This is a genomic window from Sphaerisporangium sp. NPDC049002 (genome assembly GCF_040649355.1).
GTDB lineage: Bacteria > Actinomycetota > Actinomycetes > Streptosporangiales > Streptosporangiaceae > Sphaerisporangium.
Map to the genome: position 1 here is coordinate 1 of NZ_JBEZFH010000017.1, position 57,671 is coordinate 57,671.

At 70.7% G+C, this 57,671-nt stretch carries 47 protein-coding genes, 1 pseudogene and 1 riboswitch (1 of these 49 running past the window's edge); of the genes and pseudogenes, 34 read left to right on the plus strand and 14 right to left on the minus strand.

Features of this window, described 5'->3' with window-relative positions; all coding sequences use genetic code 11:
- The first annotated feature begins 106 nt into the window (after nucleotides 1–106).
- From AB0B89_RS06300 to AB0B89_RS06320, 5 genes and pseudogenes are all read left to right on the plus strand, one after another.
- Nucleotides 107–874 carry an aminoglycoside phosphotransferase family protein gene (locus tag AB0B89_RS06300; RefSeq protein WP_358548950.1) on the plus strand — a complete coding sequence of 256 codons (768 nt, stop codon included), beginning with the start codon at nucleotides 107–109 and terminating at the stop codon, nucleotides 872–874.
- Between the two features lie 131 nt (nucleotides 875–1,005).
- The gene (gene pcaC / locus AB0B89_RS06305) at nucleotides 1,006–2,100 is read left to right on the plus strand and encodes a 4-carboxymuconolactone decarboxylase (protein ID WP_358548952.1); all 1,095 of its coding nucleotides are present in this window, start codon (nucleotides 1,006–1,008) and stop codon (nucleotides 2,098–2,100) included.
- Nucleotides 2,101–2,431: 331 nt separating this feature from the next.
- Entirely contained in the window at nucleotides 2,432–2,635 is a 204-nt protein-coding gene (locus AB0B89_RS06310) for a cold-shock protein (protein ID WP_358548954.1), read from the plus strand.
- A 125-nt stretch (nucleotides 2,636–2,760) separates the two neighbouring features.
- The gene (locus tag AB0B89_RS06315; protein WP_358548956.1) at nucleotides 2,761–4,521 is read left to right on the plus strand and encodes an alpha-amylase family protein; all 1,761 of its coding nucleotides are present in this window, start codon (nucleotides 2,761–2,763) and stop codon (nucleotides 4,519–4,521) included.
- Nucleotides 4,522–4,691: 170 nt separating this feature from the next.
- Nucleotides 4,692–5,246, plus strand: a pseudogene (locus AB0B89_RS06320) (DUF998 domain-containing protein); the annotation flags it as partial.
- Between the two features lie 98 nt (nucleotides 5,247–5,344).
- On the opposite strand, the gene AB0B89_RS06325 reads toward AB0B89_RS06320, so the two are convergent.
- Nucleotides 5,345–6,331, minus strand: coding sequence for a malate dehydrogenase (locus AB0B89_RS06325; protein WP_358548958.1), 987 nt, complete (start codon nucleotides 6,329–6,331; stop codon nucleotides 5,345–5,347).
- Between the two features lie 148 nt (nucleotides 6,332–6,479).
- On the minus strand, nucleotides 6,480–8,909 hold the full coding sequence (locus AB0B89_RS06330) for a Tex family protein (RefSeq protein WP_358548960.1): 2,430 nt from the start codon (nucleotides 8,907–8,909) through the stop codon (nucleotides 6,480–6,482).
- A 150-nt stretch (nucleotides 8,910–9,059) separates the two neighbouring features.
- Between AB0B89_RS06330 and AB0B89_RS06335 the strand changes: the two genes are divergently transcribed.
- On the plus strand, nucleotides 9,060–9,272 hold the full coding sequence (locus AB0B89_RS06335) for an SHOCT domain-containing protein (protein ID WP_358548963.1): 213 nt from the start codon (nucleotides 9,060–9,062) through the stop codon (nucleotides 9,270–9,272).
- Here AB0B89_RS06335 and AB0B89_RS06340 read toward each other — a convergent pair whose 3' ends face one another.
- On the minus strand, nucleotides 9,273–10,793 hold the full coding sequence (locus AB0B89_RS06340) for a condensation domain-containing protein (RefSeq protein ID WP_358548965.1): 1,521 nt from the start codon (nucleotides 10,791–10,793) through the stop codon (nucleotides 9,273–9,275).
- A gap of 452 nt (nucleotides 10,794–11,245) precedes the next feature.
- Here AB0B89_RS06340 and AB0B89_RS06345 point away from each other — a divergent pair, with 452 nt between their 5' ends.
- From AB0B89_RS06345 to AB0B89_RS06360, 4 genes are read left to right on the plus strand one after another with little or no spacing between them, the layout of a single operon-like run.
- Nucleotides 11,246–12,784, plus strand: a complete 1,539-nt coding sequence (locus AB0B89_RS06345) for a class I adenylate-forming enzyme family protein (protein ID WP_358548968.1) — start codon at nucleotides 11,246–11,248, stop codon at nucleotides 12,782–12,784.
- Nucleotides 12,765–15,845, plus strand: coding sequence for an amino acid adenylation domain-containing protein (locus tag AB0B89_RS06350; RefSeq protein ID WP_358548970.1), 3,081 nt, complete (start codon nucleotides 12,765–12,767; stop codon nucleotides 15,843–15,845). Before AB0B89_RS06345 ends, AB0B89_RS06350 begins: the two co-directional genes overlap by 20 nt.
- Nucleotides 15,842–16,171, plus strand: a complete 330-nt coding sequence (locus AB0B89_RS06355) for an acyl carrier protein (protein WP_358548973.1) — start codon at nucleotides 15,842–15,844, stop codon at nucleotides 16,169–16,171. Before AB0B89_RS06350 ends, AB0B89_RS06355 begins: the two co-directional genes overlap by 4 nt.
- The gene (locus AB0B89_RS06360) at nucleotides 16,168–17,535 is read left to right on the plus strand and encodes a condensation domain-containing protein (protein WP_358548975.1); all 1,368 of its coding nucleotides are present in this window, start codon (nucleotides 16,168–16,170) and stop codon (nucleotides 17,533–17,535) included. Before AB0B89_RS06355 ends, AB0B89_RS06360 begins: the two co-directional genes overlap by 4 nt.
- A 64-nt stretch (nucleotides 17,536–17,599) precedes the next feature.
- Here the strand turns inward: AB0B89_RS06360 and AB0B89_RS06365 are convergent, their stop codons facing one another.
- Complete coding sequence (locus AB0B89_RS06365) at nucleotides 17,600–19,570, minus strand: glycosyl hydrolase family 18 protein (RefSeq protein ID WP_358548978.1); 1,971 nt, start codon at nucleotides 19,568–19,570, stop codon at nucleotides 17,600–17,602.
- A 909-nt stretch (nucleotides 19,571–20,479) separates the two neighbouring features.
- On the opposite strand from AB0B89_RS06365, the gene AB0B89_RS06370 reads away from it, so the two are divergent.
- The 5 genes from AB0B89_RS06370 to fxsT all read left to right on the plus strand — a co-directional run bounded on the left by AB0B89_RS06370 (nucleotide 20,480) and on the right by fxsT (nucleotide 28,789).
- Nucleotides 20,480–22,765 (plus strand): FxsB family cyclophane-forming radical SAM/SPASM peptide maturase, encoded by a 2,286-nt coding sequence (locus tag AB0B89_RS06370; RefSeq protein ID WP_358549086.1) that lies wholly within the window; start codon nucleotides 20,480–20,482, stop codon nucleotides 22,763–22,765.
- Between the two features lie 144 nt (nucleotides 22,766–22,909).
- The gene (locus tag AB0B89_RS06375; RefSeq protein ID WP_358548981.1) at nucleotides 22,910–23,542 is read left to right on the plus strand and encodes a TIR-like protein FxsC; all 633 of its coding nucleotides are present in this window, start codon (nucleotides 22,910–22,912) and stop codon (nucleotides 23,540–23,542) included.
- Complete coding sequence (locus AB0B89_RS06380) at nucleotides 23,535–24,818, plus strand: TIR-like protein FxsC (protein ID WP_358548984.1); 1,284 nt, start codon at nucleotides 23,535–23,537, stop codon at nucleotides 24,816–24,818. The genes AB0B89_RS06375 and AB0B89_RS06380 overlap by 8 nt, the downstream gene beginning before the upstream one ends.
- Before the next feature lies 1 nt (nucleotide 24,819).
- On the plus strand, nucleotides 24,820–25,824 hold the full coding sequence (locus tag AB0B89_RS06385) for a hypothetical protein (protein ID WP_358548987.1): 1,005 nt from the start codon (nucleotides 24,820–24,822) through the stop codon (nucleotides 25,822–25,824).
- A gap of 22 nt (nucleotides 25,825–25,846) precedes the next feature.
- Nucleotides 25,847–28,789: an FxSxx-COOH system tetratricopeptide repeat protein gene (fxsT, locus tag AB0B89_RS06390; protein WP_358548989.1), complete on the plus strand. Its 2,943-nt coding sequence runs from the start codon at nucleotides 25,847–25,849 to the stop codon at nucleotides 28,787–28,789.
- Between the two features lie 49 nt (nucleotides 28,790–28,838).
- Here the strand turns inward: fxsT and AB0B89_RS06395 are convergent, their stop codons facing one another.
- Entirely contained in the window at nucleotides 28,839–29,777 is a 939-nt protein-coding gene (locus AB0B89_RS06395; protein WP_358548992.1) for an alpha/beta hydrolase, read from the minus strand.
- Between the two features lie 525 nt (nucleotides 29,778–30,302).
- Between AB0B89_RS06395 and AB0B89_RS06400 the strand changes: the two genes are divergently transcribed.
- A complete protein-coding gene (locus tag AB0B89_RS06400; RefSeq protein WP_358548994.1) occupies nucleotides 30,303–31,082 on the plus strand; it encodes a maleylpyruvate isomerase family mycothiol-dependent enzyme in 780 nt (259 codons plus the stop codon).
- Between the two features lie 64 nt (nucleotides 31,083–31,146).
- On the plus strand, nucleotides 31,147–32,283 hold the full coding sequence (locus AB0B89_RS06405; RefSeq protein ID WP_358548997.1) for a M20/M25/M40 family metallo-hydrolase: 1,137 nt from the start codon (nucleotides 31,147–31,149) through the stop codon (nucleotides 32,281–32,283).
- Here the strand turns inward: AB0B89_RS06405 and AB0B89_RS06410 are convergent.
- From AB0B89_RS06410 to AB0B89_RS06430, 5 genes are all read right to left on the minus strand, one after another.
- On the minus strand, nucleotides 32,266–33,162 hold the full coding sequence (locus AB0B89_RS06410) for a hypothetical protein (protein ID WP_358548999.1): 897 nt from the start codon (nucleotides 33,160–33,162) through the stop codon (nucleotides 32,266–32,268). The genes AB0B89_RS06405 and AB0B89_RS06410 overlap by 18 nt on opposite strands.
- Before the next feature lie 18 nt (nucleotides 33,163–33,180).
- Entirely contained in the window at nucleotides 33,181–33,768 is a 588-nt protein-coding gene (locus AB0B89_RS06415) for a hypothetical protein (RefSeq protein WP_358549002.1), read from the minus strand.
- Nucleotides 33,769–33,828: 60 nt separating this feature from the next.
- The gene (locus AB0B89_RS06420) at nucleotides 33,829–34,977 is read right to left on the minus strand and encodes a hypothetical protein (RefSeq protein WP_358549004.1); all 1,149 of its coding nucleotides are present in this window, start codon (nucleotides 34,975–34,977) and stop codon (nucleotides 33,829–33,831) included.
- The gene (locus tag AB0B89_RS06425; protein WP_358549007.1) at nucleotides 34,967–35,395 is read right to left on the minus strand and encodes a hypothetical protein; all 429 of its coding nucleotides are present in this window, start codon (nucleotides 35,393–35,395) and stop codon (nucleotides 34,967–34,969) included. Before AB0B89_RS06425 ends, AB0B89_RS06420 begins: the two co-directional genes overlap by 11 nt.
- 238 nt (nucleotides 35,396–35,633) lie before the next feature.
- Nucleotides 35,634–37,295, minus strand: coding sequence for a SpoIIE family protein phosphatase (locus tag AB0B89_RS06430; RefSeq protein ID WP_358549010.1), 1,662 nt, complete (start codon nucleotides 37,293–37,295; stop codon nucleotides 35,634–35,636).
- 470 nt (nucleotides 37,296–37,765) lie between these two features.
- Between AB0B89_RS06430 and AB0B89_RS06435 the strand changes: the two genes are divergently transcribed.
- On the plus strand, nucleotides 37,766–39,241 hold the full coding sequence (locus tag AB0B89_RS06435) for a MetQ/NlpA family ABC transporter substrate-binding protein (protein WP_358549013.1): 1,476 nt from the start codon (nucleotides 37,766–37,768) through the stop codon (nucleotides 39,239–39,241).
- Here the strand turns inward: AB0B89_RS06435 and AB0B89_RS06440 are convergent.
- Nucleotides 39,238–39,855, minus strand: a complete 618-nt coding sequence (locus AB0B89_RS06440; RefSeq protein WP_358549016.1) for a TetR/AcrR family transcriptional regulator — start codon at nucleotides 39,853–39,855, stop codon at nucleotides 39,238–39,240. The genes AB0B89_RS06435 and AB0B89_RS06440 overlap by 4 nt on opposite strands.
- A 194-nt stretch (nucleotides 39,856–40,049) precedes the next feature.
- On the opposite strand from AB0B89_RS06440, the gene paaZ reads away from it, so the two are divergent.
- The 6 genes from paaZ (at nucleotide 40,050) to paaE (ending at nucleotide 46,038) form a co-directional block, all read left to right on the plus strand.
- On the plus strand, nucleotides 40,050–42,083 hold the full coding sequence (paaZ, locus tag AB0B89_RS06445; RefSeq protein WP_358549019.1) for a phenylacetic acid degradation bifunctional protein PaaZ: 2,034 nt from the start codon (nucleotides 40,050–40,052) through the stop codon (nucleotides 42,081–42,083).
- 96 nt (nucleotides 42,084–42,179) lie between these two features.
- Nucleotides 42,180–43,148 (plus strand): 1,2-phenylacetyl-CoA epoxidase subunit PaaA, encoded by a 969-nt coding sequence (paaA, locus tag AB0B89_RS06450; RefSeq protein WP_358549022.1) that lies wholly within the window; start codon nucleotides 42,180–42,182, stop codon nucleotides 43,146–43,148.
- Nucleotides 43,145–43,426, plus strand: coding sequence for a 1,2-phenylacetyl-CoA epoxidase subunit PaaB (paaB, locus tag AB0B89_RS06455; RefSeq protein ID WP_358549025.1), 282 nt, complete (start codon nucleotides 43,145–43,147; stop codon nucleotides 43,424–43,426). Before paaA ends, paaB begins: the two co-directional genes overlap by 4 nt.
- A gap of 7 nt (nucleotides 43,427–43,433) precedes the next feature.
- Complete coding sequence (gene paaC, locus AB0B89_RS06460) at nucleotides 43,434–44,429, plus strand: 1,2-phenylacetyl-CoA epoxidase subunit PaaC (RefSeq protein ID WP_358549028.1); 996 nt, start codon at nucleotides 43,434–43,436, stop codon at nucleotides 44,427–44,429.
- Entirely contained in the window at nucleotides 44,423–44,917 is a 495-nt protein-coding gene (paaD, locus tag AB0B89_RS06465) for a 1,2-phenylacetyl-CoA epoxidase subunit PaaD (RefSeq protein ID WP_358549031.1), read from the plus strand. The genes paaC and paaD overlap by 7 nt, the downstream gene beginning before the upstream one ends.
- A 32-nt stretch (nucleotides 44,918–44,949) precedes the next feature.
- Nucleotides 44,950–46,038: a 1,2-phenylacetyl-CoA epoxidase subunit PaaE gene (paaE, locus tag AB0B89_RS06470; RefSeq protein ID WP_358549089.1), complete on the plus strand. Its 1,089-nt coding sequence runs from the start codon at nucleotides 44,950–44,952 to the stop codon at nucleotides 46,036–46,038.
- A 76-nt stretch (nucleotides 46,039–46,114) separates the two neighbouring features.
- Here paaE and AB0B89_RS06475 read toward each other — a convergent pair whose 3' ends face one another.
- Nucleotides 46,115–46,495, minus strand: a complete 381-nt coding sequence (locus tag AB0B89_RS06475; RefSeq protein WP_358549035.1) for a roadblock/LC7 domain-containing protein — start codon at nucleotides 46,493–46,495, stop codon at nucleotides 46,115–46,117.
- Nucleotides 46,496–46,548: 53 nt separating this feature from the next.
- Entirely contained in the window at nucleotides 46,549–47,499 is a 951-nt protein-coding gene (locus AB0B89_RS06480; protein WP_358549038.1) for a hypothetical protein, read from the minus strand.
- A 342-nt stretch (nucleotides 47,500–47,841) separates the two neighbouring features.
- Here AB0B89_RS06480 and AB0B89_RS06485 point away from each other — a divergent pair, with 342 nt between their 5' ends.
- Nucleotides 47,842–48,207, plus strand: coding sequence for a hypothetical protein (locus tag AB0B89_RS06485; protein WP_358549041.1), 366 nt, complete (start codon nucleotides 47,842–47,844; stop codon nucleotides 48,205–48,207).
- Nucleotides 48,208–48,281: 74 nt separating this feature from the next.
- On the opposite strand, the gene AB0B89_RS06490 is transcribed toward AB0B89_RS06485, so the two are convergent.
- Complete coding sequence (locus AB0B89_RS06490) at nucleotides 48,282–48,887, minus strand: histidine phosphatase family protein (protein ID WP_358549044.1); 606 nt, start codon at nucleotides 48,885–48,887, stop codon at nucleotides 48,282–48,284.
- Nucleotides 48,888–48,966: 79 nt separating this feature from the next.
- A riboswitch (cobalamin riboswitch) is annotated at nucleotides 48,967–49,081 on the plus strand.
- A gap of 33 nt (nucleotides 49,082–49,114) precedes the next feature.
- Between AB0B89_RS06490 and AB0B89_RS06495 the strand changes: the two genes are divergently transcribed.
- The 9 genes from AB0B89_RS06495 to AB0B89_RS06535 all read left to right on the plus strand — a co-directional run.
- Nucleotides 49,115–49,327, plus strand: coding sequence for a CbtB domain-containing protein (locus AB0B89_RS06495; RefSeq protein WP_358549047.1), 213 nt, complete (start codon nucleotides 49,115–49,117; stop codon nucleotides 49,325–49,327).
- A gap of 19 nt (nucleotides 49,328–49,346) precedes the next feature.
- Nucleotides 49,347–50,108: a CbtA family protein gene (locus AB0B89_RS06500; protein WP_358549050.1), complete on the plus strand. Its 762-nt coding sequence runs from the start codon at nucleotides 49,347–49,349 to the stop codon at nucleotides 50,106–50,108.
- Nucleotides 50,109–50,153: 45 nt separating this feature from the next.
- On the plus strand, nucleotides 50,154–52,229 hold the full coding sequence (locus AB0B89_RS06505) for a magnesium chelatase subunit D family protein (RefSeq protein WP_358549053.1): 2,076 nt from the start codon (nucleotides 50,154–50,156) through the stop codon (nucleotides 52,227–52,229).
- A gap of 52 nt (nucleotides 52,230–52,281) precedes the next feature.
- Nucleotides 52,282–52,884: a cob(I)yrinic acid a,c-diamide adenosyltransferase gene (cobO, locus tag AB0B89_RS06510; protein WP_358549055.1), complete on the plus strand. Its 603-nt coding sequence runs from the start codon at nucleotides 52,282–52,284 to the stop codon at nucleotides 52,882–52,884.
- Nucleotides 52,885–52,921: 37 nt separating this feature from the next.
- Nucleotides 52,922–54,301, plus strand: coding sequence for a cobyrinate a,c-diamide synthase (locus AB0B89_RS06515; protein ID WP_358549058.1), 1,380 nt, complete (start codon nucleotides 52,922–52,924; stop codon nucleotides 54,299–54,301).
- The gene (gene cbiE / locus AB0B89_RS06520; RefSeq protein WP_358549060.1) at nucleotides 54,288–55,541 is read left to right on the plus strand and encodes a precorrin-6y C5,15-methyltransferase (decarboxylating) subunit CbiE; all 1,254 of its coding nucleotides are present in this window, start codon (nucleotides 54,288–54,290) and stop codon (nucleotides 55,539–55,541) included. Before AB0B89_RS06515 ends, cbiE begins: the two co-directional genes overlap by 14 nt.
- A gap of 86 nt (nucleotides 55,542–55,627) precedes the next feature.
- Entirely contained in the window at nucleotides 55,628–56,371 is a 744-nt protein-coding gene (cobM, locus tag AB0B89_RS06525) for a precorrin-4 C(11)-methyltransferase (protein WP_358549063.1), read from the plus strand.
- A gap of 26 nt (nucleotides 56,372–56,397) precedes the next feature.
- Nucleotides 56,398–57,024, plus strand: a complete 627-nt coding sequence (locus AB0B89_RS06530; RefSeq protein ID WP_358549066.1) for a precorrin-8X methylmutase — start codon at nucleotides 56,398–56,400, stop codon at nucleotides 57,022–57,024.
- Nucleotides 57,021–57,671, plus strand: partial view of a precorrin-2 C(20)-methyltransferase gene (locus tag AB0B89_RS06535; protein ID WP_358549069.1) — the start only. The gene runs 975 nt beyond the window's last position; 651 of the gene's 1,626 nt are visible here — the first part of the coding sequence; its start codon is at nucleotides 57,021–57,023; the stop codon falls past the right edge of the window. The genes AB0B89_RS06530 and AB0B89_RS06535 overlap by 4 nt, the downstream gene beginning before the upstream one ends.

A 57,671-nucleotide genomic window follows, 5' to 3' on the forward strand; every position in this document is an offset into this window, starting at 1 on the left:
GTCATGGCCCTGGCCGCCAGAGTCTGGGCCCCCATCGGGCACAGCCTGCGCGGCAAGGAGTGGATCCAGTACGACAACCGCTTCGATCAAGCTCCGCGACGAGATCGTGGTCCGCATCGCCACCGCGCCGGACGCCCTCACGCGCCTGCCCGTCGTGCTGGCCGTGGCCCGGTGGCTCGCCGACCAGGGATTCCCGACGGTCCGCCCGGCCGACGAGCTGTGCGACCAGCCCTTGGTGTACGAGGGGCGCGTGGTGACCTTCTGGCACTACGTTCCCGCGAGCGGGAGGCCGACGACCACGCAGCTCGGCGACATCCTGCGCAGCCTCCACCGGCTGCCGGTGCCGCCGTTCCCGTTGAAGCGGCTCTCTGACCCGCTGGCGGAGGTGCGCGACTCGGTGGAGCACCGCAAGGAGGTGCTGACGCCGTGCCAGCGGGCCTGGCTGCGCGACCGCGTGGCCGAGCTGACCACCCGGTGGGCGGAGCTGGACACGGCCGAGCCTCCGGTGCTGCTGCACGGGGACGCGTGGATCGACAACCTGCTGCGCTGCCAGGACGGCCACGCCGTGCTCTGCGACTGGGACGGCGTCGCCGTGGGCCCCCGTGAGTGGGATCTCGTGCACACCTACCACGGGCAGCGGCGGTTCGGGCTGACGGCGGCGGACGTCGACGACTTCGCCGGGGCCTACGGTTCCGACCTGCGCGCGTGGCACGGCTACCCGACGCTCATGGAGATCAGGGACATGTACGCCGTCGGCATCCACATCCGCAACGCGACCCGGGATCCGTTCTCCCGCAAGGAGCTGCCGCGCCGGCTCGACTCGCTCACGCGCGGTGACGGACAGGCCCGCTGGTACCTCGCGGAACCCGCCTGATCGTAGCCAGGCAAAATAGGTGGTGTCGCCCGTCGACGCCGGTTCCGATCAGGCAGAGAAGGCCTGAGGCGTATCGCGCGAGCGTGTGAGCACGAGGAGTGATCGGTCGGTCGCGGACGAGGGGAGGCGGCGTGGAACTGCGCTACGAGGTGACCGGGCCCGACGACGGCCCGCTGCTGGTGCTCGGGCCTTCGCTCGGCACCACGAGGCACCTGTGGGAGGCCCAGGTGGCCGAGCTGAGCCGTTCGTGGCGGGTGCTCCGCTACGACCTGCCGGGACACGGCGCCTCTCCCGCCGCCAAGGGCGAGTTCTCCATCGAGGACCTGGCGAGGGACGTCCTCGCGCTCGCGGACACCGAGCGGTTCGCGGTGGGCGGGGTGTCCATCGGCGGGGCGGTCGCGATGACGGTCGCGGCGCTGGCCCCCGAGCGGATCTCCGACCTCGTGCTCTGCTGCACCTCGGCGCGGTTCGGGGACCCGGGGCCGTGGCACGAGCGGGCGGCACGCGTACGCGCCGAGGGCATGGCGTGGCTGGCGGGCCTGGTGACCGCCCGGTGGTTCACGCTCGGGGTCGACCCGGAGCTGGCCGAGCCGGTGCAGACGACGCTGCTCGGCGCCGACCCGGAGTCCTACGCGCTCGCCTGCGAGGCGATCGCCGCCTTCGACCTGCGCGACCGGCTGCCGCGGATCACGGCGCGGACCCTGGTGATCGCGGGCGACCAGGACCCGACGACCCCCGTGGAGCACGCCGAGATCCTGGTCGAGGGCATTCCCAGCGCGCGCCTGGTCGTGGTCGCCGAGGCGGCCCACCTGGCCAACCTGGAGCACGCGGACGTCGTGTCCGGGCTGATGTCGCGGTTCCTCGGCCACGGCAGGGGCATCAAGGTGCGGCGCGAGGTGCTCGGCGACGTCCACGTCGAGGGGACCCTGGCCGCCGCCACCGACTTCACGGCCGACTTCCAGGACTTCGTCACCCGGTACGCGTGGGGGGAGATCTGGACGCGGCCCGGCCTCGACCGCAGGACGCGGAGCTGCGTCACGCTCACGGCGCTGGTCGCCCACGGCCACCTGGACGAGCTGGCCATGCACGTGCGGGCGGCGCTGCGCAACGGGCTGACGCCAGACGAGATCAAGGAAGTGCTGCTCCAGACGGCCATCTACTGCGGGGTGCCCGCGGCGAACGCGGCCTTCGCCGTCGCCCAGCGGGTGCTCCGGGAGGACGCCTGAGCACGCCCGGACGCCTCGCGGTTCGATCCCCTCCACGTCACTCTATGTAGTGAAATATCGGTATTTTCTGTGGTCTCCCAGGTGCATATGTGCGAGCGGCGCGCGACACGCGTGATTCGTTTGTGATTCGGCGGGACAGCCGGTAGGGTCGACCGTGTTGCAGTCGTAGTTTCCTCGAACGTCTTTTCCTTAAAAGCGCCCGCGGGAAGTTTCCTGACAGCGGTCGTTCTGCTTCTTCAGCGGTTTCGTGGATGCAGGGTATGGTCCGCTACGCAGCCCCGTTCCGCCGACCTGGCGTTACGGTGAAGGCTCCTAACAAGGAGAAGCAGAGTTGTCTGAAGGCACCGTCAAGTGGTTCAACGCCGAAAAGGGCTTTGGCTTCATCGCTCCGGACGACGGTACTGCCGATGTGTTCGTGCACTACTCGGCGATCACCTCCGGTGGCTACCGCAGCCTGGATGAGAACCAGCGAGTCACCTACGTGACCGTGCAGGGGGCCAAGGGCCCGCAGGCCGAGCAGGTTACCGTCATCTGACGACAGCCTTTCTCATCTGGGCCCGTACCGCATCACCGGTACGGGCCCTAAGCTTTTACCTGACCTCTCGCCCCCGGCTCGGCCGTGGCAGATAGTTTGCCGTCCCTTGGGGTAGAGGCGGGCGGGTGAGACTCACCCATACCTCAGACCTGTGGTGGAAGAACGCCGTCGTCTACTGCCTCGACGTCGAGACCTACGCCGACGGCGACGGCGACGGCATCGGCGACTTCCGCGGCGCCACCGAGCACATCGACCACCTCGAACGGCTCGGAGTGACGTGCGTCTGGCTGATGCCGTTCTTCCCGAGCCCCGACCGTGACGACGGATACGACATCACGGACTTCTACAGCGTGGACCCCCGGCTGGGCACGCTCGGGGAGTTCGTCGAGTTCATGCGCACGGCGCGTGACCGAGGGATCCGCGTCATCGCCGACCTGGTCGTCAACCACACCTCCGACGAGCACCCGTGGTTCAAGGACGCGAGGTCGAGCCGCGACTCGCGCTACCGCGACTGGTACATCTGGTCCGACACCCCCGAGCCGGACGACCCCAAGGGCGTGGTCTTCCCCGACAAGGAGAAGAGCCTCTGGGAGTACGACAAAGGCAGTGAGCAGTACTACTACCACCGCTTCTACCGCTTCCAGCCCGACCTCAACGTCGCCAATCCCGAGGTGCGCGACGAGATCGCGAGGATCCTCGGGTTCTGGATGGAGCTCGGGCTCTCCGGGTTCCGCGTCGACGCCGTCCCGTTCCTGGTGGAGGACGTCTCCAAGAAGGAGGACGCCGCCAAGGGGCGATCGGCGAAGAAGAAGGACGCCGGGAAGCCGGCGAGCCAGGGGCAGGACGGCAAGCTTCCCGACGTACACGAATTCCTGCGTGACATGCGGGCGTTCATGAACCGCAGGGACGGCAGTGCCGTGCTCCTCGGCGAGGTCAACCTCGAATACCCCGACCTGCTGAAGTACTTCGGCAACGATCTCGGCGACGAGGTCACGATGTGCTTCGACTTCATCGGCATGCAGCGCATGTACCTCGCGCTCGCCCGAGCCGAGGCGGGCCCGCTCGCCGACTCCCTCAGGGAACGCCCGGCGCCCCCGAGGGACAGCCACTGGGCCACGTTCGTCCGCAACCACGACGAGCTCACGCTGGACAAGCTGACCGAGGCGGAACGCCAGGAGGTCTTCGCGGCCTTCGGACCCGACAAGGACATGCAGCTGTACGGCAGAGGGCTGCGACGCCGGCTCCCGCCCATGCTCGGCGGCGACCAGCGCAGGATCAAGATGGTCTACAGCCTGCTCTTCTCCCTGCCGGGCACGCCCGTGCTCTTCTACGGCGAGGAGATCGGCATGGGGGAGAACCTGAAGGTCGCGGGCCGTGAGGCCGTACGGACGCCGATGCAGTGGACGCCCCACAGGAACGGCGGCTTCTCCACCGCCGACCCGAAGTCGTTCCGCAATCCCCTGGTCGAGGGCAAGTACGGCCCCGAGCGCGTCAACGTCAGCGCCCAGCGCCGTGATCCTGACTCCCTGCTCATGTGGATCACCAAGCTGGTCGAGCAGTACCGGGGGTGCCCGGAGCTGGCCTGGGGGGACTACACGGTGCTGGACACGGGGGAGCCGTCCGTGCTGGCCCATCGCGCGGACCTCGACGGGGAGACCGTGGTCGCCCTGCACAACTTCGCCGGCCAGGAGGTCTCCTTCGAGCTCACCCTCGACGGCCTCGACGACGGCCGGGTGCTGACCGACCTGCTCGTCGACGGGACCGAGAAGATCTCCGCGGACGGCCGGGTGAAGATCGACCTGGACCCGTACGCCTGCCGCTGGCTGCGCGCCTCCGAGCCCGAGCTGGCCCCCGCCGACTCCGCGGACGTGGCCGGGAGCCGGTGAGCGCCGACCGGGTCCGCTCCGGGGTCGTCTCCCCTGGTGAGATGCGCTCGACCCTGATCTGAGGCCGCTTCCGGGCAGGCCGGCGTCGGGGTCGGCTCGGGGGCGCTCCAGGGCTCGATCCGGCCGATCTCCGATGCCTGTGTGTCATGCCGGCCGACAAAGTCACGTGTATGACGAATCGTTTGACGGCCGGCGGGTTCGCAGCCCTCGCGGGGGGCGCCGCTTCCATGGTCGCCCTCCATGTGAGCTCCGACCTGGACCCGCTCCGAGGCATGATCAGCGAGTACGCCTTCCATCCCCACGGGTGGCTGCTGGCGGCCTCGCTGACGCTGTTCGCCGTGGGCTCCGCGCTGTTCGCCATCGAGATGTCGCGGCAGGGGGCCGAGCGCGCCACCGTGGCGCTGGTGGGTGCGTGGGGCTGTTGCATGTTGATGATCGCGGCGTTTCCCACGGACCGGCCGGGGATGTCGCTGTCGATGTCGGGGGGCATCCACAGGTACGCCGCCTTCGCCGCCTTCGTGGCCATGCCCGCCGCGGGGCTGGTGGTGGCCTCCCGCGAGGGCGGGCGGGCCCGCCTGCTGCGATGGCTGAGCCTGGCCGCCACGTGCTTCCTGGTCCTGGTGCTGCTGCCCTATGCCGTGCGGATGTTCGGGGCCGACCCCGGCGCCGTCCCCGCCGGGCTGACGCAGCGGCTGGTGGTGGTCACCGAGGTCGTGATCCTCGCCCTGATCGGGCTGTCGGCCGCCGTGGGCCGCGATGGCGGACGCGGTGCCGCCCCGGGATCGGAGCGGATCCCGGGGCACGGCTCCGATGGCCTCGGCCGTCAGATCAGCCCGAGCTGCCTGACCGCGTCGCGCTCCTCGCCCAGCTCGCCCACCGAGGCGTCGACGCGCTCGCGCGAGAACTGGTTGAGAGAGACGCCCTGGACGATCTCCCAGCGGCCCCCGCGGGAGACGGCGGGGAACGACGAGATCAGGCCCTCGGGCACGCCGTACGAGCCGTCGGACGGGAGCGCCACGGAGGTCCAGTCACCCTCGGGGGTGCCGTTCACCCAGTCGTGGACGTGGTCGATGGCCGCGTTCGCCGCCGAGGCCGCCGAGGACGCGCCGCGCGCCTCGATGATCGCGGCGCCGCGCTTGGCGACCGTGGGGATGAACGTGTCGCGCAGCCATCCCTCGTCGACCTGCTCGGCCGCGATCTTGCCGTTGACCTCGGCGTTGTAGAGGTCGGGGTACTGCGTGGCGGAGTGGTTGCCCCAGATGGTCATCTTGGTGATGGCCGTCACGGGGACGTCCAGCTTGGCGGCGAGCTGCGAGAGCGCGCGGTTGTGGTCGAGCCGGGTCATCGCGGTGAACCGCTCGGCGGGGACGTCGGGCGCGTGCTGCTGCGCGATCAGCGCGTTGGTGTTGGCGGGGTTGCCCACGACCAGGACGCGCACGTCGTCGGCCGCGTGGTCGTTGATCGCCTTGCCCTGCGGCCCGAAGATGCCGCCGTTGGCCTGGAGCAGGTCGCCGCGCTCCATGCCGGCGGTGCGCGGGCGGGCGCCCACCAGGAGCGCGACGTTGGCGCCCTCGAAGGCCGCGTTGGCGTCGTCGCTGATGTCGATGCCCTGGAGCAGCGGGAACGCGCAGTCGTCGAGCTCCATGGCCGTGCCCTCGGCGGCCTTGACGGCCTGCGGGATCTCCAGAAGGCTCAGCCGCACCGGCACGTCCGGGCCGAGCAGGTGGCCTGAGGCGATGCGGAAGAGCAGCGCGTAGCCGATCTGGCCGGCGGCGCCGGTGACGGTGACCTTGACGGGAGCCTGCGTCATGACGTTCCCCTACGTGGGCGGTTGACGGTTTACGAACAGCCGAAGGGTATCCGTTCGATTCATCGCCTTCCGAACGCAGGTCCTCCCTGCGGCCTCGGAGACCGTGCCGGGCGCGGCTCGCAGGCGCCCGGCACGGTCGCTGATCGGGTTACTTGAGGCCCTTGTCGAGGCCGGCCTTGCGGAGGGCCTCCGCGAGCGCGCCGCCGCCGCTCGAACCGCCCCGGTCCTGCCGGGGCTGGCCTCCGCCGCCGCGCTGGCCCGGCCCCGGCTTCTTGCCGCCCCTGCGGTCGGCGTCCCCCGCCTGGGCGTTCCGGCCTCCGGCACGGCCCGCGGGCTGCCCGCCGCCCCGGCCCCCGGCCTGGTCGCCCGTACGGCCCGCGGCCTGGTCGCCCGTACGGCCCGTGGCCTCGTCGTCGAGGCGGAGGGTGAGGGAGATGCGCTTGCGGGGGATGTCGACGTCGAGCACCTTCACCCGCACGATGTCGCCCGGCTTCACGACCTCACGCGGGTCCTTCACGAAGGTCCTGGACATGGCGGACACGTGGACGAGGCCGTCCTGGTGCACGCCGACGTCGACGAAGGCGCCGAAGGCGGCGACGTTGGTGACGACGCCCTCCAGCAGCATGCCGGGCGAAAGGTCGGAGATCTTGTCCACGCCCTCCTTGAAGGTCGCGGCCTTGAAGGCGGGTCGCGGGTCGCGGCCCGGCTTCTCCAGCTCCTTGAGGATGTCGGTGACGGTCGGCAGGCCGAAGGTGTCGTCGGCGAAGTCGGCGGGCCGGAGCGAGCGCAGCACGGCGCCGTTGCCGATCAGGGTCTTCAGGTCGCCGCCGGCCGCGCTGATGATGCGCCGCACCACCGGGTACGCCTCGGGGTGCACGCTGGAGGAGTCGAGGGGGTCGTCCCCGCCGGGGATGCGCAGGAAGCCGGCGCACTGCTCGAACGCCTTCGGGCCGAGCCGGGGCACGTCCTTGAGCGCGCGGCGCGACCGGAAGGGCCCGTTGGCGTCGCGGTGCAGCACGATGTTCTCGGCGAGCCCGGAGCCGATGCCCGAGACGCGGGTCAGCAGCGGCGCGGAGGCGGTGTTGACGTCGACGCCGACGGCGTTCACGCAGTCTTCCACGACGGCGTCGAGCGAGCGTGAGAGCTTGGTCTCCGACAGGTCGTGCTGGTACTGCCCGACGCCGATCGACTTGGGATCGATCTTGACCAGCTCGGCCAGGGGATCCTGGAGCCTGCGGGCGATGGACACCGCGCCGCGCAGCGACACGTCGAGGCCGGGTAGCTCCTGCGAGGCGTAGGCGGAGGCCGAGTAGACCGAGGCCCCGGCCTCCGAGACGACGATCTTGGTGAGCTTGAGGTCGGGCTGCTGCTTGATGAGGTCGCCGGCGAGCTTGTCGGTCTCGCGCGAGGCGGTGCCGTTGCCGATCGCGATCAGCTCGACGTGGTGCTCGCGGGCCAGGCGAGCGAGGACGGCGATCGACTCGTCCCAGCGGCGTCTCGGCTCGTGCGGGTAGATCGTCTCGGTGGCGACGACCTTGCCGGTCGTGTCCACGACGGCGACCTTCACGCCCGTACGGAGGCCGGGGTCGAGGCCCATTGTCGGGCGGGTGCCCGCGGGCGCGGCGAGCAGCAGGTCGCGCAGGTTGGTGGCGAACACGCGCACCGCCTCCTCCTCGGCGGCCTGCCACAGGCGCATGCGCAGGTCGATGCCGAGGTGGACGAGGACGCGGGTGCGCCAGGCCCAGCGCACGGTGTCGAGCAGCCAGCGGTCGGCGGGCCTGCCCCGGTCGGCGACGTCGAAGCGCCGCGCGATGCGCTGCTCGTAGGTGCTCGGGCCGTCCTCGGCGGGCGCCTCCTCGGGCTCCAGCGTGAGGGTGAGGACCTCCTCCTTCTCGCCACGGAACATCGCGAGGATGCGGTGGGAGGGCAGCTTGGTGAAGGGCTCCGCGAAGTCGAAGTAGTCGGAGAACTTGGCGCCCGCCTCCTGCTTGTCGTCCCTGACCCGGGCCACCAGGCGGCCACGCGACCACATCTGCTCGCGCAGGCCGCCGATGAGGTCGGCGTCCTCGGCGAAGCGCTCGATCAGGATGGCCCGCGCGCCCTCCAGCGCGGCGGCGGCGTCCGCGACGCCCTTCTCCGCGTCGACGAAGGCGGCGGCTGCCGCCTGCGGGTCGACCGAGGGGTCGGCGAGCAGCCCGTCGGCCAGCGGCTCCAGCCCCGCCTCACGGGCGATCTGCGCCTTGGTGCGGCGCTTGGGCTTGTAAGGGAGGTAGATGTCCTCCAGGCGCGCCTTGGAGTCGGCGGCCATGATCTGCGCTTCGAGCGCCTCGTCGAGCTTGCCCTGGGAGCGGATCGACTCCAGGATCGCCGTGCGCCGCTCCTCCAGCTCACGCAGGTAGCGCAACCGGTCTTCGAGCGTGCGCAGCTGCGCGTCGTCGAGCATCTCGGTCGCTTCCTTGCGGTAGCGGGCGATGAACGGCACGGTGGCGCCGCCGTCGAGCAGCTCGACGGCGGCCTTCACCTGGCGCTCACGCACGCCGAGCTCCTCGGCGATCTGCTGATGAATGGAGATCGTCACGATCCTGATCCGCCTTCGCTTGAGGTTCGGGGACGATTGTGCATGCTCCGCACACCGATTGTCGCGCGGAGAGGCCCCGGCTAAGGTCGGCGAAGCTGCGAGAATGGGAGCGCGCGAGGGCCCCGAGATCGCAGGGAATGGGAGGTTGGCGTGAAAACCCTGCTGCTGCTCTTCGGGCTGATCATCATCGTCTCCTGCGTGCTCGTGCTGGTGCGCACCTGGACCTGGACCCCGCAGAGGCGTACGGCGGAGCCGCCCGCCGCCGACAATCCCAAGGAGATCCTCAAGCGGCGCTACGCCGCCGGGGAGATCGACGAGGACGAGTACCTCCGGCGCATGTCCGGCATCTCCCAAGACTGGTAGCTAGGCGCGCGTGATCTCCTCGCGCTCGTCCGGCGGCAGGAACGACAGCCGCGAGACCCGCTCGGCGGGATCCGCCACGACCGACCTCAGCACCCTCTCGTAGCGGCGGGCCAGGCGGGCGATGGCCGGGGCGTCGAACAGGTCGGTGTTGTAGGTGAACGCGGCGAACAGGCCCTCGGCGTCACGGGTGACGTCCACCGACAGGTCCATCTTGCTGTACCGGAAGCCCGGGTCGAAGGGCTCCACCTCAAGGCCGCCGAGCGCCAGCCGCCCGTGCCCGGTGTCGGCCTGGTTCTGCTGGATGAACATCGTCTGGAACAGCGGGGTGCGGCTGAGGTCCCGGGGGATCCGCAGCTCCGGCAGCAGCCGCTCGAACGGCACCGCCTGGTGGCCGTAGGCGCCCAGCGCGTCCTTGCGCACCCTGCGCAGGAGGTCGGCGAACGAAGGGTCCCCGTCGAGGTCGGCGCGGAGCACCAGCGTGCTGGAGAAGAACCCGATCACGGGCTCCAGGTCCGGATCGGCGCGGCCGGCGATCGAGGTCCCGACGGCGAAGCCGGCCTGGCCGGTGTGGCGGCAGAGCAGCACCTCGTAGGCGGCGAGCAGGGTCATGAACGGCGTGCAGCGATGCGCGCGTGCGACCCGCTCGACGCCTTCGGCCACCTCAAGGGGTACCCGCAGGACGTGGACGTCGCCACGCGAGGTCCTCACCGCCGGCCGAGGCCGGTCGGCCGGCAGGTCGAGCGTGGGCAGCCCCGCGAGCCGTTCCTTCCAGTACGCCAGACCGGCCGCCTCGTCGTCGCGAGGAGCGCGCACGTGGTCGGCGTACTGGAGGGGGAGTTCCGGCAGCGGCGACGGCAGGCCCTCGCGGAAGGCCTCGTACAGCGTGGCCAGCTCGCGGTAGAGCACGGTGAGCGACCATCCGTCGGCCACGATGTGATGGACGACCAGGCAGAGCACGTGTTCCCGGGCGGACAGGCGGATCAGGGAGACCCGCAGCAGCGGCGCCCGGCCGAGGTCGAAGGGCCGGTTCGTCCGCTCGGCCACCAGTTCCCGCGCCCGCCTCTCGCGGTCGGCGGCGGGGAGGGCCGAGAGGTCGAGGTGCTCGACGGGGAGCGGCGTCGCGGGCATCACCTGCTGCACGGGACGCCCCTCGCCGCGAAAGCGGGTGCGAAGCGTGCCGTGCCGGGCGACGATCGCGTCCAGCGCGCGACCGAGGGCGCCGGTGTCCAGCGGGCCGCGCAGGCGCTCGGTGACGAAGATGTTGAAAGACGCGTCGGAGGGGTCGAACCGCTGGAGGAACCACACCCGTTCCTGGCCCGCCGACAGCGGGAACTCGTCGATCGGCGGCGCGGCGGCGTCCTCCGGGCCCGGGGCGTCCCGCGGGGCCGGCGCGCCCTCCGCGAGGGGCGGCCGGTAGGCGAGCCGTCGTGCGAGCAGGGCCCGGCGGCTGGACGACAGTGAGACGCCGTCCCCGGGGCCCTCGGGCGTCGATGGTGCGGGCATGGTGAACCCGTCTTTCACACGGTCCGGTTCCTCGTCGGTAGAGGCGGCTCGGGGGTCGGCGGATATGCGGCTATATCGCCTCGGCGGCTGCGCGAGGAAACGCGCATATAGCGGTCTGATCAATGGACCGTACGCTATGAACGGGAAATAGGAATTGTCAACCGCCGACGCTTATCCGCGAAGTGTCCGGCCGCAGGACGTCCGGTGCGAGAACCCCGTGCCCAAGGGGTTTCCGCCGAAGCGGCCTTGACAGGGCGGCGGCGGGGGAAGCAATATGGCAGCGCTCCCAGCCAGGTTTCTCCGTGACCCGAAAAGACCGCGTGACGCGGTGCGAGCCTCGGGGTCCCACTGGCCGGGCGCTTCGGGGAGCCAAACGTTTTATCCAGGGGAAACAGTCGTCCTTTGACGCAAGGCGCGTCGGCCCGGGCGCCGCCGTCGTTTCGCACGCGCCCATTCCTCGGAGGTGCACAGTGCGTGCCGCACAACCGGGCTCGGCTCGCGGCCGGTCCGCCACGCTGACGGTTCCGGGCCTGCTGTCCGCTCGCGCCACGGCCGACCCCGGCGCGGTCGCGCTGACCGTCCACGGCGTCGGCTCGCTGACGTTCGGAGAATGGGACCGCCGCTCGGACGCCGCGGCACGGGGACTGCTCGAACGGGAGCTGCGGCCGGGTGACCGGGTCGGCCTGGTCTTCGGCGAGAACGAGTGGATCGACTACGCGATCGCCTACTGCGCCGCGCAGAGGGCCGGCGGCGTCGCCGTGCCGCTGTCCGCCGGCCTGCCTCCCGCCGAGCTCCACCGGCTCCTGTCGCACAGCTCCGCCGTGTGCGCCGTCCACGGCTCCGGCAGGAGCGTGCCGCCCTCGGGGCTCTGGACGGTGACCCTCCCAGACCTGGCCGGGCCGGACGGACCGGTCACGCCCCCGGGTGCCGGCGTGCCCGTCCAGCCGGGCGATCCCGCCCAGATCCTCTACACCTCGGGCACGACCGGGGAGCCGAAGGGCGTGGTGGCGAGCCACGCGAACCTCACCTTCGGCTGCTCGCGCGACGCCCGCCGCCGCCCGCTGGCCCACTCGCGCCACTTCCTCCACGCCTTCCCTATCGGCACCAACGCGGCGCAGACCATGCTGATCAACACGCTGGACGCCCGTCCGGGCGCGCTGACCCTGCCGCGCTTCACGGCCGCCCGCTTCGCCCGCCTCATCGAGTCCTACCGGGCCGGCACCGTGTTCCTCGTGCCGTCCATGGCGATCGAGCTGCTCAACGCGAAGGTCGCCGAGAAGTACGACCTGTCGAGCGTGCTGCTGCTTGGATCGACGGCGGCGGCGCTGGCCCCGTCCGTCGCCGTCGCGCTGACGGAGGCGTTCCCTCGGGCGACGATCGTGAACTACTACACCTCGACCGAGGCCGCCCCCGCCCAGACGACCATGGTCTTCGATCCCGAGCGCCCTCACTCGGTGGGCCGCCCGGCGTCCGGCGGTTCGCTCATGATCTCGGGCGGTGAGGGCCCCGTCCCGCCGGGGACGGCCGGGGAGGTCTGGCTGCGCTCACCGGCCGCGCCGCGTGGCTACCACCGGGACCGCGACGCCCCCGGCGCGGTGTTCCGCGACGGATGGGTGCGCATGGGCGACATCGGCTACCTGGACGACGACGGGTACCTCTATCTGCTCGACAGGGAGAGCGACATCGTCAAGTCCGGCGCGTTCAAGATCTCGACCCTGCGCGTCGAGGCCGCGCTGCACGAGCACCCGGCGGTGGTCGAGGCCGCCGTGTTCGGGGTGCCGCATCCGGTGATGGGTTCGGCCGTCGCGGCGGCCCTCGTCTGCCGCCACGACACCACACCCGTCGAGCTGCGCGCCTTCCTCACGGGCCGGCTCGCCAACCACGAACTGCCGACCCGATGGACGGTTCTCCCGTCCCTGCCCAAGAACACCGCGGGGAAGGTACTCAAGCGCGAGCTGCGTACCCTCCTCGCCACCCCGGAAGGCGACGATGCAGCGGACTCCCCTTGACACCCATCTCCCCGCCTCGCCCGCCCAGCACGGGATCTGGATCACCGAGCGGACGGGCGCGGCCGGCTCCGCGTACCGCATGCCCCTGGTCATGACGTTCGAGGGCGGCCTCGACGTGGCGGCGATGCGCGACGCGTGTGAGGCCGTCCTGGCCCGCCACCCCCTGCTCGGCACCGTGCCGGCCGAGGTGGACGGGGACCTTCGCCTCGTCCCCGCCGAGGTCCCCCCGTCCGTCGTGCTCGCCGGCCAGTCCGGTGAGGCCGTACGTGCGCACGTCGAGCGGCCCTTCGACCTCACGCGGGGGCCCCTGGCGGGCTTCGCGATCATCACGCTGAGCCCGGTGCGTCACCAGGTCGTCTTCACCGCCCACCACCTGGTCTTCGACGGCATGTCCAAGGACGTCCTGGTACGCGACCTCGCCGCCTGCTACCGGGAGCGCGTCACCGGAACGCCCGCCGGGCTGCCCGAGCTCGCGCACTCCTACGGCGAGCACGTCGAGAGCGAGCGCGAGGAGGTCGCCGCGCTCCGCGACGAGGCCGCCGCCTTCTGGCGGCAGCGCTGGACGGACCCGCCGCAGCCGATCCTGCCCGGCCCCGCGCGCGCCGTACGGGCGGCGGAGCCGGGGCAGGTGATCGAGGTCGTCCTGGACGACATCGCCCCCGCCGCCACCTCCCTCGGGGTGACCGGCTTCGAGTTCCTGCTCGCCTGCCTGCACGCGCTGCTGCGCCGGTACGGCAACGAGCAGGTCGTCGTCGCGGTCGACGTGTCCACCCGGACCCCACAGGCCCGCGACCAGGCGGGCCTGTTCGTGAACGAGCTCCCGGTCGTGACCCGGCCCGCGCTCGACATGCCGTTCGCCGAGTTCGCCCGGTCCGTCCGCGATGAGCTGCGGCAGTTGTACCGGTTCCGCCGGGTGCCCCTCACCCAGGCCGTCGGCGGCCTCTCGCCGCGCGCCGCGCTCGCCCCCGTCTCGCTCAGCTACCGCGAACGCGACCCCGACCCTGTCTTTCCCGGCCTGGACGTCACCGTCGACTGGACGGTGTTCAGCGGCGCCGCCCGCAACACGCTGCACCTCCAGGCGGTCGACTCCTCCGGCGGGCTCGCCCTGGGCTTCCAGTTCAGCCCGGACGCCGTCGCCCCCGGCACCGTGGAGGCGCTCGCGGGCCACCTCCGCACCCTCGTCGACGGCGTCACCGCCGACCCCGGCCTGCGCCTGGCCGACCTGCCGATCCTCACCCCGGACGAGTGGCGGGCGCTTCCCGGGTGGAACGCCACGGACCGGCCCGTACCGGACGTCACCGTGACCCGGCTGTTCGAGGAGCGCGCCAAGGCGACCCCGGACGCCGTCGCCGTCGTCTGCGGCGAGCGCGAGGTGACCTACGCCGAGCTGGACGCGGCGGCCGACCGGCTGGCCGGGCTGCTGCGCGAGCGCGGGACGGGTCCCGGCACGCTGGTCGCGATCCACCTGGAACGCTCGCCGGAGATGGTCGCCGCCGTGCTCGCCGTGCTCAAGGCGGGCGGCGCCTACCTCCCGCTCGACCCGGGGTACCCCGAGGAGCGGCTCGCCTTCGTCCTGCGGGACGCGGGGGCCGCGCTGGTCCTCGGGCGCGAGCGGCTCACCGACCCGCCCTGCGTCACCGGGATCCCGGACCTCCCCTGGGGGACGGTCCCGGTGCTGGAGCTCGGCGATCTGGCGTCGTGGCCCGTCGCGGCCGTACGGCCCGAGCCCCCTGCGCCCGGCGACCTCGCGTACGTCATCTACACCTCCGGGTCCACCGGCCGCCCCAAGGGCGTCGAGGTGGAGCACCGCTCGCTGACCAACCTGCTGCTGGCGATGCGCGACGAGCTCGGGGCGGGCGACGGCGACGTGTGGCTCGGGCTGACCACCCTGGCGTTCGACATCTCGGCGCTGGAGCTCCTGCTGCCGCTCATCACGGGCGGGCGGGTCGTCGTCGTGCCGGAGGCGAGCACGAGGGACGGCGCCGCGCTGCGCCGTCTGATCAGGGACCGTTCCGTCTCCCACGTCCAGGCGACCCCGTCGAGCTGGCGGCTCCTGCTGGACGCGGGCCTGGACGAGCCGGGCCTCGTTGCCCTCAGCGGAGGCGAACCCCTGCCGCTGCCGCTGGCACGCGAGCTTCGCGGACGGGTGGGCCGCCTGGTGAACGTGTACGGCCCGACCGAGACCACGGTGTGGTCGGCGATCGCCGAGATCCCCGAGGAGCCGGACGAGGTCACGATCGGCGTCCCGCTCGCCAACACCCGCGTCCACCTCCTCGGCGAGCGGCTGGCGCCCGTACCGGCGGGGGTGCCGGGCGAGATCTGCGTCGGGGGAGCGGGGGTGGCACGCGGGTACCTGGACCGCCCGGCGCTGACGGCCGAGCGTTTCGTCGCCGACCCGTACGGGCCGCCGGGCTCGCGCCTCTACCGCACAGGGGACCTCGGCAGGAGGCGGCCGGACGGGCTCATCGAGTTCCTCGGCAGGGCGGACGGCCAGGTCAAGATCCGCGGGCACCGCGTGGAGTTGGGCGAGATCGAGGCCAGGCTGCTCGCGCATCCGCTCGTCGCCGAGGCCGCCGTGGTCCTGCGCCCCGACGACCAGCGCCTGGTCGCCTACGTCGTGCCGAAGACCGGGCCGGACGCGGGCGTCCCGCCGGAGACGGCGGCCCTGCGGGAGCATCTGGCGCGGGGCCTTCCGGGCGTCATGGTGCCGGGAGTCTTCGTCCACCTCGACCGCCTGCCGCTGACACCGGCGCGGAAGCTCGACCGCGCGGCCCTCCCCGATCCGCCCTCGCGAACCGAGGAGGCGTCCCCGCCACCGGCCGAGGCCGATCCCCTGGTCGCCGACGTCACCCGCATCTGGGAGGAGGTGCTGAGGATCGACGGCATCCGCCCGGACGAGGACCTGTTCGACCTCGGCGGCCACTCGCTGACCGTGACGCAGATCGCCGGCCGCATCCGCAAGCACCTCGGCGTGGACGTCGATCTGGACGTCTTCTTCGACAGCCCCACCATCGACGGCGTGGTCGAGGCGATCAGGCTTCTCCGAGCGGAGGCGACATGACGGACGTGACGCGGAACGACCCCGGTGGCGACATGACGGGCGTGACGCGGGACGACCCCGGAGGCGACGCGATGAGGCGGCGCGTCGCCGGCATGGTGGCGGTCGCCTCCGACGGGGAGATCACCTCGGAGGAGGTCCTCCGGTCGGGCGGATCGTTCACGGCGCTCGGCGTGACCTCGCTGACGACCCTGCGGCTGCTCGACGCGATCGAGGAGGAGCTCGGCGTGGAGATCGACCTCGGTGGCGACGTGGACTTCCTCGACTCCCTGGATTCCCTGGTGGGCCACATCCTCGGCGTCCTGTCCGCGCGGCCGGTGAGCGGATGAGGATGGAGTTCGCGTTCGAGGGCGAGCGTTCGGGGACCGCCCCGCTCACCTGGGGCCAGCGGTCGATCTGGCTCGCCATGTGCCGCACGATGCCGAGCGACCACTACTTCAACTTCGGCCGGGTCGTCGCGATCTCACCGCGCCCGCCACAGGACGTGCTGGACGCGCTGGCGAAGCTCGTCGCCCGCCACGAGTCCCTGCGTACGAGGCTCCGCGACGTCGGCGGCGAAGTGTGGCAGGACGTGGCGGGCTCCGGGGTCCTCGAAGCCGAGGTCGTGGAGTCCTCCGCGCCGGACCTCAAGCGGGCCGCCGGCGACCTGCGCGACCGGCTCGCCGGGCCGACCTTCGACTACCGCGCCGAATGGCCGCTGCGGATCGGGCTTGTGACCTGCGAGGGTGACGTCCGCGCCGTGGTGCTCGTCTTCTGCCACCTGGCCGCCGACGGCCACGGCGCCGACGTCGTCGTACGGGACCTGCGGCTGCTCCTGCGCCGGGGAGCCGTTCCCGGACCGCCGCCGCGCCAGCCGCTCGACCTCGCCCGCGAGCAGCACTCGCCCGCCGGCGCGCGCGTCTCCTCCTCGGCGCTGGCCTTCTGGGACCGGGAGTACCGCCGGATCCCGCCCTCCATGTTCGGCACCCCCGCCGGGCCGCCCCTCGCGCCGAGGTTCTGGCGGGTGGCGATGACGTCCAGCGCCATGGACGCCGCCGTACGGGTCATCTCCGGCCGGCACCGCGTGAGCGGGACGACCGCGCTGCTCGCGGGGGCCGCCGCGATGGTGGGCCAGGTGACCGGGCACGAAACGTGCGCCATGCTGCCCGTCGTCGGCAACCGCTTCCACGTGCGCGACCGGGACGTGGTGACGCCGCTCGCGCAGGACGGCCTGTTCGTCCTCGGCCTCGGCGAGGAGACCTTCGAGGGCCTCCTGCGCTCGGCGTGGGCGTCGTCCCTGCGCGCGTACAAGCACACCAGGTTCGACCCGTTGGAGCTGCGGAAGGTCGTCGAGTCCGCGAGCGGCGACCGGGGGACCACGATCCATCCGTACTGCTGCTTCAACGACCAGCGGTTCGCGGAGCAGCCGCGCATCGTGGCCGTCGAGCACGAGGAGGCCGCGACGCGGGCCCTGCTGGACGAGACCACCGTGACCTGGCCCGTCAAGCTCGACCAGCTGAACTGCCGGTTCTGCCTGCACGTGACCGACGAGCCCGCCGGGCTCGGGATCTCCCTCACGGCGGACACGGCCTTCCTCCCGCCCGAGGCCATGGAACGTTACCTGCGCGGCCTTGAGCTCCTGCTCGTGGAGGCGGCCTGCCGGGAGGTCCGGCTCGCGGAACTGCCCGCCCTGATCGGCAAGGTCTCCATCTGACTCCTCGGACGCCGAAGGCCGGGGAGGCGGGCCCGTGCCCGCGCTCCCCGGCCTCCCGCCGCGCCTAGCCCAGCCCGTTCCTCATCGCGGTGATCAGCTCACCGCCGGTGGTGTCCCCGGTGAGCTCCCAGAAGAAGGAGCCGCCGAGGCCCTGGTTCTTGGCGTAGCTCATCTTCCCCGCGATGGTGCTCGGGGTGTCGTAGCTCCACCACTGGTTGCCGCAGTAGGCGTAGGCCGTGCCCGCCACGGTGCCCGTCGCGGGGCACCTGGTCTTCAGGACCTTGTAGTCCTCGATGCCCGCCTCGTAGGTGCCCGGCGCGGCGCCGGTGGCCGTGCCGCCCGGAGCGCTCTGCGTGACGCCGGTCCACCCTCGGCCGTAGAAGCCGATGCCGAGGAGCAGCTTGCTGGAGGGGACGCCCTTGCTCTTGAGCTTCTGGATGGCCGCGTCGGAGTAGAAGCCCGGGGTCGGGATGCCGGTGTAGGAGTTCAGCGGCGAGTGCGGCGCGGTCGGCCCGGCCGCCGCCCATGCCCCGAAGTAGTCGTACGTCATGACGTTGTACCAGTCGACGTACTGCGAGGCGCCTCCGTAGTCGGCGGCGTCGATCTTCCCGCCCGAGGTGCCGTCGGCCGTGATGGCCGCGGTGACCAGGTTGTTCGACCCGAAGCGCGTGCGCAGCGCCGACATCAGGTTCTTGAACGAGGCCGCCCCGCTGGTGTCGCAGCTCAGGCCGCAGGCGTTGGGGTACTCCCAGTCGATGTCGATGCCGTCGAACACGTCGGCCCAGCGCGGGTCCTCGACCAGGTTGTAGCAGGAGTTGGCGAAGGCCGTCGGGTTGGCCGCGGCCTGGCCGAAGCCGCCGGACCAGGTCCAGCCGCCGAAGGACCAGATCACCTTGAGGCCGGGGTGCTTGGCCTTGAGCTTGCGCAACTGGTTGAAGCTGCCGCGCAGCGCGCCGGCGTCCCACGTGTCGGCGACGCCGTCCACACTCTCGGCGGCGCTGTAGGCACGGTCGTAGTCGGCGTAGCTGTCGCCGATCGCGCACTGGCCGTTGGTCACGTTGCCGAAGGCGTAGTTGATGTAGCCGAGCTTGGAGGCCGAGCCGCTCGTCTCGATGTTCTTGACGTGGTAGTTGCGCCCGTAGATGCCCCACTCGACGAAGTAGCCGAGCAGCTTGTTCCCGCCGCCACCGCCTCCGCCGCTCTGGGTGGTGGCGCTGATCTGGTTGCTGTTGGCCGACAGGTTCCCGGCCGCGTCGCGCGCGCGGACGGTGTAGGTGTAGGCGGTGCTCGCCGCCAGGCCGCCGTCTTCGTAGGTGGTGCCGGTGACGGTGGTCACCAGGGTGCCGCCCCGGTAGACGTTGTAGCCGGTGACGCCCACGTTGTCGGTGGAGGCGTTCCACGCCAGCGAGACGCTGGAGGACGTGGTGCCGGTGGACCGCAGGTTGCCGGGCGTGCTGGGCGCCGTCGTGTCGCCGCCTCCGCTGCCCGGGGTGGTGACGCTGAGCGTGTTGCTGGCCGCCGAGAGGTTGCCCGCGGCGTCGCGCGCCTTCACCGTGTACGAGTACGCCGTGTTCGCCGTGAGGCCGCCGTCGGTGTAGGTGGTGCCGGTGACGGTGGTGACCAGGGTGGTGCCCCGGTAGACGTTGTAGCCGGTGACGCCCACGTTGTCGGTGGAGGCGTTCCACGCCAGCGAGACGCTGGTGGAGGTGGTCGCCGTGGACCGCAGGTTGCCGGGCGCGCTCGGAGCGGTGGTGTCACCGCCGCCGGTCACCGGCGTCCAGAGCGCCGGCACGTTCGGCGGCTCCCAGCCGACCAGGGAGGTGTGGCTCTGGACGCACCGGTAGTCCACGCCGTTGTAGGAGACCAGGGTGCCCACGGTGTAGGCCGTGTTCGGAGCCCACGCCGGGGCCGCGAGGGCGACGCGGCTCGTGGTGGTGACCGTGGCCGAGGCGCTGGGGCCGAACGCCACCGCTGTGCTGAGCGGGAGTAGCAGTGCGCCCGCTGCTATCAAGACTTTGGCGAACCTGTGTTTCATGTGTGTGTGCTCCACGTCCATCGGGCGGATGCGAAAGGGGGGTCGATCTGGACGTATCTACTGAGCCGGCGTGCCTCGCGGAAGCGAGGGGCGGCGGTGCCGGCCGATCGCCGGGAGTTTCCTGCCGGGGCGGTCACGAGGGGGGTGGTGGGGATCGCGACACGTCGGCGACCTTCCTACCTCGAAGTTGCGACGTTACTTTTAGGAAGCTTTCCTTTTAATTAGCTAGGAACCTACCCGCAGGTGCTTGCCCCGTCAATGACTTCTGACCAACCGAGTCGAGTCCCGCACGCCCGCCGCCGGCGGCCCCCCGGGACCCGCCGCGCGGACTCTCGGCCGGCGCGGACGCCGCCGCGCCCTCCGGGCGGTCACGGCCCGCCGCACTCCCTCCGGCACGGCCCCGGCAGGAGAAAAGGTCGCGGGGAATCGCGACCGGCCAGTGCCGCGACGGCCACTGTGTACGTAAAGTGAGATCCCACTTTCTGGGGTGCAAAAACGAATCTTGGGTAGTAATGTCAAAAATATCAGTCGATCTGGACGCCTCATGATCGACTGTTTCGGCACGCACGTGGAGCCCTCACCTCTGCGTCGTACGCCTGCGGCGTGACAGCCTCATCGCATGCAAAGGTGTTTCCACGATTCGAAGCTCGCTCGCGGATATTTCCCGGCCCCGAAGCAGAACGGTAAAGGCATGAGGATCTCTGGAGACAGCACCCCAATACTTCCCTCGAAGATCAAGGATCTACAAGATATCCCTCTGGCCGAGGTGGCCGGACTCGAAGCGGTCACGTTGAGGGTCCTGGCAGCGTCGACGGACCTGCGGCGGGTCTCTGTCGCGGCTTTCAACTCCTCTGTCTGATCGGCCGGCCGAGGGATTCTAGGGAGCCCGTCGTGCCGTTCCGGCAGTTCGTGCTCAAGGTTTCGAGCAGGTGTGACCTCGCGTGTGATCATTGCTATGTATATGAACACGCGGACCAGAGCTGGCGCCGCCGCCCCAAAATCATCTCTCGGGAGACCCTGGCGGCGGCGACCGCTCGCATCGCGGAGCACGCGCGGGCACACGCGTTACCCGCCGTCCACGTGGTCCTGCACGGTGGAGAGCCCCTTCTGGCGGGCCACGCTTTTCTCGAAGAAGCGATCATCGGCATTCGCCGTGCGATGCGCGGAATTTGTGAAGTCGATCTGCGCGTCCACACGAACGGCGTGACACTCGACGAGGAGTTCTGCGAGATCTTCGCCGCGAACGACGTCCGTGTGGGCGTCTCCCTGGACGGTGATCGCCCGGCCAACGACCTGCACCGTCGTTACGCCGACGGCCGTGGAAGCTACGACCGGGTGGTGCGCGCGGTCAACCTGCTGCGCGGAAAGTACCGGGGCATCTACGCGGGACTGCTCTGCACGATCGACGTCAGGAACGACCCGGTGGCGGTCTACGAGGCGCTCGTCGCCCTCCAGCCGCCGATGGTCGACTTCCTGCTGCCGCAGGCGACCTGGGACCACCCTCCGATGCGCCCGGATGGGGACGCCACCTCCTACGCCGACTGGCTGATCGGCATCTTCGATCGGTGGGTCAAGGACGGTCAACCGGTTCGTATGCGCATCTTCGAGTCCATCGTCCGTACGAGCCAGGGGGGGAACAGCCTCACGGAGGCCCTGGGGGTGGACGAGTGCGATCTCGTCGTCATCGAGACCGACGGGGAGTACGAGCAGGCCGACTCGCTCAAGACCGCCTTCGACGGGGCTCCGTCCACCGGACGCGACGTCTTCGGCCACAGTCTCGACGAGGCGGCCCGCTCTCCCAGGATGTCGGGCCACCTGGGAGGGCTGGAAGGGCTCTGTGACACCTGCCGGGCGTGCCCCGTGGTCGAGAGCTGCGGCGGCGGCCTGTACGCCCACCGCTACCGGACCGGCAGCGGGTTCCTCAATCCGAGCGTGTACTGCGCGGACCTCATGAAGCTCATCACGCACGTCCGTTCCCGCACCCGGGTGCGGGACGAAGCGGGCGGCGCTCCCGCGACGCACGCGATCCCGCTCGCCGACCTGGACGCCCTGGCGTCGGGCTACGGCGGTGGCGACGCGCTCGCGGTCCTCGCCGAATCGCAGAAGAGCCTCCGCCGCGCGCTGGTCGCGTCGGTGAACGAGATGGCCGGTCCCGCCGTGTCGGAGGCGTGGAAGCTGCTCACCGTGCTCGACCGCGAGCACCCCGGTACGGTCCAGGAGGTGCTGGACCACCCCTATGTACGCGTCTGGTCCGTCGGATGCCTCGAACAGGGTCGCCGGGCGACGGCCGAAACGGGATATCTGGCCAACATCGCCGCGGCCGCCGCCGTCCGGGCGGGTGTGACCACGCGGCTGACGGTCTCGGTACCCGGCGACGCGCTTTACCTGCCGACGCTGGGCTCCGTGGCGACCGGCCAGGTGGGAGAGGCGATCGTCGAGACCCGGTCCGGCGCGTTCACCGTCACGTCCGGCGACCGGCACTGGGACATCCGTCCCGGCGAGCCCGTCGCGACGTACGGGTGGCATCCGCATCGCCTGCTGACCGCCGGCGGGATGGCCGTGGTGCTGGACGACGTCGACCCCTTCAGGGACTGCTACGACCTGCGGGTCTCGTCACGCCTTTCCGCAGGGCGCCTGGCCGGGTGGCGGGAGATGTTCGCCGGCGCCTGGGAGCTGATCCAGCGGGACCACCCCGCCTATCTGCCCGCGCTGACCGCGGGACTGCGGGTGCTGACCCCGCTGGAGGCCTCGCGCGACGGCAGCCAGGTCAGCGCGACCGCGAGGCAGGCTTTCGGCGCGATCGGCGTCGCGCTGCCCGCCGGTCCCGAGCAACTCGCCCTGCTGATGATCCACGAATTCCAGCACGTCAAGCTCGGGGCGATTTTCGATCTTCTTGATCTGTACGACGAGAACGACGTCACGCTCTATCGAGCGGCCTGGCGAAAGGATCCACGGCCGCTCGACGGTCTCTTGCAGGGGGCCTACGCGCATATGGCCGTCACCGATTTCTGGAGGGTGCGCAGACATGCCCTGACCGGGGCTTCCGCCGAGTCGGCGACGGCGCGATTCCTGCACTGGCGCGAGGCCACGGCGGACGCCATCCAAACGCTCGCCACGTCGGGATCTTTGACCGCCCTGGGCGAGCGATTCGTCGGGGGAATGCGAGCTACGGTGCAATTGTGGGCTGGTGACTGATTCAGATGATCACCCAGGCCCGTGTGATTCCCGGCTCATGCTGCGCGGCCACGCTGAACTGTTTATCGTGGCCTACACATGAGCACTTCCGCGCCCGGCTTCCTATGATGTGGGGTGGACCGCCGCGAGGGTCTGGAGAGCCCTATGTCAGACGGATCGTTGTCCGGTGACGGAGCCGACGGGCCGTACTTCTTCCTGAGCTACCGTCATATCGGCCACATCGGGATGGAGACGCCCGATCGCTACGTCGTCGAGTTCTACCATGATCTATGCAGCCACATCATGCAGTTGACAGATCATCCCGATGGGGTGGCGGTCGGCTTCATGGACCGTGAAATACGGGGTGGCAACCGCTGGAACGACGACATCATGCGAGCACTCGCCACCTGTCGCGTCTTCGTACCGCTCTACCAGCCGAAATATTTCAAGAGTGACTTCTGCGGCAAGGAATGGGATGCGTTCTCCCGCCGCGAGGAGCTTCACCGGTCGAGAAGTTACAGCCCGTTCACCGCCATCCTGCCCGTGCTCTGGGCTCCCGTGGATCTGCAGCGGATCCCCAAAGTCGCCAGCGAGCTTCAGGTGCGACACCCTCCTCCGAGCAAGGACGCCATGAAGGACTGCCTCTACTGGCTGGCCGTCATGAAGGACTTCCACAACGGTTACATCAGCGCCACTCTGGAAATAGCGGCAGCCATCGTCGACATCGCGACCAGCACGCGATTGGAGCCCTGCGAACCGACCGTTTTCGTCGATCTTAGGAACGTCTTCGATGAGTGATCTTGGGCAGCGCGAGAGCGGGCGGGAATCGGCGCCGGGAGCCGACGGCCGGAACCCGTATTTCTTCCTCAGCTATGAGCCCACACCGAAGTACGGCCCCGACGACATGGGCGACCCGGACATGTGGGTGGTGTCGTTCTTCGAGAAGCTCTGCGCGGTGGTGAGCGAGTCGGTCGGTCTTCCGCTCGCCGCAGTCGGTCACCTCGACAGGGAGCGTCCGCGCACCGGCTGGTCGGCCCGCACGGCCACGGCCCTTGAGACCTGCAAGGTCTTCGTCCCGCTCTACACCCCGCGCTATTTCGCCAGCGAGCGGTGCGGCCGGGAGTGGTCGGTGTTCGCACGGAGGATCGAGCGGTCGGTCGGCGAGTTCGAGCCGATGAACGCGATCGTTCCCGTCTTGTGGGTCCCGACCCCGCTGCCGAAGCTGCCCACCGCCACGGAGCCGGTGAAGTTCGAGTCCTCGGCGCTCGGAGAGACCTACCAGAGGCTCGGCCTCTACGGGATCATGCGGACCGGTCTGCGCGACGAGTACGAGATCTCCCTCCGCAGGCTGGCGCAGCGCATCGTCGAGGTGGCGGAATCGGCGCGGGTCCTGCCCGGGAGCGAGGCGAACTACCACTTGGCGCAGAACGCGTTCACGGGATACCCCCGCCGTAAGCTCCAGATCATCCTGGCGCCCGCACCGGCCTCGTCGCCCGATGACCGGAGCGACGCGTATTACGGCGGTGGGGACAGCGAATGGAATCCGTATTATCCCCACACCAGTACCTCGCTTGCGGAGTACGCGACCGATCTGGTCCGGAACCTTGAGTACGCGCCCGAAGTCCTCACATTTCGCGAAAGCTCTGACCAGGTGCTCGGCACGGTCGTTCCCACGGCTCCGGCGGTGCTGATTGTCGATCCCTGGGCGGCGGGGGATCCCGAACTGCTCGACCAGCTCCGGCAGCTCGATGACCTGGAAAAACCGTGGATCGACGTCATCGTCCCCTGGAATCGCGACGATGAGCGAACAAATGATGCGGAAGCGGAGCTGGTGGGAAAACTGGAGAATGTTCTGCGCCGCAGGCTTCTCGAAGGGCGGATGAGCTCTAGGATCTCCGCACGGGACACCTCCACGATCGAGGAGTTCGGGCGAACCCTGCGTGCCGTGGTGCATCGCGTCGGCAATCAGTATCTGAAGCATGCGACCGCCCATCCCCCCGCTGGTCTCCATGCCAAGCGTCTGAGGTTGAGGGGTCCCGATGGAGCGGACGATCTGATAAATGGTGAGGATTGAGATGAGTGGCGTCCAAGAGGGACAAATCATCACCTTCTACTCTTACAAGGGTGGAACCGGACGCACTATGGCGCTGGCGAACACCGCCTGGATCCTCGCGAGCACCGGACGGAAAGTCCTGACCATCGACTGGGACCTGGAGTCTCCGGGTCTGCACAAGTTCTTCCACCCCTTCCTGACCGCCGGCATCAGCGACATGCCGGGGGTCATCGAGATGATCCAGGAATACGCCTGGGCCGCCGTGCTGGACGAGCCGCGATCCGACGACTGGCACAAGGAATACGCCCAGGTCTCGCCTTACGTCACCACGCTCAAATGGAGCGAGTTCCCCGGTGAGGGCCGGCTTGATTTCATGTCGGCCGGGCGCCAGAACCGTGACTACTCATCCCTGATCGGCTCGTTCGACTGGGACCACTTCTGGGAGCAGCTCGGCGGGGGCCTGTTCTTCAACGCCCTCCGCGCCGACGTGAAACAGAATTACGACTACGTCCTCATCGACAGCCGCACCGGCCTCAGCGACATCGCCGAGATCTGCACGATGCACCTGCCCGACGCGCTGGTCGACTGTTTCACGCTGAGCGACCAGAGCATCGAGGGAGCCGCCAACGTCGCCCGTGACGTGAGCAGGGCGGACACCAGGAACATCGAGATCTTCCCTGTGCCCATGCGGATCGAGGAGGGGGAGAAGGAGAAACTCGACGCGGGGCGGGCGTACGCATGGAGCAAGTTCGACAAGTTCCTCTCCGGCGCCGGCAAGCCGATCCTGATCGCTACTGGGCGGCCGTGGAGATCCCCTACAAGCAGTTCTACGCCTTCGAGGAGACCCTCGCCGCCTTCGGCGACCTTCCCGGATCGCCGCGGTCGATGCTCAAGGCCTACGAGAGCCTCACGGAAGTCGTCACCAAGAGCAAGATCAGTGCTTCGCCGATCGACGAGAAGCTCCGATCGCGCTACAGAGGTCTGTTCACCCGGGTCAGGCCGGTCGCCCCCGGTGACGTCGTCCTGAGCTACGTGCCCGAAGACCGCTTGTGGGCCGACTGGTTGCACTCGCTGCTCACCCGGGCGGAGTTCCGGGTCCACATGCGGCCGGAGACGGCCGTGGAGCCGTCCGGCTCCGGTCCGGACCCGAGACCGTCGACCACTTCGTCGCGGTCGTCTCACCCGCCTACGTACGCGCGCCGCACATCCGCGAGCTGTGGAGAAGCCTGTCGAGCGGGCACAACCCCGGTCCGCATCCCATCATCGTGCCGGTGCGGGTCGCGGACATCCCGCACCTGGCGTCTCCCTTCAGCGACCCGCCCTCTGTCGACCTCGTGCGCGCCGACGAGGACCAGGCGACCATGGCGCTCATGCGGATCCTCGGCCAGTCGCGGCGGGACGTCCAGAGCCTCACCGCGACCTCGGCCGCAGGGCCGCGCTTCCCGAGGACCAAGCCGGTGACGACCAACCTGCCGGCCCGCAATCCCCTGTTCACGGGACGGGGGTCGCTGCTGGAGAAGCTGCGTGACCAGCTGATCGGAGGGAGCACCACCGCGGTTCTGCCTCAGGCGCTCCACGGGCTGGGAGGCATCGGCAAGAGCCAGGTCGCGCTTGAGTACGCTCACCGTTTCCTGGCCGACTACGACGTGGTGTGGTACGTCCCGTCCGCCCAGCCGGCTCTGGCCATTCCCGCCCTGGTCGAGCTGGCCAAGGAGCTCCACATTCCGGTGGGAGAGAACCTCGACGACGTGCTGCAGGCGCTACGCCGCCAGCTGCGGCGGAGCGAGACCCAGCTGCGCTGGCTCCTGATCTTCGACAACGCCCACGAGCCGGCGGACATCGAGAACCTCATCCCCGGCGGCTCGGGGCACGTCATCGTCACGTCCAGGAGCCAGGTGTGGTCACAGGTCGCCACGCCCCTGGAGGTGGACATCTTCACCCGCGAGGAAAGCGTGCAGCATCTCATCCAGCGGGTGCGCAAGCTGAGTCGTGAGGACGCGGACACGGTGGCCGAGTCCCTGGGCGATCTTCCGCTCGCGATCGAGCAGGCGGCCGCCTGGCTGCAGGAGACGGGGATGTCCCCTGCCGAGTACGTCGCGCAGCTCAAGACCAAGATGTCGCAGGTGCTGTCGCTCAACAAGCCGGCCAACTACCCCACGCCCGTCGCGGCGGCCTGGGAGGTGTCCTTCGAGGAGCTGCGGCAACGCTCCCGGGCGGGGACCAGGCTCCTGCAGCTGTGCGCGTTCTTCGCGCCGGAGGCCATCTCCATCGACATGCTGTACAGCGACGAGACGGTGCGCGCGCTGGTGCCCTACGACCCGGCGCTTCGCGAGAAGCTCGTCATGGGCCGGGTCATCCAGGAGGTCAGCCGGTTCGGGCTGGCCCGGCTCGACCAGGCCACCAAGTCCGTGGTGGTCCACCGGCTCGTCCAGGGCATGGTCCGCCACCGGATGACCGACCTGGAGAAGATCGAGGCGTCCCGGGAGATCCACAACATCCTCGTGGGCGCGCGCCCCCGGCCCGCGGAGGTCGACGACCCCGAGAAGTGGCACCAGTACGACGCGATCTGGCCCCACCTCGACCCTTCGGGGGCGATCGAGTGGGGAGAGGAGGCGACCCGCAACCTGCTGATCGAGCGCGTCCGCTACCTCTGGCTCCGTGGCCAGTTCGAAGCGGCCATCGAGCTGGGCATGAAGCTCGAATCGGTGTGGACCGAGCGGTTCCCGGCTCTGCGGGACCGATTGAACGGCAGGGCCACCTCGTCCGACGACCTCGAGTTGGAGACGGTGGAGCGGCAGATTCTCCACCTGCGCTTCCAGATGGCGAACGTCCTGCGGTCCCAGGGAAGCTACCTTGAGGCGCGGCGAATCGACACCGAGGTCCTGGCGCGGCAGCGGGCCGTGCTCGGGGAGAACCACCCCCACACGCTGATGACCGCGGGCGGGCTTGGCGCCGACCTTCGCGCCCTCGGGGAGTATCCCGCCGCGCTGGAGATGGCGAGGGACACCTTCGACCGCCTGAAGGAGTGGTTCGGGGAGGACCACCCGCGCACCCTGTCGGCGGCCAACAACATGGCCGTGTCGTTGCGGCTGGTGGGCCGGTTCGCCGACGCGAGCGACATGGACGACGACACCTACGAGCGCCGTGTCACCGTCCTAGGGCAGAAGCATCCGAACACGCTGTTCTCCGGAGCGAACCTCGGCGGTGACCTGCGCGACGCCGGCCAGTTCGCCAAGTCGGTAGAAATGCTGAAAGAGATGTACGAGCAGCACCGTACGGTTCTCGGCGAGGACTATCCGTACACGCTCCGCGCCGCCAAGAGCCTCGGCGTCTCGCTGCGGAAGGCCGGGATGTACCAGGAAGCCTTCCAGGTCACGCAGCAGACCAGCAAGCTGTTCGAGAAGGTGTACGGGCCGGACAGCCCGGACACCCTGGTGTGCCTTGTCAATCTGGCGTCCGACGTGGCCGCGCTCGGCGACAAGGCCAGGGCCCGGGAGATCGTCAAGAACGTGTGGCAGGAGTTCCGGCAACTGCTCGGAGTCGACCACCCTTACACGCTGGTCGCCGCGAACAACCTGTCGATCTACGTCCGGGAGGCCGACTCACCGGCGGAGGCCGCGGAACTGGCCTCGGCCACGTTCCGTCGCATGAGCGTCAAGCTGGGCGAGACCCATCCCTACACCCTGTGCTGCGCGATCAACCAGGCGAACTGCATGGCGGACCTTGAGGACTGGCAGGGAGCGCTCGACCTGGAGCGCTCGACGCTCGACAAGCTGCGCGAGACCCTGGGTGAATCGCATCCGGACACCCTCGCCTGCTCGGCGAACCTCGCGGCGACGTTGTTCTCGATCGGGCTGGGGAAGGAAGCTCAGCAGGTACGCGCGGACACGCTGAAAGCCTTCCGTGAGGTTCTCGGCGAAAGCCATCCGCTCCTGGGCTTCCTTGAGAGCGGCCGGAGGATGACCCTGGACCTGGAGGCTCTGCCCGTCTGATTCAGCGGCCGTCAGATTCAGTCGCCCTATGATTCAGCGGCCGTCAGATTCAGAGGAAAGAGGCCCTGTCCGCGGTCAACCAGGCGAGAATGCTCGGCAACGCATAGAGAGCCGAGAAATGTCCCACGGCGGGTTGGATGAGGGCCTCTGCCTTGGGTATCCGCTTGGCCAGCCACTCCGTATGCCGCACGGGAGAGAAGACGTCTTCTTCCCCGTGCCAGAGCCGGACGGGGATCGAGATGTCCGCAGGGTCGAATCCCCACGCCGACCGGAATGCGACTCCGTCGTCGATCCACCCACCTGCCGAGATCTTCAGTGCCTCCACGTAGCCCTCGGACAGCGATTTGCGGACCACCGAGTTCGCGACGATGCGCCGATCGGACTGCGGCAGCTCATGGAAGAAGCCGCGGATCAGGCGGGTGGGTAGCTGCTCAAGCTCCTCGGTGACCGGTTCGAGATAGTCGGCCAGGTGTGACGCCCCCAACTCGGCGGCTTTGTACTCCTGGATATTGGACTCCGCCATATCGCCGAACCAGTCGAGGTCTTCAGCGTCCGGCGGGGCCAGCGTCACCAGGGCGGCGGCCCTCGTGACCCGATCTGGCAGCAGCGCGGCACACGCCAGCGCGTGCGGCCCCCCGCCCGACCTGCCCACGACGGCGAAACGCTTGAGCCCCAGTTCGTCGGCGACCGCCTTGACCTGGAACGCGCCATCACTCACGCGGCGGTCCTCGGCGCGGCTGGAGTCGCCGTACCCCGGCCTGTCGAAGCAGATCAAGCGGATCCGCTGGCGGAACAGTGACGCCGTCTTGGGCAATGGGCCGATGCGGCATCCGGGAGTGCCGTGGAGAAAGAAGACGGGTGTGCCTGACGGATCGCCCAGCTGCGTCACCGCCAGCTTGCCACCACGCGAGTCGTCGATGAGAGTCGTTGGCACACCGTGCCGCGTCGGCACACTGCCCATCGTGGGCATCTTGTGCGTGGTCGGCACGTCTCTCCCTAACTGAAAGCGTTGTCACGCCGAGAGAACCGCACACGGTCGGTGAGAACTCACCGAGGCGCTTCCCGGCATGTAACCGCACAACGCACGTGGTCTGATGCAGGCGTGGCACGACAATAGAACGTGCCACATGGGCCTGTTCGGCACCGTGAGGACGTTCTGGTGACGACCCCGCTGAACTACAAAGCAAAGGTCCCCTCGACCTTACGCGGCCTGGGTAACGGTTACGATACCGCCCGCGCGGTCAAGGGGACCCCTATTCAAGTTCCCACTTCTCCTCATGGTCGCTTTGGGGGACAGTGCGTGAGGATTTTCCGTTCAGGCGTTCCCATAGCGGAGTGGATCCGATTCCGTCTCCGCCACCTCTCCACTGTTTCACGTGACCGCTGAAGTGTCCGTATCTGGAGTGCCAGGCTCTGGTGACCCGGGCATTCCCGTTCGGTATCGCGGGCGCGGGCGATCAGGCGGCGTCGTCATCGTCACCGGAGGGCAGGCGGGCGGTCTACGCTCGCGGGTATGAGCGTGGAGATCGAAGGTCGCTGGTCGCACGAAGACCACTGCTCGGCGTTTGAGGCCGAGCTCGGCCGGTTCGCCGGTGTCGTGGAGAACGCCGACCCGGCGGCGAAGGTGCCCACCTGTCCGGGCTGGACCATCGCCAAACTCCTCAAGCATGTCGGGATCACGCACCGATGGGCCGAGCACCTCGTGCGTCATCCTGTCCACGAGCCGTTGCCGACCCGGGACGTGCCGGTCACCCTGCCGGACGACGACACGGGCTATCCGGGCTGGCTGGCGGCGGGGGGCGCGTCCCTGGTGCGCACGCTGCGGGAGGCCGATGGCGACACCCCGGTCTGGGCGTGGGGAATCGACCAGCACGTCCGCTTCTGGTCCAGGCGGATGCTGCACGAGGGCACCGTCCACAGGGCCGACGTCGAGATCGCCCTCGGGCGCGAGCCTGCGATCGATTCCAGGGTCGCCACGGACGGCGTGGACGAGCTCCTCGGTAACCTGTCTGTGGCCACGTGGGTGGCCGCCAGCCTGAAGGAACTGGGGGGAGACGGCGAGGTCCTGCACTTCCACGCCACGGACACCGCTGACGGGGAGTGGATGGTCACGCTGGGACCCGAGGGCTTCTCCGCCCGGCACGGTCACGGCAAGGGCGACGTCGCCGTGCGCGGAACCGCGAGTGACCTGCTGCTTCTCCTCTACGGCCGCCTCGCGCCCGAAGGCGGCCGCTTCGAGGTGTTCGGCGACCGGGAGCTGCTCGGCCGCTGGCTGGAGAAGACGGCCCTCTGATCGTGCAGCTCGTGATCTACGCGCCGGGGCGGGCCGTGGGCGGCTGTGCGCGGGACGGTTGACCATGGCTCCCGGACCCTTCCCCGCGGCGGCCGGGGAGCCGCCCGAGTCCTTCCTCGCCGTGGCCGGGGAACTGCTCGCCGTGCCCTCGACCGCCGACCGTCCCGACGAGCTGCGCCGCGCGCTCGACCTCGTGATCGACTTCGTCGGACCGGGTTTCACGGTGGAGCGGTTCGAGTCCAATGGCAAGCCCAGCGCGCTGCTGTACCCGGGCACGGCACGACAGCGCTTCAGGGTCATCCTCAACGCCCACCTCGACGTCGTGCCCGCTCCGCCGCACCAGTTCCTGCCCCGCCGCGAGGGCACCCGCCTTTACGCCAGGGGCGCCCAGGACATGAAGGTGTCGGCGCTGGTGGAGGCACAGGTCTTCCGCGACCTCGCCGGCGGCCTGCCGTACCCGATCGCGTTGCAACTGGTCACCGACGAGGAGGTCGGCGGGCGCGACGGCACGCGGTACCAGCTGGAACAGGGCGTCACCGGCGACTTCGTGGTCATCGGTGAGGGCAGCGGACTGCGCATCGTCACCGACTCGAAAGGGATGCTGGCCGTGAACCTCACGGCCGTCGGCCTGAACGCCCACGGCGCCTACCCCTGGCTCGGCGACAACGCCCTGATCAAGCTGCACCGGAGCCTGGACAACCTGCTGACCCGGTATCCCGTCGCGACCGAGGAGATCTGGCGTACGACCGTCAACGTCGCCGCGATCGAGACGCCGGGCGCGGTCCGCAACCAGGTGCCGGCCCTGGCGGAGGCGTGCCTGGACATCCGCTTCCCTCCGGAGGACGCGGACCTGAACGGCAGGAGCGTCCAGGAGATCACCGCGTACCTGGCGACCTTCTGCGAGCCCGGCGTCACACCCGTCGTCGACCACGTCGACGTGCCCCACCACGCCGATCGTGACCGTCCGGAGGTGCGCATGCTCCAGCGGGCCACGCTGGACCAGGGCCACCAAGCCGAGCTTCTCCGCAAGCACGGCGCCGCCGACGGCCGCTTCTACTACCAGCGAGGCATCGACGCGGTCATCTTCGGCGCGGGCGGCGACGGCCAGCACGGCCCGGAGGAGTACGCCGACCTCACCACGATCACGCCGTACTACCGGGCGCTGGTGCGGTTCCTCCGGGGTTTAGAGGGCATCGCGTGAATGGATGATGCGCTTCCAGCCGGGCCCGAGGGCGCCGGCGTACGCCGCGCGCTCGTGGGCGAGCTCGGCCCAGCTCTCCGGTCTCTCGGCGACCGCCAGGCAGTCGCTGCCATGCAGGCCCCACACCTCCGCCTCCACCCAGCACAGCCGTCTGTATTTGCGCGGGGACATGACCTGTGAGCCGAAGTCCCATCCAACGGCCGAGACCGGCCTTCCGGAGAACTGCCTCGCGGCCCGGTCGACGTACGCCTGCCGGGTGACCGTCTCCGGATGCAGGAACGAGAGGTCGAACCCGTTGAGGCCGAGGCCGAAGGCGGCCAGGCCGTAGAGGAAGGTCGAGCGTATGCCCCTTTTCGCGCAGAAGGCGGCGATCCTCTCCGCTCCTCCCATGGTCCCGGCGTACGACAGGACGTACAGCCGTTTCAGCGTGTGGGACTCCAGGTAGCGGCCGACCGCCGCGACGACCGTCGCCCCGGAGGCGACGGTGTCTCCGATCAGCAGCGTCTGCGCGGGCGCCTCGATCTGGGCGTACGAGACCTCGACCCGCGCGGACTCCGCGGACACGGCCACACGCGAGGTGGCGACCAGGTTCAGCGGCAGGTTGTGACCGCACTGCTGGGCCACGGCGTCGCCGAGCTGGTAGACCAGCCCCTTGCTCAGGATCATCAGCTCGGCCGTGTCGTCAGGGTGATACTCGTCGGCCAGATGGCGGACGAATTGGCGGCTCGACTCCAGGCACGCCCGCCGGAAGTCCGTTCCGACGAGGTTCCGGTCGAAGAGCATGCGTTCCAGAGCGCTGTTGCGCACCACGTACAACCGGGACGCGTCCGTTCCCGCCTTGATGAGCTCCGCGGTGCTGTCCTCAGCATCGAGGATCACCTGGTCCTCCTTATCCGGTCATCCAGGGATTCGGTCGAGCTGTCGCAACGCCTCCAGCATGGGGATGTCGGCTCCGAGGACGTTGTCGCGATATTCGTCGATCGCCCTTCCGAGCCAGCCGGGCACGTGCGCCAGCCGGGGGAGGGCGTTGGCGTCCACGATGCGCGCCAGCTCCTCGCCGGCGGCGAGGAAGTCGTCGGCGATGGCCGCGGAGAGGGCGGCGACATGCGGATGGACGTAGTCGTGAACCGTGACCCCGCGGTATTCGAGCGTGTCGGCCCGGTATTTGGAGTTCGGCGGCGCCACGACGATGACGGGCGTGCCGAAGGTGCCGGCCGCCGCCATCTCGACGCCGATGCCGAGGCCGCGCCTCTCGCGCGCGTCCACGATGACCGCCGTCGCGACCATGACCTGGTACATGTCTCGACCAAACTGCCCAAGGGTGTTGTTGGGGTCGGTGATGGGGTCGTCGGGATTCAGGAAGACGACCTCGTGGGGTGCGGCTCCTTTGGCGACCTCCGTTCTCTCCGTGTCGGACCAGGTGAGCTTCCTGCTGTCGGAAGCCCCCTTCGCGATGGACCCGGAGCAGTACACCGAAAGCTTCATTGGTGTTCCCTCGCCGTTCGTTCCGCCCGCGACGGACCTCGCGCGGGGTGAGCGGAACGGTCAGCCGGGCATTCGGGCCAGCTGGTCGGCCACGACCGCCACGTTGGACAGTGCGTCCCCACAGGTGACGGCCGGACCGAAGTGTCGAGACCTACTGGCGCCGATGATCGCGAGCCTGAATGCGTTCGCCGAGCCGCTCCCATACAGCAACGACGTAATCATGCCGAACTCGGCGCTGGATCTCAGAAGAACGAGCTCCTTCCAGCTTGCCCCACGGTGAACGAAGTGATCGACGCGCAGCCAGTGCAGCGCGAGGTCGAGGCGGCGGGACGACAGGACCCGCCCCTTCATGTCCTCCATCGAGTCGTCCAGCTCACACGAGAGCCGCCCGATCGGCAGGTCGGTGAGGATCGCGGTGTCCAGGTCGCGTACGTAGGAGCGCAGGTAGGCGGCCGACAGGAACAGGCCGAGGAGGCTGTCGGCGTCGTCCGGCACCGGTCCGGGCAGCGTCCGCTCGACGAAGCGCTTGACGAACGCCTGCCCTTCGAGCCGCTCGGGTGACTTGGCCATGATGCGTGCCACGCGCTCGTACGGGCGGTGCCACGCGCGCGCGACCGCGTGGACGACGCCCGACAGACCGCCCTCCGGGGCCAGCGCCGCGCTCCACTGGTCGGCGATGCCCGCGGACGTCGGTTTCCCGAAGTGCGGGTACCACGCCAGATCGGGCTCGATGTGGACCCGGTGCGACGTCGAATAGGGATTCCTCTCGTCCCGGCGATACTCCCGGACTTTTGTGTCCTGGTACGCCGTCAGTTCCGGGGTGCGGGATGTATGGCGTATCAGGCCCTCGTGGATCAGCGGTTCTATACCGGCGAGGAAAACGTCGAACCACGGCAGCTCGAACATGTACGACGAGGGGAAAATGAGATAGGCGTCCGTCAGGAGCACCGCCAGCCGGGTGGCCCTCAGCGCCTGTGTCAGAATTTGGCCGACGTCGCCTCTGGTCACGTCCTTTCCGTAACAGGCGAGGATCTCGGGGTTGACGTACTGGATGAACAGCGACCGCTCCCGCCGGTAGGAGCCCTCGTCGGCCGTGGCCGGCCTGTCCATCAGGATGTTCACCGACAGGTCGCGCGCCGCGGTGAAGGCGTCGCGCCGTGCCAGGACGCGCTGGACCACCTGTCCGGGGGGCTCCCGCTCAACCTTCATCGTCGTCGTCCACCTCCGGGAAGACGACGTGCTGGTCGCGGCCGGCGGTGTAGGAGTCGCGGCCCGCGGTGATGTGCTGCACCACGTTGAAGGAGTCCCGTGCGGTGAGTTGCCGCACGTCACGGACGAACTCATGCAGTTCGGGGGCGGCTTCTCCGTGCTGGGAGAGGAAGGCGGCCAGGAGCGTCGCCCAGCGCCGGCGCTCCTCGTCGACGGCCGGCTCCAGCGGGCCGGAGGACGATCGCAGGCGCTGCGCCGTCTCGTCGAGCTCGCGTGCCAGCTCCGCCTGGTCGACTTCACCGTGGCGGCTGAAGATCATTGAGAAGCGCGCCTTGACCGCTTCCCAGGTGTCCTTGGTCATGGCCTGGACCAGTGCTGTGCCCGCGGCGGCGGCGAGGCTGACCAGGGCGGGGTCCATCGCGGATACTCCTTCGTTGCGATGCGTTCCCCACCGGACGGCTTGATTGTCAGGCTAGTATGCCGCGCTCCGTGACGCTTTTCCAGGCCTTTGTAAACCGCGTTTGTCAGCGCCACGGCAACGACGCCCGCACCAACGACCTCCCAGCATGAGGCATCGCAGAAGATCTTCCAGGAGCGCAAGGAACTGATCCCTCGCGTCTTCCAGAAGGTGCTGCACGTCACCCGGTACCCGGCAGTCAGTGGTCCGGGTGGGTGGTGCGGGTGAGGAGGAGGGCCACGTCGTCGTACTGCTTGGGGAGGGCGGCGATGATGGCGTCACAGGTGGACTCCAGCGTGTCGCGGGGGGAGCTTAGCGCCTCCTTCAGGGCCGCGATGCCGCTGTCGATGTCCTGCTCGCGGCTCTCCACGAGCCCGTCGGTGTAGAGAGCGAGCGTGCTCCCGACGGGGATCCGCACCTCCGTCGTGGTGAAGGCCCGGGAGAACGTGGGGTCGCCGAGGCCGAGGGCCAGCCCCGACGGCAGGGCGAGCACGGAGGCGGTGCCGTCGGGATGGACCAGGATCGGCGGCGGATGGCCGGCGCGCGAGAGGGCGCAGGTGCGGGTGGCGAGGTCGACGGTGGCGTAGAGGCAGGTGGCGCACTGGATGGAGTCCATGTCCTCGGCCATGCGGTCGAGTCGGCGCAGCACCTGGTCGGGCGGCAGGTCGAAGCCGGCGAACGCCCGTACGGCCGCGCGGAGCTGGCCCATCGCGCCGGCGGCCACCGCGCCGTGTCCCATGGCGTCCCCGATCACCAGGGCGATGCGGGTCTCGGACAGCGAGATCACGTCGTACCAGTCGCCGCCCACCGTCATGGCGCTCGCGGGCAGGTAGCGGTGGGCGACCTCCAGGCCGGGCGGGACGGTGAGCGTGCGGGGCGCCAGGTCCTGCTGGATCGCCTGCCCGGTGCGGCGCTCGCGGCAGTAGAGCCGGGCGTTGTCGATGCAGATGGCCGCCCGGGTGGCGAGGTCCTCGGCCAGGGTCCTGTCGTGGTCGTCGAAGCGGGGACGGTCGGCGGTGCGGCTGAAGGCGATGAAGCCCAGCACGATGCCCCGGGCCGTCAGCGGCGCCGCGAGGAACGAGGTCTTCTCAAGAACGCTGATCGCCGGCCCGCCCAGCATGCCCGTGATCCGGTCGAGCTCCTTGATCTCCAGATCGGCCATGGTGTAGACGATGGCGGTGTCGCCGATCATGCACCGGTTGGCCGGGTGCCGCGCGCCGTAGTGGACGATCTCGTTGGCCGGGAAGACGGCACGCCAGTCGCACTCGCCGGAGAGGGCCTCGCCGCCGCGGCCGGGGCCGAGGCGGATGGCCAGCCGCCGGACCCTGACCGACCCGTCGGCCGCGAGGTCGGGGTAGAGCTCGTCCCTCAGCAGGCCCTCGACGATGTAGAGGCTGGCCGCGTCGGCGAACCTGGGCACGGCGATGTCCATGAAGTCCTCGGCGGCCTGCCGAGGTTCGAGCGAGGCGCCGACGTGGGCGCTCAGCTCGTTCAGCAGGGCGAGGCGGTCACCGGCCGCGTCGCCGGCGTCGGAGCGCGGGGAGGTGTCCATGGCGGTGACCATCACCGCGCCCCACGCGCCGGGACGGGCCAGCGGCTCCCAGCTGAACGCCACGTCGTGGACCCGGCCGTCGGCGCACGCGACGGAGAGGATCTCGCTCCACCGCGCGCCGGCGCCCACCTGGGCGAGGACCCGCCTGACGGTGTCACGACGGGTGGCACCGAGCAGCAGATCGCAGATGTCATGGCCCAAGGCCCTCGCGGGAGCGTGGCCGAACAGCCGGGTGGCGCCGCCGCCCCACTCGGTGACGCACCCCCGCCCGTCGAGAACCAGAGCGGCGAACCCCGCCAGCTGCGCCATGCCGGGGCGTGAACCCCACGGGTCGTCGACCGGCGACCCCGATCTCGCCGCACCCGCCACCAGACCCCCCTGGGAAAAAGATGGACATCACGTCCGGGCCGCTTGAAGGCGGGGGCTCCTTCCCCAGCCAGGTCTGCGCCCATCTGCGGCTACCGTCAGTAAAGTAGCATCTACTCTTAGCTGTCCTTCGCGAAAACTCCTCAAAGCCGGCCGCCGGGCGCCCCGGCGACGGTCTCCGCGCCGGAGAAAGGCCTCCGCGCGTCCCGAACCGGGCGGTGGTCCTGATCGCACGTCCGATCGGCATGGTGAGAACGCGAGCCGCCGTTGCCCTCCGCGTGACGCTTGCCCGCCTTTGGCCTGGTCATTGCCCGGCCGACCGGTCGATCAGCGGGCGTCGCCGCCGTCTCTGAAGCGGAAATCCTCCTTCGTCGGCGGTCCCGCCAACCGGATATTTCGGATATAACCTACCTGTGATACATGTTTCTCGCCTGCGCAAGGTCTACAGCACCGGAGTCGTCGCGATCGACGAGGTCGATCTCGACGTACGGGATGGTGAGGTCTTCGGTGTGCTCGGGCAGAGCGGCGCCGGCAAGAGCACGCTCCTGCGCTGCGTCAACCTGCTGGAACGTCCGACGAACGGCACCGTGACGGTCGCGGGCCAGGAGCTCACCTCGCTCGATCTCGCAGGGCTCCGCCGCGCCAGGCAGCGGATCGGCATGATCCACCAGCACTTCGCCCTGCTGTCCTCACGCACGGTCGCGGGCAACGTCGCGTTCCCGCTGGAGGTCGCCGGAGTGCCGCGCAGGGAGCGTGGCACGCGGGTGGCCGAGCTCCTGGAGCTGGTGGGGCTCCAGGGCAAGGCCTCGGCCTACCCCGCCCAGCTCTCCGGCGGCCAGAAGCAGCGCGTCGGCATAGCCCGCGCCCTCGCCGCGCGTCCCAAGGTGCTCCTGTCGGACGAGGCGACCAGCGCGCTGGACCCGGGGACCACGCAGTCGATCCTCGCCCTGCTCAAGCGCCTCAACGCGGAGCTCGGCCTGACGATCCTGCTCATCACCCACGAGATGCAGGTCATCAAGAGCGTCTGCGACTCGGTGGCGATCATGCGCGACGGCCGAGTCGAGGAGTCCGGCACGGTAGCGGAGCTGATCGCGCGGCCGGGGTCGCTCCTCACCCGCGAGATCTTCCCGCTGCCCGAGCCGGCCCCGCCCGGCAGCGTCACGGTGACCTTCGCCGGGCAGGCGGGCGAGCCGGTCGTGTCGAGCCTGAAGTTCGTCAAGGACAAGCTGGCGCCCGCCGCCGGGCTCGAACTGGACATCGTCGAGTTCACCGACTACGTGCAGCCCAACGTCCAGCTTCAGGAAGGCCAGCTCGGCGCGAACTACTTCCAGCACCGCCCCTACCTGGCGGACTTCCTCAAGTCCAAGGGAGGCAAGGAGATGACCTTCGTCCAGGCGGTCCACCTTGAGCCCCTTGGCCTGTATTCGAAGAAGGTCAAGAGCGTCGGCGAGCTGGCCGACGGCGCGACCGTGGCCGTGCCGAACGACGCCACCAACCTCGGACGCGGCCTGAAGCTGCTGGAGGACAACGGCGTGATCAAGCTCAAGCCGGGCGTCGGCACCGCCGCCACCGAGCGCGACGTGGCGGAGAACCCCAAGAACCTCCAGTTCAAGCCGCTGGAGGCCGCCCAGCTCCCGCGCTCGCTGGAAGACGTGGACGCCGCGGTCATCAACGGCAACTACGCGCTGGAGGCCGAGCTCAAGCCCGCCTCCGACGCCCTGGTGCTGGAGAAGGCCGCGGACAACCCCTACGCCAACGGCCTGGTGGTGCTCAAGGGCCAGGAGGGCGACCCCCGGGTCAAGAAGCTGGCCGAACTGCTGGCCGGGCCCGAGGTGAAGAAGTTCATCGAGGACACCTACCAGGGCTCCGTGATCTCCGCGACGTCCTAGCCGGTCTCGCCTTCGGAGGTCTGCCGGCGGAGGCCGTCGAAGGCGATCTTGCAGACGGTGTCCGCGAGGGCGTCTGCCCCCATGCCGCCGCGCGGCCGGTACCACTCGGTCAGCGAGTTGACCAGCCCGAACACCAGGCGGCTCGCGACGGCGGGATCCACGTCGGGCCGTACGTCCCCCTCGGCCTCGGCCCGCTGGACCAGCTCGGCCACCAGGTGGTCGAACCGGCGCCGGCGGGCCAGGGCCTGGCGCTCCACCTTGGTGTTGCCGCGCACCCGCAGCAGGAGCGTGACGAAGGGGAGCCGCTCGACCAGCACGTGCACGCTGCGCCGTACGAGATGCTCCAGCTTGTCGATCGCGCGGCCGTCCATCGCGGCGACCTCGTCCGCCGCCTCGAACAGGCCGTCGAGGGCACGGTCGACGGCCAGGCGGAGCAGCTCGTCCTTGCTCGCGATGTGGTGGTAGATCGCCGACTTGGTGATGCCGAGCCTGCGGGAGAGGTCCTCCATGCTGGTGGCCTCGTATCCCCGCTCGTTGAACACCTTGACCGCGACGGCCAGCAGCGACTCCAGGTCGTAGCCGGGGCGGCCTCGTCGCGGAGGGGTGACACTCACCGCTGATGTCCCCATCGGTGTCACCGCCTTGCATACTGACCGAATGGACGGTTAGAAATGATTTGTCGTCAGTTAAGGGTTGTGGTTCCGCCGCTGTCAAGGGACCCCTCGAAGCTGGGGAGAACGGGTAGGAGCGGAGTGGCGCCCGATGGCGCCTGTCCGATCTTTACGGCCGACTTGATGGGGAGGTCAGCATGGCCCCGCTCAGCAGCTATGTCACCGGTTCCTGGCATGTCCCGGGTGACGAGGGAGCCCCGCTGCACGACGCGGTCACGGGGGAGGAGGTCGCCAGGATCTCCTCCGCGGGGGTCGACTTCAGGGCGGCGCTCGCGTACGGGCGCCGCGCCGGCGGGGCCGAGCTCCGCGCCCTCACCTTCCCGCAGCGGGCCGGGCTGCTGAAGGCGCTGGCCTCCCACCTGCGTGAGCACCGCGAGGAGCTGTACGAGCTGTCGCTGCGCACGGGGGCCACGCTGGGCGACTCGAAGTTCGACGTCGACGGCGGCATCGGGGTGCTGTTCTCGTACTCCAGCAAGGGCAGGCGCGAGCTGCCCGGCGACACGGTCTACCTCGACGGCGGCGTGGAGCCGCTCGGTAGGGGCGGGTCGTTCGCCGGCCGGCACCTCTACACGTCCATGCGCGGCGTCGCCGTGCAGATCAACGCGTTCAACTTCCCCGTCTGGGGTCCGCTGGAGAAGCTCGCGCCCGCGTTCCTGGCCGGGATGCCGTCGCTGGTCAAGCCGGCGGGCCAGACCGCCTACGTGACCGCGCGGCTCGTCGAGCTGATCATCGCCTCCGGCATCCTGCCGGAGGGCACCCTGCAACTGGTCTGCGGGAGCGCGGGCGACCTGTTCGAGCACCTGACCGAGCAGGATCTCGTGGCGTTCACCGGCTCGGCTTCCACGGCCCAGAAGCTCCGCACCCATCCCGTCGTCGTGGGACGCTCGGTGCGCTTCAACGCCGAGGCCGACTCGCTGAACTGCTCCATCCTCGGCCCGGACGCCGTTCCCGGCACCCCGGAGTTCGAGCTGTTCGTCAAGCAGCTCGTGACCGAGATGACGGTCAAGGCGGGGCAGAAGTGCACGGCGATCCGGCGCGCGTTCGTCCCGGCCGGCCTGCTCGGCGAGGTGGCCGAGGCCGCCGCCGCCCGGCTGGCGAAGGTCACCGTCGGCCACCCGGCCGACCCGTCCGTACGGATGGGGGCGCTGGCCGGGCTCGGGCAGCGCGAGGAGGTCCGCCGCGCGCTGAAGGCCCTGATCCCGGCGGGCTCGGTGGTGTACGGAGACCCGGACCGGGTCGAGGTCGTCGGGGCCGACGCCGAGCGGGGGGCGTTCATCTCGCCGGTGCTCCTGCGCGTGGACGACCCCGATCGGCCGGAGCCGCACGAGGTGGAGGCGTTCGGCCCGTTCAGCGCGCTCATGCCGTACACCTCGGCCGAGCAGGTGATCGGGCTGGCCGCCCGGGGCCAGGGCAGCCTGGTCGGGTCGGTCGTGACAGGGGACGCCGCCTTCGCCCGTGAGGTGGTGCTCGGAACCGCTCCCTGGCACGGCCGCCTGCTGGTGCTGGACGCGGAGGCCGCCAAGGAGTCCACCGGGCACGGCTCCCCGCTGCCCGTGCTCGTGCACGGAGGTCCGGGGCGGGCAGGGGGCGGGGAGGAGATGGGCGGCATCCGGGGCGTGCTGCACCACATGAACCGCACCGCCGTCCAGGGGAGTCCGGCGATGCTCTCGGCGATCACCGGCCAGTGGGTTCCGGGCAGCGAGCGCACGGTGACCGAGGTCCATCCCTTCCGCAAGCACCTGGAGGACCTCAGGCCCGGCGACACCGTGATCGCCGGCCCCCGGCGGGTCGGTCTGGAGGACATCGAGCACTTCGCGGAGTTCACCGGCGACACCTTCTACGCCCACATGGACGAGGAGGCGGCCAGGGCCAACCCGTTCTTCGACGGCAGGGTGGCCCACGGCTACCTGATCGTCTCGCTGGCGGCGGGGCTGTTCGTCGACCCCGACCCGGGGCCGGTGCTGGCCAACTACGGGCTGGAGAACCTCCGCTTCCTCACGCCGGTCTACCCGGGGGACGAGCTGACGGTCACGCTCACCGCCAAGCAGATCGACCCGCGTGAGGGCGCCCCGTACGGGGAGGTTCGCTGGGACGCCGACGTGACCAAGCAGGACGGGTCCTCGGTGGCGAAGTACGACGTGCTGACCCTGGTGGCCAGGCGCGAAACCTGAGTTCAGGCGGCCTGTACGGCCCTGCGGGCTTGCGTTGCGGACGGTCGCTGAGCGAGACTAATAACTGACCGAATGTTCGGTAAAGGGTGGCGGAGTATGGCTGACCTCGAAGGGCACTTCGACCGCACGATCGAGAGGGACCAGCGCGTCGAGCCGCGCGACTGGATGCCCGAGGGCTACCGCGCGACGATGGTGCGGCAGATCGCCCAGCACGCCCACTCGGAGATCATCGGGATGCAGCCCGAGGGCGAGTGGATCACCAGGGCGCCCTCGCTGCGCCGCAAGGCGATCCTGCTCGCCAAGGTGCAGGACGAGGCCGGGCACGGGCTCTACCTCTACTCCGCCGCCGAGACGCTGGGCGCCGACCGCGCCGAGCTGACCACGATGCTCATCGAGGGGCGGCAGAAGTACTCGTCGATCTTCAACTACCCGACCCTGACGTACGCCGACGTGGGCGTGATCGGCTGGCTGGTCGACGGCGCCGCCATCTGCAACCAGGTGCCGCTCTGCCGCAGCTCCTACGGGCCGTACGCGCGCGCGATGATCCGCATCTGCAAGGAGGAGTCCTTCCACCAGCGGCAGGGGTACGAGCTGCTGATGACCATGATGAGGGGCACCGAGGCGCAGCGCGCGATGGTGCAGGACGCCGTGGACCGCTGGTGGTGGCCGTCGCTCATGATGTTCGGCCCGCCCGACGACGCCTCGCCGAACACCGCCCGGTCGATGGCGTGGAAGATCAAGCGGCACACCAACGACGAGCTGCGGCAGCGGTTCGTCGACATGAGCGTGCCCCAGGCCGAGGCGCTCGGCGTGACGCTTCCCGATCCCGGCCTGCGCTGGAACGCCGAGCGTGGTCACCACGACTTCGGCGAGATCGACTGGTCGGAGCTGAAGCGGGTGATCAGCGGTGACGGTCCCTGCAACGCCCGGCGGATCGCCGTACGCCGGGCCGCGCACGACAACGGCGACTGGGTCCGTGAGGCGGCGTCCGCCCACGCGCGCAAGGCCGCGCACCGTGACGCGGGCACCGTCGCGGCGGGCGCGGGGGCGGGAGGGGCCGCATGAGCGCCTGGCCGCTGTACGAGGTGTTCGTCCGGAGCAAGCGGGGGCTCAACCACGTTCACGTGGGCTCGCTCCACGCCGCCGACGACGAGACGGCGCTGCGTCACGCCCGCGACCTCTACACGCGCCGCAACGAGGGCGTGAGCATCTGGGTGGTGCGCTCCGACCAGATCGCCGCCACCAGCCCCGACGAGAAGGACGCGTTCTTCGCGCCCAGCGGCGACAAGGTCTACCGGCACCCGACCTTCTACTCCATCCCCGACGACGTCCCGCACATGTGAGGCCGCGATGCCTTCCACGGACGACCTTCACGAGCCGGACTCGGGGAATCCTCACGAGCCGGACTCGGGCAACGCTTACGAGGCGCTCAACGAGGCCGACGACCCCCGCTGGGCCTACGGCACCGGGTTCGCCGACCCACTGGACGGGGTCGGCACGCGGCTGCCCGACGGCGTGGACGGCGCCGACCTGGCGGCGTACTGCCTGATGCTCGGCGACGACGCGCTGATCATGTCCCACCGCCTGCAGGAGTGGTGCACGCGCGCGCCGGAGCTGGAGGAGGAGGTCGCGCTGGCCAACATCGCGCTCGACCTGCTCGGGCAGGCGCGGCTGCTGCTCTCGCGCGCGGGGGCGGCGGAGGGGACGGGCCGCGACGAGGACGCCCTCGCGTTCCTCCGCGAGGAGGGCGAGTTCCGCAACGTACGGCTGGCCGAGGCCGAGAACGGCGACTTCGGCCAGGCCGTGGCCCGCCTGCTGATCTTCTCGACCTGGCGGCTGGCGCTGCTCGACAGGCTGACAGGGTCACGTGACCCGGTGCTGGCCGCGGTGGCGGTCAAGGGCCTGAAGGAGGTCGCCTACCACCGCGACTACGCCGCCGGATGGGTCGTACGGCTCGGCGACGGGACGCCGTACTCGCGCGAGCGCGTGGTCGCGGGGCTGGAGTCGGTGTGGCCGCTCGTGGCGGAGCTGTTCACCCCGCACGAGGTGGAGCTGCGGCTGGCGGCGGCGGGCGCCGGGGTCGACCCGGCCGATCTCCGGGAGGAGTTCGACGCCGTCCTCGACCAGGTCCTGTCCGCCGCCACCCTCGCCCGCCCACCGGACCCCGCTGAGCCAACTGACCTCGCTGGGTCGCCGGATCTCGCTGGGCCGCCGGACCCCGCTCGGTCCCGAGACGCCGTGGCACCGGCGGCCGGGGGGAGGTCCGGCGTTCACACCGGCGCGCTGACCGGGTTGCTGGCCGAGATGCAGAGCGTCGCCCGCGCGCACCCGGAGGCGACATGGTGAGCGCGCGCGAGGTCGCGGAGCGGGTGGCGGATCCCGAGCTGCCCATGCTGACCCTCGCCGACCTGGGCATCCTGCGTGACGTCTCGGAGGTCGCGGGGGGAGGCGTGATCGTCACGATCACCCCCACCTACAGCGGGTGCCCGGCGATGGCGGCCATCCGCGCCGACCTGTCCACGGCCCTTCGCTCGGCCGGATACGCCGACGTGCGGGTCCGTACCGTCCTGTCGCCGGCGTGGACGACCGACTGGATCAGCGAGAAGGGCCGGCGGAAGCTGGCCGAGGCGGGCATCGCCCCGCCGGGCGCGGCTCCCGTACGGGCGCGCGGGCCGGTGCCCGTGACGCTCGGCCCGAGCCGCAGGCGGCTGAGCTGCCCGCGCTGCGGGTCGGACGACACCGAGGAGACGTCCCGGTTCGGCCCCACCGCGTGCAGGGCCCTGTGGCGCTGCCGCGCCTGCCGCGAACCGTTCGAGCACGTCAAGGAGCTGTGACACGCCATGGGCGAAGGCGGGAGGTCGTGGTCATGACCGTGGCCGGGGTACGGGCGCGGCGGCGTGCCCGGTTCGCCACGCTGCGCGTGGCGCGGGTGGACCGGCTGTGCGAGGACGCCACCGCGATCACCTTCGAGGTGCCGGACGAGCTGGCGGAGGAGTTCGCCTTCCTGCCCGGCCAGTCGCTCACGCTCCGGGCGATCGTGGACGGCCGCGACGAGCGGCGGTCCTATTCCATCTGCGCTCCGGCGGGCGGACCCCTGCGCATCGGGGTCCGCGAGATCCCAGGAGGCATGTTCTCGACGTGGCTGGTCCACCAGCTGAGGCCCGGGGACCGCGTCGCGGTGCTGCCGCCCAGCGGGACCTTCACCGCCGACCTCGGCACGCCCGCCCACCACGTGTTCGTCGCGGCCGGATCGGGCATCACCCCCGTCCTGTCGATCGCCTCCTCGGTGCTCGCGGCGACCCCGGGAAGCGGCGTGACGCTGTTCTACGGCAACCGCGGCGCCCGCACCATCATGTTCGCCGAGGAACTGGCCGACCTGAAGGACACCGCGCCCGCCCGCGTCGAGCTGGTCCACGTGCTCTCCAGGGAACCGCGGGAACCCGAGCTGTTCACCGGCCGGCTCGACGCGGCCAAGCTGCGCGTGCTGCTCCCCGCCCTGACGTCCGTGCCCGATGTCGGCCACTGGTGGCTGTGCGGGCCGCACGGGATGGTGCTGGACGCGCGGAAGGTGCTCGCCGAGCTGGGGGTGCCGGAGGAGCGCGTCCACCACGAGCTGTTCTACGTGGACGAGCCGCCGCCCGAGCCCGTTCGCCGTGAGGAGGGGCCCGGGGAGGGCGCCACCGCCGAGGTGACGGTGATCCTCGACGGCCGGGCCACCTCCACCGTGCTCTCGCGCGCGGTCACCGTCCTTGAGGGCGCGCAGCGCGTACGGCCCGACCTGCCCTTCGCCTGCAAGGGCGGGGTCTGCGGCACCTGCCGCGCGCGTGTGGTCGATGGGGAGGTGCGGATGCGGCGCAACTTCGCCCTGGAACCCGCCGAGGTGAGCGCCGGATACGTGCTGACCTGCCAGTCGGTGCCGGTCTCCGGCCACGTCACCGTCGACTTCGACACGTGAGGCATGCGGCCGATCGCCCCAGGTCAGGTGAGGGCTTGGGCCGCACGGCTCACGTGTCCGGCTGTGGGCCGACCGCTCAGATCGAGATGCGCTCACCCGCCAGGAGCGCGCCGAGCCGCTCGACCGTCGGGCGGGACTCGATGTGGAGGCGCGCGACGTCGAGCCCCTCGTCGGCCAGCACCACGAGCAGGGCCTCCTGCCCCACGGCGTACACGACGATGTAGCCGCCGCGGCAGCGGATCACGACCTCGCGCAACTCGCCCATGCCCACTTCGTGGCCCGTACGCTTGCCGAGGCCCAGAGCCGCCGCGGAGAGGGCGGCGAGCACCTCCGGTCGCGCGCCCTCGGTGTCCGCACTGACGAGCAACCCGTCGACCGAGGCGACGGCGGTCTCCAACACCCCCGTCGTCCGCTCGCGAAGTGCCCGCAATTCCGCCAGCACAGCTTCATGGCTCATGGTCTGACCTTTCCTGGTTACGTCACTGCAGGTCCTACGTCCTCGCCGCCCGCCTAGTCCTCTTCGCCTGCCATGGGTTCTTGGACGTTCCGGATGCCGAGCAATCGCCGGGGCAGGGACGGCCTGCTCGCCGCCGTGGCCGGCGGCACTTCGCTGACCTTGTTCGTCCCGCGATGGCGCTGGGGGAGTGACGCGGCCTTCGAGCTGTCCCCGCTCGCGTCCTGCCGCGTGGCCCGCCGGCCGGCAGGGGGGCCCGCGGAGCCCGGCGCGTCCACTTCGAGCAGTCCCTCGCCGGCCATGCGGGCGATCTCGCTCATGATCGCGAAGACTCCGCGCCCGAGAGAGAAGGCGATGTCCCGTGGTGTGCGGCGACCGTTGGCCTTGAGCAGGACGGCGTGGCGCGACTCCTCCGCCTGGAGCAGAGGCGGCGTGGACGGTGGTACGGCCAGCGGCCGGGTACGGGTGGACACTCCGAGGTCCAGCCAGGCGGTGGCGGCGGCCAGTCTGCGGGCCGTCTCGCGGGCCAGCCGCTCCGGGGGGATGCCCGGCGTCACGGGAAGCGAGGGAAGGAGGTCGTCGGGGCGGGCGGGTTCGGTCTCGCACGCCTCGACGCCGCACAGGGCCATGGCGAACACCGCGTCGAAGACGGCCGTCAGGCAGACCGTCTCCAGCCCGGCGATGCCGATGATCCCGCGCTCGACCAGCTCGGCGGCGAGCCGTCCCGAGGGGGCGCCCGCGGCGTAGGCCGTCGTCCAGTCGGCCTCGCTCACCCGGCCCGAGCGGAGCAGCAGGGATTCCGGCCCGGGGGACGCCGCTGTGGTCGCGGCGATCACCAGGCCCTGCCGGAGACAGATGGTGCCGCCCGGACTGCCTTCGACCCGAAGCAGCCCCGAGAACCTCTCCTGCCCGCAGCGGAGCAGCGCCGGGCCGATCGGGTCCGCGCCCGCCGTCGGCGCCGGTCCGGTGGGGGTGGGTCCAGAGGAGTCGAGGTTCTGCCCGTTCACGTGATCCCGTCCGGTACGAGGCGGCTGCCCGCTGGGTCACATGCGTCGACGAAAGGATGGGGTGCCGCAGGTCCCGTCGGTCGCCGGAAGGCGGTGAGTATGTCCGAAACTCCACTTTTCACCGTCAGGCCGGTCATGCCTTCGGTCATGAGGGAGGGGCTGTCGGTGTGCGCCTGTATGGATCGAACATTCAGGCCGGCCACCGGGATTCCCTTCACTATGGGGGGATCGTAAGGGTACTTTTAGGCTGCAACAATCACAAACGGGTGAGTCTAGGCACGCCTGGGTCATCAATCCGGTTGACCGGAAATGCGGAGTCACTCGCCGATCCGAAAGAAGTCCATGAACATCGAAACCGCCCTCAAAGAAGCCTTGGCCATCGACGGGGCGCTCGGCGCGGCACTCGTGGACTACGAGAGCGGCATGTGCCTCGGCACGATCGGAGGAGGTCGTGACCTCGACATGGAGGTCGCGGCGGCGGGGAACACCGAGGTCGTCCGGGCCAAGGTCCGCACCCTGGCCTCGCTCGGGATCGACGACTCGGTCGAGGACATTCTGATCACGCTGAACCAGCAGTACCACATCATCCGGCTGGTGAACGGCAGCGGAATCAACATGTTCATGTACGTCGCCCTCGACCGGGAGCGTGCCAACCTGGCGCTCGCGCGGCACAACCTCAAGCGCATCGAGCGCGACCTCGCCCTCTGAGCGCGACCGGGGTGCGCCGGAGGTCGGTGGCCTGAGCCCGCGCCTGTGCCCTCGGTCCATCGCGGAGCGGCGGGTCAGCGAAGCGGGGACAGGCGGAGACGCCGGCTCCGGCCCCGCGCGGTCAGCGAGACGTGGGAGAGAGGCTCCGCGTCGATCTTCCAGAACGTCTCCGGCGGAGCGCCAAGGACACCGACCACGGCCGCCCTGAGCACGGCCGGGTGGGTGACGGCCACCCGCGCGCCTCCCGCTTCGTCCTGTGACCCGAGCCACGCGGCGACGCGATCGACAAGGCCGAGCACCGACTCGCCGCCATGCGGGGCGGCGGCAGGGTCGGTGAGCCATGCCCGCACGCCCTCAGGGTCCTCCGCGCCGACCTCCGCCAGGGTACGGCCCGCCCACCGGCCGAAGTCGCAGTCTCGAAGGCCGTCGTCGGTCTCGGCCGTCAGACCCAGCCCGGCCGCGGTCTGGCGGCAGCGCAGCGACGGCCCGCAGACGACCCTTCCCGCACCCATCGCACCGCTTTCGGCGTGCTCCGTGGCCGGAATCGTCGTCGAGAACACGGGGGCCGCCTCGGCGGCCTGCCGCAGGCCCCGCGCGTCCAGTCCCTCGTCAAGGGGAAACGCGGACCGCTGGAGTGCTTCGGTAGAACCATGACATATCAGGATAATTCGGACGGTCATCCGTGCCCCTTTGGGAGATGGGAGGGGCAATTGTCTCCCCTCGACCCCATTGACGCATCCGAGGTGCGCACCGTAACGTCCAAGCGACATTGTTGACGGTGTGGGGAATCCAGCGAGACTCTGGTACGGCCGCGCCACTGTGACCGGTTCCTTCGGGCCCGGGAGTCAGACCCTCCGTCGTCACCGCCACCCACCATGGGACGCGTGATCCCGAGGAGGCAACACCCATGGCCCAAGCCGCCGTTCCCCATTCCCAGCCCGCTCCCATCAGCATTCCCGTTCGCGAACTGCTGCCCTGGGCGGTGTTCGCCGGCGTTCTGGCTCTCATCCTCGTCTACTTCGTGGGTGCGGAGCAGGGCGCCACCTCGCTGATCTCCGGGAACCTCGTGCACGAGTTCGTGCACGACGGACGTCACCTGCTCGGCTTCCCCTGCCACTGAGCCGGGGGACTGTCACAGCATGGTGAGAAACCTGCTGGTCCGCGGCATGCTCGCGGGCCTCGTCGCCGCCGCCCTCGCCCTGGTGTTCGCCTGGATCTTCGGCGAGCCCCAGGTGGGAGCGGCCATCACGCTCGAAGAACACGCCGGGCACGCGGCACACGCCACAGAGGCCGTCGCGGAGGCCGCCGCGGCGGAACCCGAGCCGGTCAGCCGCGGCGTGCAGTCGACCGTGGGCCTCGCCACGGCCCTGGGCGTCTACGGCGTCGCGGTCGGCGGCGTCTTCGCGCTCGTGTTCGCCTTCGCCTACGGGCGGCTCGGGGCCTTCGGGGCACGGGCCACCTCGGGCCTGATCGCCCTGGGCGCGTTCGTCACGGTCGAACTGGTGCCGTTCCTGAAGTACCCGGCCAACCCGCCCGCGGTGGGCGACCCCGGCACCATCAGCCGCCGGACGGTCCTGTACTTCGCGTTCGTCCTGATCTCGGTCCTCCTCGCGGTCGCGGCGGTGTACGCCGGCCGCCGGCTCGCCCCCCGTTACGGGAACTGGAACGCGACGTCGCTCGCGATCGCCGGGTTCCTCGTCGCGGTGGTCGTGGTGTGCCTGCTGATGCCCGCGGTCGACGAGGTGCCTCCCGGCTTCCCCGCCGCACTGCTGTGGAAGTTCAGGCTCGCCTCACTGGGCACACAGGCCATCGTGTGGAGCGGCATCGGGCTGACGTTCGGCGCGCTGGCGGGGCGTGCGCTGTCCCCGTACCGCGCACCGGTGTCCTCATCCGCCATCTGAGCAGGTCACCCGTGGTCACGAGCCACGGCGAAAGGACATCGCGACATGCTTGACCGGCCTTCGAGGGCCGCACGCCACTACCCGTTCACCGCCGTCGTGGGGCTCGACAGCCTCAAGCTGGCGCTGATACTCAACGCGGTCTCCCCGCGCACCGGTGGCGTGCTCATCCGCGGGGAGAAGGGCACGGCGAAGTCGACGGTCGTCCGGGCGCTGGCGGCGCTGCTGCCGCCGGTCGCCGTCGTCCCCGGATGCCGGTTCTCCTGCGATCCGGCCGCTCCAGATCCCGGATGCCCCGATGGGCCGCACGGCGAGGAACCCCTCGCGGCCGTACGGCCGGCGAGGCTGGCCGAACTGCCCGTCGGAGCGTCCGAGGACCGGCTGACCGGCTCGCTGGACCTGGAACGCGCGCTGACCGAGGGGGTGAGGGCCTTCGACCCCGGCCTGCTCGCCGCCGCGCACCGGGGCGTGCTGTACGTGGACGAGGTCAACCTGCTGCACGACCACCTCGTGGACCTGCTGCTCGACGCCGCCGCGCTCGGCATGTGCTACGTCGAGCGCGACGCCGTGTCCGTGCGGCACGCGGCGCGGTTCATCCTGGTCGGCACGATGAACCCCGAGGAGGGCGAGCTGCGGCCCCAGTTGCTCGACCGCTTCGGCCTGACCGTGGAGGTCACGGCCTCGCGCGACCCCGAGGAGCGTGCCGAGGTGGTACGCCGGAGGCTGTCCTTCGAGGACGACCCCGAGGGGTTCGCCGACCGCTGGGCGGGCGAGGAGAAGGATCTCGCCGCCCGCGTCGCCGAGGCGCGCGGGCGCCTGCGCGAGGTGACCCTGTCCGACGCCGCGCTGCGGAAGATCGCCACGGTCTGCGCCGCGTTCGGGGTGGACGGGATGCGCGCGGACCTCATCACCGCGCACGCCGCCGTGGCGCACGCCGCCTGGCGGGGCGGTGATGAGGTCACGGCCGAGGACATCCGCGCGGCCGTACGGCTCGCCCTGCCGCACCGCCGCAGGCGTGACCCCTTCGACGCGCCCGGCCTGGACGAGTCCGAACTCGACGACCTTCTCGGCGGCCAGGACACCGACCCCGATCCCGACGGCGACGGTGACGGCGGCCCGGACCCCGACCCCGACGGCGATCCCGGCGGCGGCCCTGACCAAGACCCGGGCCCCGGCTCTGCCCCGGATACCGGTTCCGGCGCGGATTCCGATGTCGGCTCGGATCAGGGTGCCGGCTCGGATCACGGTGCCGGCCCGGAGCACGATTCCGGTGGGGGAAGCCGGACGGCGGGTCCGGGGGCGTCGGCCGGGAAGCGGCCGGCACAGCCGGGCGAGCCCTACCGGGTGCGCACGCTGGCCGTACCCGGCCTCGGCACGGGAAGTCCGGGACGGCGGTCGCGCGCCCGCACGTCGTACGGCCGGATCTCGGGCTCGCGGGTGCCGCTCGGGCGGCTCACCTCGCCCCACCTGACGGCCACGCTCCGCGCGGCGGCCCCGTACCAGCGGGAACGCGGCAGGACCGGGCCCGGTCTGGTCGTACGGGCCGGAGACCTGCGCGAGGCCGTACGCGAGGGGCGGGAGGGCAACCTCGTCCTGTTCGTCGTCGACGCGAGCGGCTCCATGGCGGCACGGCAGCGCATGGGCGCGGTGAAGGGCGCCGTGCTGAGCCTGCTCCTCGACGCCTACCAGCGCCGTGACAAGGTCGGCCTGGTCACCTTCCGGGGCGCCGGCGCGGAGCTCGTGCTGCCGCCGACCTCGTCGGTGGAGGCCGGGGCGGCGCGGCTGCGGGCCCTGCCCACGGGCGGGCGCACCCCTCTCGCCCAGGGGCTGCGGCGGGCGGCCGAGGTGGTGCGCGTGGAACGGCTCCGCGACCCCTCCCGCAGGCCGCTGCTGGTCGTGGTCACCGACGGGCGCGCCACCTCGGGCACGGACGCCGACGTGCTCCGGGCCGCCGCGCTGCTCAGGGACGTCGCCGCCGTGGTGGTCGACTGTGAGAACGGTCCGGTGCGGCTCGGCCTCGCCGTACGCCTGGCGGCCCGTCTTGGCGGCGAGGCCGTACGGCTGGACCGGCTGGCCGCCGGCGGCCTCCGCGACCTGGTCCGCGAACGCGGAAAGGCGGCCTAGACGTGCCTCGGGAAACGGACATCGTTCAGGAAATGGGAAGGGCGGTCTAGACGTGCCTCAGGGGAAGCCGGCGGAGGTGCCGGACGACGGCCTGACCACCCGGCAGCGGCGTACCCGGCCTCTGGTGCTCGTCCACACCGGGCCGGGCAAGGGCAAGTCCACCGCCGCGTTCGGGCTGGCCCTGCGGGCGTGGAACCAGGGCTGGCCGATCGGGGTGTTCCAGTTCGTCAAGTCGGCCAAGTGGCGCGTGGGCGAGGAACGGGCCCTGGCGGTGCTCGGGGAGTCCGGCGAGGGCGGCGCGGTGACCTGGCACAAGATGGGCGAGGGCTGGTCCTGGACCAAGAAGCAGGGGACCGAGGACGACCACGCGGCCGACGCCCGCGAGGGCTGGGAGCAGATCAGGCGCGACCTCGCGGCGGAGACCTACCGGCTGTACGTGCTGGACGAGTTCACCTATCCCCTCAAGTGGGGGTGGATCGACGTCGAGGACGTGGTCGCGGCCCTCGCCGCCCGTCCGGGCACGCAGCACGTCGTGATCACCGGCAGGGACGCCCACCCGCGCCTGCTGGAGGCCGCGGACCTGGTCACCGAGATGACCAAGGTCAGGCACCCCATGGACACGGGCCAGAAGGGCCAGAAAGGCATCGAATGGTGATCGCCCACGACTCGTGGCCAGGCGGGGCGGGCGACCGGTGAGTGAGATCTCGCGCCTGGTCATCGCGGCCCCCTCCTCGGGCTCGGGCAAGACCACGGTGGCCACCGGGCTCATGGCGGCGCTGACCGCCAAGGGCTTCGTCGTGTCCCCGCACAAGGTCGGCCCCGACTACATCGACCCGGGCTACCACGCGCTCGCCTCCGGCCGTCCAGGACGCAACCTCGATCCCTGGCTGGTCGGGGACGATCTGATCGTCCCCCTGCTCGCCCACGGAGCCGCCGGGGCCGACATCGCCGTCATCGAGGGAGTGATGGGCCTCTTCGACGGCGCCGCCTCCCCGCACGGTTCATCCGGCGCGGGGGATTCCCGTGGTGGCGACCTCGCTTCGACCGCTCATGTCGCCCGGCTGCTGGACGCTCCGGTCGTCCTGGTCGTCGACGTCTCGGGTCAGGGGAGATCGGTCGCGGCGCTGGTCCACGGGTTCATGTCGTACGACACCCGCGTGCGCGTCGGCGGGGTGATCCTCAACCGGGTGGGCTCGCCGCGACACGAGCGGATCTGCCGCGAGGCGCTCGACGAGATGGGGATCGCCGTGTTCGGCGCCATCCCGCGCAGCGAGGTGGCCGCGACGCCGTCCCGCCACCTCGGCCTGATCCCGCCCGCGGAGCGCAGCGCGCGGGCGGTGGACGCGGTGGCCGGGATGGGAGAACTGGTGGCCGCCACCTGCGACCTGGAGTCCCTCGTCCGGCTGGCCCGCAGCGCGTCCACCCTCCCCGGTCGAACCTGGACGGCCCGTGAGGCGGTCGGCGATCTCACCGGGGCAGGCGCCGGTACGGACGTCGTGGTGGCGGTCGCCGGGGGAAAGGCGTTCACCTTCGGCTACGCGGAGCAGGCGGAGCTGATCGAGGCGGCGGGCGGCACGGTGGCCCTCTTCGACCCGTTGAGCGAGCAGAGCCTGCCCGCCGGGACGCGTGCCCTGGTGCTCCCCGGAGGCTTCCCCGAGGTGTACGCGGCGGAGCTGTCGGCCAACGAACCCCTCCGCCGGCAGGTCGCGGCCTTCGGCGGCCCCATCGTCGCCGAATGCGCGGGCCTGCTCTACCTGTGCCGGGAGCTGGACGGACGTCCGATGTGCGGGGTCGTCGCCGCGACCGCCGCGATGACCGGCACGCTCACACTCGGCTACCGGAGCGCCGTGGCCGTACGCGACTCGGTGCTGACCCGCGAGGGAGAGCGGTACCACGGGCACGAGTTCCACCGCACGCGCGTCACTCCGTCCGGCGACGCCGAGCCGCTCTACCGCTGGCGCGGCGGCGCCGACGGATACGGCGGACCGTCGCTCGCCGCGTCGTACCTGCACCTCCACTGGGCCGGTGCTCCCCACCTGGCCGCGAGGCTGGTGTCCCGTGCCCGGCACTAGCGGCCCCGGGCGCGCGTTCCCGGCACGGCCGGACACGAGCGGGCCGGTGGTCGTCGTCGGGGTGGGCGCCGACGGCTGGGACGGGCTGTCCGCCTCCGCGCGGCGGGAGATCGGCGCCGCCGAGGTGCTCATGGGCGGTTCCCGGCAGCTCGCCCTGGTGCCGGACACGGGCGCCGAACGGGTCGCGTGGCCCTCGCCGATGATCCCTGCCCTCCCCGGCCTCCTCGCCGAACGCGCGGACAGGGCCGTATGCGTCCTGGCCAGCGGCGACCCCATGTTCCACGGCATCGGAACGACGCTCGTCAGGCTTCTCGGCCCGGGCCGGGTCCGCGTGCTGCCGCATCCGTCGTCGGTCTCGCTGGCCTGCGCCCGGATGGGCTGGCCGGTCGAGGACACGACCGTCGTCAGCATGGTCGGCCGTCCGGTCGAGCTGCTTAACCGCGTCCTGCGACCGGGAAGCCGGGTGCTGGCGCTGAGCGCGGACGCCACCACGCCGGGTTCGATCGCCGGGCTCGCGACCTCAAGGGGTTACGGCGGTAGCGCGATGACCGTGCTGGAACAGCTCGGCGGCCCGCACGAGCGCCTGGTGAGGTCCACGGCCGCCCGATGGGAGGCGGAGGTGGATCCGCTGAACATCGTGGCCCTGGAGTGCCGGGCCGATCCGGACACGGCGGTCCTGGGGTCGGTCCCCGGCCTGCCGGACGACGCGTTCGAGCACGACGGGCAGCTGACGAAACGCGAGGTCCGCGCCGTGACGCTGTCCCGGCTGGCGCCCGTGCCCGGTGAGCTGCTCTGGGACGTGGGCGCGGGGGCGGGAAGCGTGGCGATCGAGTGGATGCGTACCCATCCGGCCTGCCGGGCGGTCGCCGTGGAGAGCCGTCCCGAGCGGGCCGCCCGCGTCGGGCGCAACGCGTCGGCGCTCGGCGTACCCGGGCTGCGGGTGGTGACCGGAACGGCCCCCGCGGCCCTCGCGGGCCTCGAACCACCCGACGCGGTCTTCGTCGGAGGCGGGAGCACCGCGCCGGGCACCGTCGAGACCTGCTGGAACGCCCTGCGCCCTGGCGGACGGCTGGTGGTCAACGCGGTGACCGTGGAGTCCGAGGCGGTGGTCGCGGCCTGGCACGCCAAGGTCGGCGGCGACCTCCTGCGAATCGCGGTCCAACGGGCCGGCCCGGTAGGCGGCTTCACCGCGTGGCGCCCGTCGATGCCGGTGACGGTGTGGACGGCGGTCCGCGGATGACACCGGGGCCGGGAACGGGCGACGCGGACGGCGGTCCGAGGACGACACACGTGGCGGGAACAGGCGTGAGGCAGGGGAGGCATGACGTGGCGGTGCACTTCATCGGGGCGGGGCCGGGAGCGGCCGATCTCATCACCGTGCGGGGACGCGACCTGATCGCCTCCTCGCCGGTCTGCCTGTACGCCGGTTCGCTGGTGCCGAAGGAACTGCTCGACTTCGCGCCGGCGGGCGCGCGACTGGTGGACACGGCGCGGATGACGCTGGACGAGATAGTGGAAGAGATGCTCTCCGCGCACGCGGCCGGGCACGATGTCGCGCGGTTGCAGTCGGGTGACCCGTCCATCTTCAGCGCCATGGCCGAGCAGATGCGCCGCCTGGACGCCGCCGGGATCCCGTACGACGTGACCCCTGGCGTTCCCGCGTTCGCGGCGGCGGCCGCCTCGCTGGGCCGCGAGCTGACGGTGCCGGGAGTGGGACAGACGGTGGTGCTGACCCGCACGTCCGCCCGCGCCACCGCCATGCCCGACGGCGAGGACCTCGGGACGCTCGGCCTCAGCCGTTCGACGATGGTGCTGCACCTGGCCGTCCAGCGGATCGACGCCCTGGTGGAGGAGCTGACGCCGAACTACGGCGCCGGCTGCCCGGTGGCGGTGGTGGCACGGGCGAGCCGTGACGACGAGGTCGTCCTGCGGGGGACCCTGGCCGACATCGCCGAGCGGGTGCACGAGGCGGGCGTGGTACGCACCGCCGTGGTCATCGTCGGCGGCGTGCTCACGGCCTCGGAGTTCCCCGACAGCCACCTCTACTCCACCGCACGCGAACGCGACTAGCGGTGCGCGGAGATCAGAAGGAGATCGTGATCGACTACATCCGAGACGGGGCGGAGATCTACCGCCGGTCTTTCGCCACCATCCGCGCGGAGGCCGAACTCGCGGGTCTGCCGGACGACGTCGCGCGAGTGGCCGTCCGGATGATCCACGCCTGCGGCATGGTGGACCTGACCACCGACCTCGCCTGGTCGCCCGGCGTGGTGTCCGCCGCCCGTACGGCCCTGCGTGCCGGGGCGCCGGTGCTGTGCGACGCGAACATGGTGGCGTCCGGCGTGACGCGCGCCCGCCTTCCCGCCGGGAACGACGTGCTCTGCACGCTGGGAGACCCCCGGGTGCCGGACCTGGCGCGCCGGCTCGGCACCACGCGCAGCGCGGCGGCGCTGGAGCTGTGGCGGGACCGGCTGGACGGCGCCGTGGTGGCCGTCGGCAACGCGCCCACCGCGCTGTTTCGGCTGCTGGAGCTGGTCCGGCAGGGGGCGGGCAGGCCGGCCGCCGTGCTCGGCGTCCCGGTCGGGTTCATCGGCGCCGCCGAGTCCAAGCAGGCCCTCGCCGCGTACGGCGACGGCCTCGACTACCTGGTGGTACACGGCCGCCGGGGTGGGAGCGCGCTGGCCGCCGCGGCCGTCAACGCGATCGCGAGCGAGGAGGAATGAGCGACAGCATGGACGACGATGCCGGGGGCACGGGGCGTGCCGAGGGGTCCGGGGGAGCTCAGGGTGGGGAGCGGGCTCTCGGACGTTTGTGGGGGGTGGGGCTCGGGCCCGGTGATCCGGAGCTGGTGACGGTGAAGGCCGCGCGCCTGGTCCGCCAGGCCGACGTGATCGCCTACCACAGCGCCCGGCACGGGCGGAGCATCGCCCGCACGGTGGCCGAGCCCTACCTTCGCGGCGACCAGATCGAGGAGGCGCTGGTCTACCCCGTCACCACCGAGACCACCGACCACCCGGGCGGCTACCGGGGCGCGATCGACGCGTTCTACGTGACCTGCGCCGAGCGCCTGGCCGCGCATCTCGACGCCGGGCGCGACGTGGTCGTGCTGTGCGAGGGCGACCCGCTCTTCTACGGCTCCTACATGCACCTCCACAAGCGGCTCGCGCACCGCTACCCGACCGAGGTGGTCCCCGGAGTGACCTCGGTGAGCGCCGCGTCGGCCGTACTGGGCCGTCCGCTGGTCGAGCGCGAGGAGACCCTGACCATCCTCCCGGGCACGCTGCCATCGGAGGAGCTCGCGGCACGGCTGGCCACCGCCGACTCGGCGGCGATCCTCAAGCTGGGCCGCACCTTCACCTCCGTACGCGAG

Coding starts and splice junctions, on each gene's coding strand:
- AB0B89_RS06325 (WP_358548958.1), bottom strand. CDS start 6,331: ATGACGCAGGCTCCCGTCAAGGTCACCGTCACCGGCGCCGCCGGCCAG.
- AB0B89_RS06350 (WP_358548970.1), top strand. CDS start 12,765: ATGCAGCGGACTCCCCTTGACACCCATCTCCCCGCCTCGCCCGCCCAG.
- AB0B89_RS06355 (WP_358548973.1), top strand. CDS start 15,842: ATGACGGACGTGACGCGGAACGACCCCGGTGGCGACATGACGGGCGTG.
- AB0B89_RS06360 (WP_358548975.1), top strand. CDS start 16,168: ATGAGGATGGAGTTCGCGTTCGAGGGCGAGCGTTCGGGGACCGCCCCG.
- AB0B89_RS06365 (WP_358548978.1), bottom strand. CDS start 19,570: ATGAAACACAGGTTCGCCAAAGTCTTGATAGCAGCGGGCGCACTGCTA.
- AB0B89_RS06375 (WP_358548981.1), top strand. CDS start 22,910: ATGTCAGACGGATCGTTGTCCGGTGACGGAGCCGACGGGCCGTACTTC.
- AB0B89_RS06380 (WP_358548984.1), top strand. CDS start 23,535: ATGAGTGATCTTGGGCAGCGCGAGAGCGGGCGGGAATCGGCGCCGGGA.
- AB0B89_RS06385 (WP_358548987.1), top strand. CDS start 24,820: ATGAGTGGCGTCCAAGAGGGACAAATCATCACCTTCTACTCTTACAAG.
- AB0B89_RS06400 (WP_358548994.1), top strand. CDS start 30,303: ATGAGCGTGGAGATCGAAGGTCGCTGGTCGCACGAAGACCACTGCTCG.
- AB0B89_RS06405 (WP_358548997.1), top strand. CDS start 31,147: ATGGCTCCCGGACCCTTCCCCGCGGCGGCCGGGGAGCCGCCCGAGTCC.
- AB0B89_RS06415 (WP_358549002.1), bottom strand. CDS start 33,768: ATGAAGCTTTCGGTGTACTGCTCCGGGTCCATCGCGAAGGGGGCTTCC.
- AB0B89_RS06420 (WP_358549004.1), bottom strand. CDS start 34,977: ATGAAGGTTGAGCGGGAGCCCCCCGGACAGGTGGTCCAGCGCGTCCTG.
- AB0B89_RS06425 (WP_358549007.1), bottom strand. CDS start 35,395: ATGGACCCCGCCCTGGTCAGCCTCGCCGCCGCCGCGGGCACAGCACTG.
- AB0B89_RS06430 (WP_358549010.1), bottom strand. CDS start 37,295: ATGGCGCAGCTGGCGGGGTTCGCCGCTCTGGTTCTCGACGGGCGGGGG.
- paaZ (WP_358549019.1), top strand. CDS start 40,050: ATGGCCCCGCTCAGCAGCTATGTCACCGGTTCCTGGCATGTCCCGGGT.
- paaA (WP_358549022.1), top strand. CDS start 42,180: ATGGCTGACCTCGAAGGGCACTTCGACCGCACGATCGAGAGGGACCAG.
- paaB (WP_358549025.1), top strand. CDS start 43,145: ATGAGCGCCTGGCCGCTGTACGAGGTGTTCGTCCGGAGCAAGCGGGGG.
- paaC (WP_358549028.1), top strand. CDS start 43,434: ATGCCTTCCACGGACGACCTTCACGAGCCGGACTCGGGGAATCCTCAC.
- paaD (WP_358549031.1), top strand. CDS start 44,423: ATGGTGAGCGCGCGCGAGGTCGCGGAGCGGGTGGCGGATCCCGAGCTG.
- paaE (WP_358549089.1), top strand. CDS start 44,950: ATGACCGTGGCCGGGGTACGGGCGCGGCGGCGTGCCCGGTTCGCCACG.
- AB0B89_RS06475 (WP_358549035.1), bottom strand. CDS start 46,495: ATGAGCCATGAAGCTGTGCTGGCGGAATTGCGGGCACTTCGCGAGCGG.
- AB0B89_RS06485 (WP_358549041.1), top strand. CDS start 47,842: ATGAACATCGAAACCGCCCTCAAAGAAGCCTTGGCCATCGACGGGGCG.
- AB0B89_RS06490 (WP_358549044.1), bottom strand. CDS start 48,887: ATGACCGTCCGAATTATCCTGATATGTCATGGTTCTACCGAAGCACTC.
- AB0B89_RS06495 (WP_358549047.1), top strand. CDS start 49,115: ATGGCCCAAGCCGCCGTTCCCCATTCCCAGCCCGCTCCCATCAGCATT.
- AB0B89_RS06500 (WP_358549050.1), top strand. CDS start 49,347: ATGGTGAGAAACCTGCTGGTCCGCGGCATGCTCGCGGGCCTCGTCGCC.
- AB0B89_RS06505 (WP_358549053.1), top strand. CDS start 50,154: ATGCTTGACCGGCCTTCGAGGGCCGCACGCCACTACCCGTTCACCGCC.